Source organism: Pseudomonas cerasi (assembly GCF_027983475.1).
GTDB classification, from domain to species: Bacteria; Pseudomonadota; Gammaproteobacteria; order Pseudomonadales; family Pseudomonadaceae; genus Aquipseudomonas; species Aquipseudomonas cerasi.
Genome location: NZ_JAQJVM010000004.1, coordinates 400,372 through 458,042 on the forward strand (window position 1 = coordinate 400,372; position 57,671 = coordinate 458,042).

50 protein-coding genes and 2 pseudogenes (1 of these 52 running past the window's edge) are annotated in these 57,671 nt (G+C 55.6%); 36 read left to right on the forward strand and 16 right to left on the reverse strand.

Annotated elements, in window-relative coordinates; all coding sequences use genetic code 11:
* Positions 1–51: 51 nt before the first annotated feature.
* The 5 genes from yrfG (at position 52) to PI739_RS23555 (ending at position 5,575) form a co-directional block, all read left to right on the forward strand.
* Entirely contained in the window at positions 52–729 is a 678-nt protein-coding gene (gene yrfG / locus PI739_RS23535) for a GMP/IMP nucleotidase (RefSeq protein WP_003434805.1), read from the forward strand.
* A gap of 41 nt (positions 730–770) precedes the next feature.
* A complete protein-coding gene (locus tag PI739_RS23540) occupies positions 771–1,652 on the forward strand; it encodes a LysR family transcriptional regulator (protein WP_003372300.1) in 882 nt (293 codons plus the stop codon).
* Positions 1,653–1,755: 103 nt separating this feature from the next.
* Positions 1,756–2,592, forward strand: coding sequence for a formate dehydrogenase accessory sulfurtransferase FdhD (fdhD, locus tag PI739_RS23545; protein ID WP_003372302.1), 837 nt, complete (start codon positions 1,756–1,758; stop codon positions 2,590–2,592).
* Positions 2,589–4,925: an FdhF/YdeP family oxidoreductase gene (locus PI739_RS23550; RefSeq protein ID WP_003434810.1), complete on the forward strand. Its 2,337-nt coding sequence runs from the start codon at positions 2,589–2,591 to the stop codon at positions 4,923–4,925. Before fdhD ends, PI739_RS23550 begins: the two co-directional genes overlap by 4 nt.
* Before the next feature lie 209 nt (positions 4,926–5,134).
* The gene (locus tag PI739_RS23555) at positions 5,135–5,575 is read left to right on the forward strand and encodes a glycine zipper domain-containing protein (protein WP_003372307.1); all 441 of its coding nucleotides are present in this window, start codon (positions 5,135–5,137) and stop codon (positions 5,573–5,575) included.
* A gap of 133 nt (positions 5,576–5,708) precedes the next feature.
* On the opposite strand, the gene PI739_RS23560 is transcribed toward PI739_RS23555, so the two are convergent.
* On the reverse strand, positions 5,709–7,643 hold the full coding sequence (locus PI739_RS23560) for a RecQ family ATP-dependent DNA helicase (RefSeq protein WP_271352217.1): 1,935 nt from the start codon (positions 7,641–7,643) through the stop codon (positions 5,709–5,711).
* A gap of 146 nt (positions 7,644–7,789) precedes the next feature.
* Between PI739_RS23560 and PI739_RS23565 the strand changes: the two genes are divergently transcribed.
* Entirely contained in the window at positions 7,790–8,611 is an 822-nt protein-coding gene (locus PI739_RS23565) for a hypothetical protein (RefSeq protein ID WP_044310333.1), read from the forward strand.
* Between the two features lie 629 nt (positions 8,612–9,240).
* Here PI739_RS23565 and PI739_RS23570 read toward each other — a convergent pair.
* On the reverse strand, positions 9,241–11,412 hold the full coding sequence (locus PI739_RS23570) for a M48 family metallopeptidase (RefSeq protein WP_003372312.1): 2,172 nt from the start codon (positions 11,410–11,412) through the stop codon (positions 9,241–9,243).
* Positions 11,413–12,109: 697 nt separating this feature from the next.
* Between PI739_RS23570 and PI739_RS23575 the strand changes: the two genes are divergently transcribed.
* The 16 genes from PI739_RS23575 (at position 12,110) to PI739_RS23650 (ending at position 33,649) form a co-directional block, all read left to right on the forward strand.
* Positions 12,110–12,859: a hypothetical protein gene (locus PI739_RS23575; RefSeq protein WP_002551426.1), complete on the forward strand. Its 750-nt coding sequence runs from the start codon at positions 12,110–12,112 to the stop codon at positions 12,857–12,859.
* 69 nt (positions 12,860–12,928) lie between these two features.
* Positions 12,929–13,462 carry a type VI secretion system contractile sheath small subunit gene (tssB, locus tag PI739_RS23580; protein WP_003318241.1) on the forward strand — a complete coding sequence of 178 codons (534 nt, stop codon included), beginning with the start codon at positions 12,929–12,931 and terminating at the stop codon, positions 13,460–13,462.
* A 14-nt stretch (positions 13,463–13,476) separates the two neighbouring features.
* Positions 13,477–14,979, forward strand: coding sequence for a type VI secretion system contractile sheath large subunit (gene tssC / locus PI739_RS23585; protein ID WP_003434824.1), 1,503 nt, complete (start codon positions 13,477–13,479; stop codon positions 14,977–14,979).
* 25 nt (positions 14,980–15,004) lie between these two features.
* Complete coding sequence (gene tssE / locus PI739_RS23590) at positions 15,005–15,487, forward strand: type VI secretion system baseplate subunit TssE (protein WP_003420335.1); 483 nt, start codon at positions 15,005–15,007, stop codon at positions 15,485–15,487.
* Positions 15,487–17,319: a type VI secretion system baseplate subunit TssF gene (gene tssF, locus PI739_RS23595; protein ID WP_003434826.1), complete on the forward strand. Its 1,833-nt coding sequence runs from the start codon at positions 15,487–15,489 to the stop codon at positions 17,317–17,319. Before tssE ends, tssF begins: the two co-directional genes overlap by 1 nt.
* Positions 17,283–18,353 (forward strand): type VI secretion system baseplate subunit TssG, encoded by a 1,071-nt coding sequence (tssG, locus tag PI739_RS23600; protein WP_024640475.1) that lies wholly within the window; start codon positions 17,283–17,285, stop codon positions 18,351–18,353. Before tssF ends, tssG begins: the two co-directional genes overlap by 37 nt.
* A complete protein-coding gene (tssH, locus tag PI739_RS23605; RefSeq protein ID WP_060708421.1) occupies positions 18,350–20,953 on the forward strand; it encodes a type VI secretion system ATPase TssH in 2,604 nt (867 codons plus the stop codon). Before tssG ends, tssH begins: the two co-directional genes overlap by 4 nt.
* A 25-nt stretch (positions 20,954–20,978) precedes the next feature.
* Positions 20,979–21,734: a type VI secretion system lipoprotein TssJ gene (gene tssJ / locus PI739_RS23610; RefSeq protein ID WP_004415260.1), complete on the forward strand. Its 756-nt coding sequence runs from the start codon at positions 20,979–20,981 to the stop codon at positions 21,732–21,734.
* The gene (gene tssK / locus PI739_RS23615) at positions 21,731–23,074 is read left to right on the forward strand and encodes a type VI secretion system baseplate subunit TssK (protein ID WP_003434831.1); all 1,344 of its coding nucleotides are present in this window, start codon (positions 21,731–21,733) and stop codon (positions 23,072–23,074) included. Before tssJ ends, tssK begins: the two co-directional genes overlap by 4 nt.
* Positions 23,071–23,784 carry a type IVB secretion system protein IcmH/DotU gene (gene icmH, locus PI739_RS23620; RefSeq protein ID WP_003318805.1) on the forward strand — a complete coding sequence of 238 codons (714 nt, stop codon included), beginning with the start codon at positions 23,071–23,073 and terminating at the stop codon, positions 23,782–23,784. Before tssK ends, icmH begins: the two co-directional genes overlap by 4 nt.
* Positions 23,785–23,814: 30 nt before the next feature.
* Positions 23,815–27,741, forward strand: coding sequence for a type VI secretion protein IcmF/TssM N-terminal domain-containing protein (locus tag PI739_RS23625; protein WP_044310338.1), 3,927 nt, complete (start codon positions 23,815–23,817; stop codon positions 27,739–27,741).
* A 31-nt stretch (positions 27,742–27,772) separates the two neighbouring features.
* Positions 27,773–28,696, forward strand: coding sequence for a type VI secretion system-associated protein TagF (tagF, locus tag PI739_RS23630; protein WP_003318808.1), 924 nt, complete (start codon positions 27,773–27,775; stop codon positions 28,694–28,696).
* Positions 28,693–31,185 (forward strand): type VI secretion system membrane subunit TssM, encoded by a 2,493-nt coding sequence (gene tssM / locus PI739_RS23635; protein WP_003434838.1) that lies wholly within the window; start codon positions 28,693–28,695, stop codon positions 31,183–31,185. Before tagF ends, tssM begins: the two co-directional genes overlap by 4 nt.
* A gap of 155 nt (positions 31,186–31,340) precedes the next feature.
* A complete protein-coding gene (locus PI739_RS23640) occupies positions 31,341–31,859 on the forward strand; it encodes an Hcp family type VI secretion system effector (RefSeq protein ID WP_003318810.1) in 519 nt (172 codons plus the stop codon).
* Positions 31,860–31,951: 92 nt separating this feature from the next.
* Positions 31,952–33,046 carry a type VI secretion system protein TssA gene (gene tssA / locus PI739_RS23645; RefSeq protein ID WP_024649545.1) on the forward strand — a complete coding sequence of 365 codons (1,095 nt, stop codon included), beginning with the start codon at positions 31,952–31,954 and terminating at the stop codon, positions 33,044–33,046.
* 177 nt (positions 33,047–33,223) lie between these two features.
* Positions 33,224–33,649 carry a DUF2628 domain-containing protein gene (locus PI739_RS23650; RefSeq protein ID WP_003434845.1) on the forward strand — a complete coding sequence of 142 codons (426 nt, stop codon included), beginning with the start codon at positions 33,224–33,226 and terminating at the stop codon, positions 33,647–33,649.
* A 43-nt stretch (positions 33,650–33,692) separates the two neighbouring features.
* Here the strand turns inward: PI739_RS23650 and PI739_RS23655 are convergent, their stop codons facing one another.
* The 12 genes from PI739_RS23655 to PI739_RS23710 form a co-directional block, all read right to left on the reverse strand.
* Complete coding sequence (locus PI739_RS23655; protein ID WP_054081375.1) at positions 33,693–34,040, reverse strand: DUF7957 family protein; 348 nt, start codon at positions 34,038–34,040, stop codon at positions 33,693–33,695.
* A 3-nt stretch (positions 34,041–34,043) separates the two neighbouring features.
* Positions 34,044–34,586, reverse strand: coding sequence for a bifunctional (p)ppGpp synthetase/guanosine-3',5'-bis(diphosphate) 3'-pyrophosphohydrolase (locus tag PI739_RS23660; RefSeq protein WP_054081376.1), 543 nt, complete (start codon positions 34,584–34,586; stop codon positions 34,044–34,046).
* 135 nt (positions 34,587–34,721) lie between these two features.
* Entirely contained in the window at positions 34,722–35,021 is a 300-nt protein-coding gene (locus PI739_RS23665) for a hypothetical protein (RefSeq protein WP_054081377.1), read from the reverse strand.
* Positions 35,022–35,144: 123 nt separating this feature from the next.
* The gene (locus tag PI739_RS23670; protein ID WP_408637185.1) at positions 35,145–35,369 is read right to left on the reverse strand and encodes an immunity protein Tsi6 family protein; all 225 of its coding nucleotides are present in this window, start codon (positions 35,367–35,369) and stop codon (positions 35,145–35,147) included.
* A gap of 138 nt (positions 35,370–35,507) precedes the next feature.
* Positions 35,508–35,864: a hypothetical protein gene (locus PI739_RS23675; RefSeq protein WP_230081985.1), complete on the reverse strand. Its 357-nt coding sequence runs from the start codon at positions 35,862–35,864 to the stop codon at positions 35,508–35,510.
* Positions 35,865–35,933: 69 nt separating this feature from the next.
* On the reverse strand, positions 35,934–36,242 hold the full coding sequence (locus PI739_RS23680) for a hypothetical protein (protein ID WP_054081378.1): 309 nt from the start codon (positions 36,240–36,242) through the stop codon (positions 35,934–35,936).
* Between the two features lie 392 nt (positions 36,243–36,634).
* The gene (tri1, locus tag PI739_RS23685) at positions 36,635–37,714 is read right to left on the reverse strand and encodes an ADP-ribosylarginine hydrolase Tri1 (protein WP_054081379.1); all 1,080 of its coding nucleotides are present in this window, start codon (positions 37,712–37,714) and stop codon (positions 36,635–36,637) included.
* 693 nt (positions 37,715–38,407) lie between these two features.
* Positions 38,408–38,713, reverse strand: coding sequence for a hypothetical protein (locus tag PI739_RS23690; RefSeq protein ID WP_005781701.1), 306 nt, complete (start codon positions 38,711–38,713; stop codon positions 38,408–38,410).
* A 428-nt stretch (positions 38,714–39,141) separates the two neighbouring features.
* Positions 39,142–39,438: a DUF6966 domain-containing protein gene (locus tag PI739_RS23695; RefSeq protein WP_271352220.1), complete on the reverse strand. Its 297-nt coding sequence runs from the start codon at positions 39,436–39,438 to the stop codon at positions 39,142–39,144.
* 322 nt (positions 39,439–39,760) lie between these two features.
* The gene (locus PI739_RS23700; protein ID WP_054081380.1) at positions 39,761–40,069 is read right to left on the reverse strand and encodes a hypothetical protein; all 309 of its coding nucleotides are present in this window, start codon (positions 40,067–40,069) and stop codon (positions 39,761–39,763) included.
* Positions 40,070–40,290: 221 nt separating this feature from the next.
* Positions 40,291–40,596, reverse strand: a complete 306-nt coding sequence (locus PI739_RS23705) for a hypothetical protein (protein ID WP_054081381.1) — start codon at positions 40,594–40,596, stop codon at positions 40,291–40,293.
* Between the two features lie 8 nt (positions 40,597–40,604).
* The gene (locus PI739_RS23710; protein ID WP_054081382.1) at positions 40,605–42,065 is read right to left on the reverse strand and encodes a DUF6861 domain-containing protein; all 1,461 of its coding nucleotides are present in this window, start codon (positions 42,063–42,065) and stop codon (positions 40,605–40,607) included.
* 659 nt (positions 42,066–42,724) lie between these two features.
* On the opposite strand from PI739_RS23710, the gene tssI reads away from it, so the two are divergent.
* Genes tssI through PI739_RS23730 form a run of 4 tightly spaced genes read left to right on the forward strand, consistent with a single transcriptional unit; the run spans position 42,725 to position 47,140 of the window.
* Positions 42,725–44,560, forward strand: coding sequence for a type VI secretion system Vgr family protein (gene tssI, locus PI739_RS23715; RefSeq protein ID WP_054081383.1), 1,836 nt, complete (start codon positions 42,725–42,727; stop codon positions 44,558–44,560).
* Between the two features lie 21 nt (positions 44,561–44,581).
* On the forward strand, positions 44,582–45,193 hold the full coding sequence (locus tag PI739_RS23720) for a DcrB-related protein (protein WP_054081384.1): 612 nt from the start codon (positions 44,582–44,584) through the stop codon (positions 45,191–45,193).
* Positions 45,190–46,407: a PAAR domain-containing protein gene (locus PI739_RS23725; protein ID WP_080377361.1), complete on the forward strand. Its 1,218-nt coding sequence runs from the start codon at positions 45,190–45,192 to the stop codon at positions 46,405–46,407. Before PI739_RS23720 ends, PI739_RS23725 begins: the two co-directional genes overlap by 4 nt.
* Positions 46,408–46,420: 13 nt before the next feature.
* The gene (locus PI739_RS23730) at positions 46,421–47,140 is read left to right on the forward strand and encodes a hypothetical protein (protein WP_054081385.1); all 720 of its coding nucleotides are present in this window, start codon (positions 46,421–46,423) and stop codon (positions 47,138–47,140) included.
* Between the two features lie 247 nt (positions 47,141–47,387).
* Here the strand turns inward: PI739_RS23730 and tnpB are convergent, their stop codons facing one another.
* Positions 47,388–47,678 carry an IS66 family insertion sequence element accessory protein TnpB gene (gene tnpB / locus PI739_RS23735; protein ID WP_054081386.1) on the reverse strand — a complete coding sequence of 97 codons (291 nt, stop codon included), beginning with the start codon at positions 47,676–47,678 and terminating at the stop codon, positions 47,388–47,390.
* A 157-nt stretch (positions 47,679–47,835) separates the two neighbouring features.
* Here tnpB and PI739_RS25045 point away from each other — a divergent pair, with 157 nt between their 5' ends.
* The 10 genes and pseudogenes from PI739_RS25045 to PI739_RS23785 all read left to right on the forward strand — a co-directional run bounded on the left by PI739_RS25045 (position 47,836) and on the right by PI739_RS23785 (position 56,093).
* Positions 47,836–48,060, forward strand: coding sequence for an HNH/ENDO VII family nuclease (locus tag PI739_RS25045; RefSeq protein WP_374271038.1), 225 nt, complete (start codon positions 47,836–47,838; stop codon positions 48,058–48,060).
* A gap of 5 nt (positions 48,061–48,065) precedes the next feature.
* Positions 48,066–48,305 (forward strand): SMI1/KNR4 family protein, encoded by a 240-nt coding sequence (locus tag PI739_RS23740; RefSeq protein ID WP_080377362.1) that lies wholly within the window; start codon positions 48,066–48,068, stop codon positions 48,303–48,305.
* Positions 48,306–48,526: 221 nt separating this feature from the next.
* A complete protein-coding gene (locus tag PI739_RS23745; RefSeq protein ID WP_154583513.1) occupies positions 48,527–48,769 on the forward strand; it encodes a hypothetical protein in 243 nt (80 codons plus the stop codon).
* A 19-nt stretch (positions 48,770–48,788) separates the two neighbouring features.
* Positions 48,789–51,188, forward strand: a pseudogene (locus PI739_RS23750) (RHS repeat-associated core domain-containing protein); the annotation flags it as partial.
* Positions 51,161–51,631, forward strand: a complete 471-nt coding sequence (locus tag PI739_RS23755; RefSeq protein WP_003434907.1) for a hypothetical protein — start codon at positions 51,161–51,163, stop codon at positions 51,629–51,631. The pseudogene PI739_RS23750 and the gene PI739_RS23755, both read left to right, overlap by 28 nt.
* Before the next feature lie 307 nt (positions 51,632–51,938).
* Positions 51,939–52,265, forward strand: a complete 327-nt coding sequence (locus tag PI739_RS23760; RefSeq protein WP_003434911.1) for a hypothetical protein — start codon at positions 51,939–51,941, stop codon at positions 52,263–52,265.
* Between the two features lie 115 nt (positions 52,266–52,380).
* A pseudogene (locus PI739_RS25050) lies at positions 52,381–53,812 on the forward strand (type IV secretion protein Rhs); the annotation flags it as partial.
* Between the two features lie 151 nt (positions 53,813–53,963).
* Positions 53,964–54,674, forward strand: a complete 711-nt coding sequence (locus PI739_RS23775) for a hypothetical protein (RefSeq protein ID WP_054081388.1) — start codon at positions 53,964–53,966, stop codon at positions 54,672–54,674.
* 63 nt (positions 54,675–54,737) lie between these two features.
* Positions 54,738–55,289 (forward strand): hypothetical protein, encoded by a 552-nt coding sequence (locus PI739_RS23780; RefSeq protein WP_054081389.1) that lies wholly within the window; start codon positions 54,738–54,740, stop codon positions 55,287–55,289.
* Positions 55,290–55,664: 375 nt separating this feature from the next.
* Entirely contained in the window at positions 55,665–56,093 is a 429-nt protein-coding gene (locus tag PI739_RS23785; protein ID WP_054081390.1) for a DUF2628 domain-containing protein, read from the forward strand.
* Positions 56,094–56,170: 77 nt separating this feature from the next.
* On the opposite strand, the gene PI739_RS23790 is transcribed toward PI739_RS23785, so the two are convergent.
* A protein-coding gene (locus tag PI739_RS23790; protein ID WP_054081391.1) for a PEP-utilizing enzyme crosses the window boundary here: on the reverse strand, positions 56,171–57,671 show its 3' portion. The gene runs 947 nt beyond the window's last position; the window shows 1,501 of its 2,448 coding nt (coding positions 948–2,448); its start codon lies off the right edge, out of view; it ends in the stop codon at positions 56,171–56,173.

The window sequence follows — 57,671 nt, forward strand, 5'->3', positions numbered from 1 at the left end:
ATGTCTGTGTCGGATATGCTTACCCGCTATCAACCCCCTGACGAGGCCAGAATGCTTTCCATGCCCTGGAGCGAAATCGATACCGTCCTGCTGGATATGGACGGCACGTTGCTCGACCTGCATTACGACGAACACTTCTGGATGCAGCACCTGCCGCAGCGCTACGCCGAACTGCACGGCGTCAGTTTCGCCATGGCCTGGCTGGAATTGAAACCGCTGTTCGAAAACAACGCGGGCACGCTCAACTGGTACTGCCTGGATTTCTGGAGCGCCGAGCTTAACCTGTCGGTCCGCGACCTGAAACGCGAAATCGCCCACATGATTGCGCTGCGCCCAGACGCCGAGACCTTTCTCGCGGCCCTGCAAAAGGCCGGCAAGCGAGTGATCATGATCACCAATGCGCACCGTGATTCGTTGTCGCTGAAGATGGAGCGAATCGAGCTGGCGCCTTATTTCGAACGCCTGATCAGCTCTCACGATTACGGTTTTCCCAAGGAAAGCCAGCATTTCTGGGACGCTCTGAAGGCCGAAACAGCCTTCGACCCGGCACGCAGTCTGTTTATCGACGACACCCTGCCGATCCTGCGCAGCGCTCGACACTTCGGTGTAGCCCATTTGCTGGCCGTCAGCCAACCCAACAGCCAAAAAGGCCCGAAAGACACCGAAGAGTTCGCCGCAGTGGACGACTATCGGGAGTTGATCAAGGGCGTGCTCGATCATTCAGCCTGAGCGCGTAGAATCGGCTGTCTGGACGGCTCATCGGAGTGAACATGGACATCAAGCAACTTAAATTTCTGATCGCCCTCGACGAGACGAGGCACTTCGGCCAGGCGGCTGCGCGCTGCAACATCACCCAGCCGACGCTGTCGATGCGCCTGCGCAATCTGGAAGAAGAGCTTGGCTTGCCACTGGTCAATCGCGGCCAACGCTTCGAAGGCTTTACCGCACCAGGCGAACGCGTATTGGCCTGGGCACGCACGGTACTGGCTGCCTACGACGGTCTGCAGGCTGAAGCGGCCGCCTGCCGCGGTCATCTGGTCGGGACGTTGCGCCTGGGCGTGGTTCCGCTGTCGAGCTTCGATCCGCTGCCATTGCTGCACCGGCTGCACCAGCTGCACCCCAATCTGCGCTTCGAGCTGTCGTCACTCAGCTCCGAGCAAGTGCTGGAGCAACTGGCAAGCAATCGTATCGATCTGGGCGTCTCGTACCTGGAACGTCTGGACAATGAGCGTTTCGATTCGCTGACCCTGGACGACACGCGCATGGGCCTGCTGTACGACCGTCGGCACTTCACGTTTGGCGACGATCCCTTGAGCTGGGCCGATCTGGTCGAGCTGCCACTGGGCATGCTGACCAGCGGCATGCATTTTCGGCAGTCGATCGATCACAACTTCCATAGCCGCGGCCTGCAACCCAATCCGCTGATACAAACCGATGCCGTTCATCAGTTGCTGCAAGCCGTACATGGCGGTTTTTGCTGCGCGATCATGCCGCTGGATGGCGGTCTGGAAACGCTCACCGAACATTTGCGCCTGCATCCGATTGCCGACTCCCGGACTTTGGCCCGGCTGGGGTTGATCATGCGCCGCAGTGCGCCACGTTCGGCACTGGCTGAAGCCTGCTTTGCACTGGTAGCAGAAATACCGCGCTAGAGCGTTGATCGACGTCATCTATCGGGACATCAGCACTAGCGATTAGACGATTTCCAAGAACGGGCCTAGTCTTGCAGATGTCATTCTGCCGGTATTTCAGCCCATGCCCGTTACGCGCAAGGTCAGCTCGGCGTCTTTTGCTACGCCAGCCCCCGAAGCAAGCCAGTCTTACAGCTACTCGAATCTCGAGGGCACGGACTCTGCACGTAACGAACTTGCTGAAGAAGTGGCGCTGGCGATTGCCTACAACGGCATCAGCCAGGCGGTCATGCTGGTCAGCCCTACTGATCTGGAAGACTTTATCGTCGGCTTCAGCCTGGGCAGCGGCATCATTGCCTCGCATGACGAAATCTACGACTTCAAAATCAGTGGTTGCGGCTCGGCGATGCAGGCCGAGGTCGAGATCGCCAGCCGCGCGTTCTGGGAACTCAAGCAGCAGCGTCGGCAACTGGCTGGCACCAGCGGTTGCGGACTGTGTGGCGTTGAAGCCGTCGAGCAGGCACTGCCTGACCTGAAGGCGCTGCCCGGCGCGCCCCTGCCCCCGATCGAATGGCTGGAAGGTCTGCGTCAGCGCATCGGTGAGTTCCAGCCGCTCGGCCGCCATTGCGGCGCCGTACATGCGGCGGTGTTCATGGACGGTAACGGCCAGCTGTTGCTGGGACGTGAAGACATTGGCCGCCACAACGCGCTGGACAAGCTGATCGGCGCATTGATCCGTCAGGACATCCCCTTGGCAGGCGGCGTCGCCATCGTGACCAGCCGCTGCAGCCTGGAACTGATTCAGAAAGTATTGCGCGCCGGCATCCAGACCCTGGTCAGCCTGTCTTCGCCCACCGGCCTGGCCCTGCAATGGGCCCGCCGTCACAACCTCAATCTAATTCACCTGCCGCAGAAAAGTGCGCCGCGGGTCTATAGCCCTGCGATGGAGATTCAAGCGTGAGCACTCATCATCAAGCCGACAAGACACCAACCCCCCGCTACAAGCCGTACAAAGGTGCGGCAGGCGGCTGGGGCGCACTGATCAGCGTGACGCAACACTGGCTGGGCAGTGACAACGCGCTGAAGAACCTGCGCATGATGCTCAAGACCAACCAGAACGGCGGTTTCGACTGCCCGGGCTGTGCGTGGGGTGATTCGCCGGAAAGCGGCATGGTCAAGTTCTGCGAGAACGGCGCCAAGGCGGTGAACTGGGAAGCGACCAAGCGTCGTGTCGACCCGGCCTTCTTCGCCCGCTACAGCGTCAGCTCGTTGATGGAGCAGAGCGATTACTGGCTCGAGTATCAGGGCCGCCTGACCGAGCCGATGAGCTATGACGCGGAAACCGACCGTTACAAGCCGATCAGCTGGGACAACGCGTTTGCGCTGATCGCCAAGCACCTGAAGAACCTGCCCAGCCCGAACATGGCCGAGTTCTACACCTCCGGACGCGCCAGCAACGAAGCGGCGTACCTGTATCAGCTGTTCGTGCGCGCTTATGGCACCAACAACTTCCCGGACTGCTCGAACATGTGCCACGAGGCCAGCGGCGTAGCACTGTCGCAAAGCGTCGGCGTCGGCAAGGGCACCGTGACGTTCGAGGATTTCGAACACGCCGATGCCATCTTCGTCCTCGGCCAGAACCCCGGCACCAACCACCCGCGCATGCTCGAGCCATTGCGTGAAGCGGTACAGCGCGGCGCCCAGGTGGTGTGCGTCAACCCGCTCAAAGAGCGTGGCCTGGAGCGTTTCCAGCATCCGCAACACCCGGTCGAAATGCTCACCAACGGCGACCGCCCGACCAACACCGCTTACTTCCGCCCTGCCCTGGGTGGCGACATGGCGCTGTTGCGCGGCATGGCCAAGTTCCTGCTGCAATGGGAGCGCGAGGCGCAGGCCAACAACGCACCTTCGGTGTTCGACCACGCGTTCCTCAACGAACACACCGAAGGCGTGCTCGAATACCTGGCCGCCATCGATGACACGTCCTGGGACTCGATCGTCGAGCAATCCGGTCTGCCGCTGAGCGACATCGAACAGTCGGCACGCATGTACGCCAAGGGCAAGAACGTAATCATGTGCTGGGCGATGGGGATTACCCAGCACCGTCACTCGGTGCCGACCATCCAGGAAATCGCCAACCTGATGCTGCTGCGCGGCAACATCGGCCGTCCGGGTGCCGGCCTGTGCCCGGTGCGCGGTCATAGTAACGTGCAGGGGGACCGCACCATGGGCATCAACGAGCGCCCACCGGTGTTCCTGCTCGATGCCCTGGAAAAACGCTTCCAGTTCAAAGTACCCCGCGAAAATGGTCATAACGTCGTCGAAGCCATTCACGCCATGGCCGAAGGTCGCGCCAAGGTGTTCATCGCGCTGGGCGGCAACTTCGCTCAGGCCACCCCGGACAGCCATCGCACTGCCGAAGCCCTCAGCAATTGCGACCTGACCGTACAGATCAGCACCAAGCTGAACCGCAGTCACCTGTTCCACGGCAAGGACGCGCTGATCCTGCCGTGCTTCGGCCGTACCGACATCGACATCCAGGCCAACGGCCCACAAGCCGTCACCGTGGAAGATTCGTTCAGCATGGTTCACGCTTCCAACGGCCAGTTGAAGCCGTCCTCGAAGCAAATGCGTTCCGAGCCTGCGATCATCGCCGGTATCGCCAACGCTACGCTGGGCAAGGCGCCTGTGGACTGGTTGTGGCTGGTCGAGGACTACAACCGTATTCGCGACCTGATCGCCGACACCATCCCCGGCTTCAAGGATTTCAACGAGCGCGTCAAGCACCCAGGCGGCTTCTACCTGGGTAACGCTGCTGGCGCACGTCGCTGGAACACTGCGTCGACCCGCGCCAACTTCAAGTCCAATGCGCTGCCGCTGACTCTGATCAATGAACACGTCAGTTCAACCGGGCAGATCCCGGACCTGATCATGCAATCCATGCGCTCACACGATCAGTACAACACCACCATCTATGGCCTGGACGACCGCTATCGCGGCGTCAAAGGTCAGCGTGACGTGCTGTTCGTCAACGAAGCCGACATCATCCGTCTGGGCTTCCAGCCGGGGCAGAAGGCGGACCTGATTTCGATCTGGAGCGATAACCGCGAGCGCCGCGTCAAAGGCTTCACGTTGCTGCCATTCGATATTCCGGCCGGTCAGGCTGCCGCCTACTACCCAGAGGTCAACCCGCTGGTGCCGCTGGAAAGCGTGGGCGATGGCAGCAGCACGCCGACCTCGAAGTTCGTTGCCATCCGCCTCGAGCGCTCTGCAGAGTCGGCACGCATCCTCTAACGTCCCTGAAAGACGCCCACAAAAAAGGCCCGTTTCTCTGGAAACGGGCCTTTCGCAAGTAACCTCAGACTCTCATTTCCGACTTAAGTTCCTTAGCCAAAACAATAACTTAGCAGTTTGTGTGGCAATCGTGTTACTCGTCGGAATTGCATTGCTACATTCTTCACTTGACACCAAGATCGCGCCGTCATCCCTATGAGATTCCATACATGAAGTATTCCTCGATACTGTTGTTGTCTCTTACCTTGATCAGCGGTGCGGCGTCTGCAGGCAACCTTGAGTCAGGCGTAGGCGGAGCATTGGGTGGGGTACTCGGTTCGGTCGTCGGTCAGCAGATCGGCGGCAGCACTGGTTCAGCAATTGGCGCAGGTGTCGGCGGCGCAGCCGGTGGCGCTGTAGGCGCAGACCGTCGCAACCGCACAGAAGCAGCTATTGGCGGCGGTCTGGGCGCTGCGGGCGGTAACGTGCTGGGTCGCAGCGTCGGCGGCAACACCGGCAGCCTGGTCGGCTCGGCGGTAGGTGGCGGCGGCGGTGCTGCACTCGGCAACTACATGGGCAACGAAAGCCGCAGCGATGATCGTCGTTATCGTGGTGGCCGTGATCATGGCCATCGCCCGAAGCACCACGGCCATCGCCGTCATCGTGACTGATACCACCGTCAGTTGCTGAAGCACAAAAAACCGGCCGCTCTTTAGCGGCCGGTTTTCACTTGTCTGTCGCAATGCAGGTTCAGGACTGGATGCAGAGCATCGTCCCCTTGGTCAGATCACTTTGTACGTGTAGTCAGTTGCCAGCCATGGCCTGCACCCACGTCCTGACCTGTGCGTACGGATAGTCCTCCAGCACCGCAAACCCGGTGGTGGCGCGGGCTTTGAGCTTGGTGAACAGCGGCACGCTGATGCCACACAGAAAACGCGTCAGGCAGTCAGCGCTGGGCCGCTGGCCGGTATAGTCCTGGTGCTTGTGGATAAACTCGCTGCACAGGTGCTGAAAGTCCCGATTCGCCAGGGGCTCCAACGCGGGTGGTTCGGGCAGGTGGGCGACTTCGCCAAGGCAGACCGAGCAATGCCCACAGCGCTCCGGCGCATTGTGATCACCGAAGTACCGCGCCAGCCGATGGGTCAGGCACTGGTCACTGGCGAACACATCCAGCATGGTGTGAATGCGCGCAACTTCAGTGGCTTCGTGATGAGCGAAATAATCGTGCAATTCGATGCTCAAGGCCTGTGCATCAAAGTCGCTGCGCAACAGGTTGTAAACCTCAGTCATCTGTTTGCTTTCAAGCTCGATCCAGCCTTTTTCCTGAAAGTAATCCAGCGCCTTGACCACCCGCCCGCGCTCGGCGCCGTATTGCTGGTACATCGCCTCGAAATCGACGGTGGCCCAGGTCCTTGCTCGGTGTGAAGTGTCGATCAGGGCTTGAACGAACTCGCGTCGCTCCCCCTCGAAACGCGCCATCAGGTCTTGCGGCTGAAGCAGAAACTTGAAGCGGTACTCGGCAAAATACGCGTAGCGCGGCGCAATGATCCCGCGCAGTTCCAGTTGCACCAGCAGGGTCTTCAGCGGCAATTGACGAATATTGCTGAGGTCGGCGAGCGGCCCGAGCAGAAATTCCCACTGCCCGTCATGACGCGCCCCAAGCAGATCCTCCAGCACACTAGCAATCCCCTCGCGCTCCGGCGTATCGCCGTACACGAAGTTCTCCAGCACGTTGAGACTGTCGCGGTTGGCCAGCACCAGACAATCCGAAGCAGCACCATCACGCCCGGCCCGACCGATTTCCTGGCTGTAGTTCTCGGTGGATTTGGGCAGGTCGAAATGCACCACGTTGCGAATGTCGCTCTTGTCGATGCCCATCCCGAACGCGATGGTCGCCACGATGCAGTTCAGATGGCCGCCCATGAACTGCTTCTGGATCGACTCGCGCTGATCATTGGGCAGCCCGGCATGGTAGGCGCTGGCGGGCAGGCCATGCTGTTCCAGGTGAGCGGCGATGTGTTCGGCTGTCTTTTGCAGGGTCACGTAAACGATGGTCGGCTGCCCGCGACGCTCGTGGAGCCACTCCACCAGCAGGCGTCTTTTGTCACGGCCACTGACCGGCTTGACCCACAGGTGCAGGTTGGCGCGGTAGAAACCGGTGGTGATGACATCCTCGGGGGCGATGGCGAATTTGTCCTGCATGTCGATGATGACTTGCGGGGTCGCCGTGGCGGTCAGCAGCAATGTCTGAGGGATGTTGAATTCGCGCTGGTAGTCCGGCAGCTTCAGGTAGTCGGGGCGGAAGTTATGCCCCCACTCCGAGATGCAGTGCGCTTCGTCGACCACCAGCAAGGAAATCGGTACTTGAGCGATGAAATTGCGGAAACGCTCGTTCTTCAGGCGCTCGACCGAGATCATCAGAATCTTCAGCTCGCCGGAGCGTGCGCGCGCCATCACATCAGCGATCTCGTCGCGGCTCTGCGCCGAATCAATGCTCGCCGCCGAGATACCGTGGCGGTGCAGGAAGGCAAGCTGATCCTGAATCAGCGCCAGCAACGGCGACACCACCAGCGTCAAATGCGGCAACATCAGGGCAGGCAATTGGTAACATAGCGACTTGCCCGAACCTGTCGGAAAGATCGCCGCAGCCGAGCGTCCGGCCAGTACCGCACTGATGGCAGCCTCCTGCCCCGGCCGGAACTGTGTGTAGCCGAATACCTGTTCGAGACGCTGGTGCATTCGCGTTCCATCCATCAGTCAAAAAACGGCCTCAACCTTAACGCGCCAGGCCTGATGCACCTAGCACCAAAGCGTTGCAGAAACTCTACCCACCGGCCGATATCATTGTAATATCACCACCGAACATCGCTTGATCAGGAGCAGGAATGGATTCCCTACAGCAACCCGAGGACGACGGGATCATCCGCATTCAGCGCCTCGTGCCCGGTCAGGTCGATGTGGTGCTGGGCTCGCATCCACGCCGCAAGCGCGTCGATACGCCTCGCCGCTCACGCCCTTATGGCCTGTGGCTGGCGTGCCTTATTGCTGCAGCCTGCGTCGCCGGACTGATCACCTCACATGCGAGAGGTCCCAAAGCGCTGGCAGTACCGCCTGTTGTGCAGTCCGTACCTGAACCCGAGACAGTCGAGGCCGAGGCGCAATCCGTAGCCGCAGCCGATCCTGCGCCCGCGCAGATTCGAAAAACCGCAGAGCTTGTGCCGATCGCGGCCACTGTGGCGCCGCCCGCCCCCGTGCAGCCCTTGGATGACTGCATGAAAAACGGCAACGTCATCGATGAAGCGGTGGCGAACTGTCGATTCGGCCAGGTTCCTCGCCCCGCTCAGGCAGAATCGGCAACAGGCATGGTGTCTGCCGACTACATGGCCGATTTCAAGGCCAATGCTTCACGCAATTCTGCTCGTTCTTCCAAGCCTTACAGCGTCGCGACAGCCTCCATACGCGAAGCGGACGGCAGAAACCGCTACCGCGCGCAGTGGCGGATTTACGGCAACACGATCGATGGCGACAGCGTCTGCGAAAACTTCGCTATTCGTTCATTCGAACGGCGCGAGTGTCGCAAGGCCGCAGCGGTCAACTTCAGAGAACAGTGCCAAGAGTGGACCAAACGCGCGGCAAAAAACCGCGACGAGGACAGTAAAAACGCCCAGCAGCGCTATTGTGAGGTGACCACAAATTTCTCACCTTGAAAACAGGGCTGCGCGCTTCTGGCACAGCAGTTTCAACGGTGTTTTCTACTTTCCCGCTGCATGGCCGAGCCTCTGAGAATCCGCAAAAACGGACACATGTATAGCCAAAGGCTTACACGCAATGAAGCGAATGGCTATTTTGCACCTGCCGTCAGAGCCGTAAGATTGGATCCAACAACTGGCGAACAAGGAGTTCGCCAGGATCAGGGACGATCGACCATCGCCGGGAAGGCAGCCGACAGGGAGTTGGAATGGTCTTGGTACAAACCCGCTTCGGCGGGTTTTTTATTGCCTGCGTTTTTTGCCTCCAGCAGTCAAACCACCTCAAGATTTTCCTGACGCCAGATTTCCTGGTCTTCAAAGGCCCGTCCGAAGCTGAGCCCATGAGGTATAGCGAAAGGCTTACACGCGCTGGAGGAACTTGGCTATTTCCGACCCGGCTCGCGCTCCGTAGTATTGGATCCATCAAGGGGTGAACAGGAGTTCACCCGGATCAAGGATGATCGACCATCGCCTCGGAGGCGTCCGACAGGAAGTCGGGATGGTCTTGGAAAAACCCGCTTCGGCGGGTTTTTTGTTGCCTGCAGAAAAGCTTTGCGCCGTACGCCGCCCCGCTCACAGCCAACCGCTTAACGCTTACCCTGCTCGAAGCGCTCTTGCAGCAAGTGTCGTGCAGTACCCGCATTGACGTAATCCGCAATCAACTCACCAAGCTCGTCTGGCTTGAGCTTTTTGCCGTCCCGGCTGAACCGCGCCAGCGCCAGAAGTACCCGGCGTTTTTTCCTGAACACTTTTGCATTCGGCGCAGAAAACGAACGTGAGACTCGCTCGGGTAAAGGCGCATCGTCTTGCAGATGCAGGGTCAGAAACGTGCCATAGGCCACATTCAGCTCAAAATCAGCGATGTGCTGGATCGGGACGGGGGACTTCAGGTTTGCGAAGACAAAGTGATCGGGCGTGAGCAGCAGAGCGGTCTTGTCAGCACGCAGACACATGCGCAGCGCAAATGGCAGCAGCGTCAGCATGAACGCCGCCAAGATGCCGCCCGCTATCAGCATAGAGTTGCGCTTCTCGGTCAGCCCCTGGGGAAATGACAGCGCTTCGGCTATCAGATAAATACCCAGCCCCAGCAGAGGGGCGAGGAATAGTGTTAGCAACAGCCCCCGCAGGCGAGCGCCCTCATGCAGAACGACATCACCGCTTACCGTTTTCGCGCGGGCACGCAGTTCGGTCACCACCTCAGCATCATTTGTCACGTGATGCTTGATGAAGTCCTTGGTAAGACGGGTGCGCAGTGCCTGGGGATTAACGAAGTAATGGTCCATCGCGGCGCGCGCCTGGGCCGCCACTACCGGCCGGGTGCCGCTGCGGATCGCCTCGTCGGCAGCAACCTGCAGCGCGGCGATACGTTCGCCGTTTGACGGGTGCGTATCCGAGGGATGCAGCAGCTGGACGGCCATTTCTTCGTCAGGCAGCGTGAATGTCTTGCCGGCCAGCTCGTGCAGCACGCTGTTCGGCAGATCCTTGGTAAACACCTCTCCGCGCCTTGGGTTGGTGGCCCGCGTGATATGCGTGTAGATCCGCTCCTGCAAAAGCGGGTCGATGGCCGAAATGCGCACCAGCGCCGAGGCAGCCGACGTATTGCCTGCCAGACTCGCCCCCGCGGCATCGGCGGCCAGCTCACGCACGCGGCTCCAGTGATTGACCGCGTGATCGAAGCTTTCCATGAAATACATGCCCAGCATGAACGCCGGACGCAGAATGGTGCGCTGTAGCCACCCGCTGACCATCATGTTTTCAGCGATCACCCCCAGGCTGCGACCGATGCCGTCGTAGATCGGCAGAAAGCGCAGGCTGTACTCGGTGTCTTCACCAGCGAAATGCGCCAGTTCGTGACCAATCACTGCACTCGTTTCAGCGGCATCGATCAGCCCAAGGTACAGGATCGGCACATGCAGAGTTCGCCCCTTGAGCACGGCGTCGGACGGCAGAAGGGAAACATCGCTCGAGGTGACGTAGAAGCCTTCGGTCATGCCCAGCACGATGTGATCAGGTGACAGCGCGCCAAGCCGTTCGGCCAGATCGCGAACATAGGCCCAGAGCACCGGTGCCTCTTCAGGCGTGACCTGCTGCCCCAGAACCTGCATCGCGGTGGGCTCGAACATGTGCAGCATGACGCCCAACTGCTTGCCCATCCGCCAGATCGAATACAGGCACGCAGCGACCAGCATCAGCACGACGATGATCAGCTTGAGTTCGCCCGCGGACATGCGCCCCACATGCCACAGGCCCAGGGCTTCGAAACAGAGGATTGCAGACACCGCCGCGCCCATGGCAACAATGTGCCCCACCAGGACGAACGGCAGAATCCGCCTGACCCTGCTGAAGGTGTGCAGCAATCGCTCGCGGGATTGACGTGCGCGTGCGCCGGCCCAGTTGAGCCCTGCCAGCCCAATGCCGCCGACCAGAGCCGCCAGCAGGCACAGCGCGATGACGGCGCGTGCCAGCCAAATAGTGACACTGCCCAGCACCACTACGAAATCGAGGCCCTGCTCTGCCTCATGGAGACGCGACAGAGCCTCCTTGAGGGTGATGTTTTCTCCGTCCATATCCATCGTTCGCGTGAGGGCGTCGGGCGACCTGGCAAGCCTTTCGAAATAGGGACGGGCATGCGCAAGGTCGGCCTGGATCTCGGTCAGGCGCTCGGTGTTTTCGACACTGCGCTGCAACTGCCAGACACCGATGAGGTTCAGGCCCAGAGGGAGCAGGATGAGTACAGCAATGAGCTTGTAGATTTTCATGAGGCAAGGCTCATAGAGGTGCGTCGCCGCTGGCTATCCTTAGCGCACACTAAGTCCGTCAGGCAAAACGCTTTTGGCGTCTGCGTGCATGCGCCCTGCCTTTGCTCGAGTACACGCGTGAGGGCGCTGGCGGCGTTATACCCTGATTTGCAAAATGATGTAACAAAGCTACCCGCCTGACCTGTGTCGACCCACCTGGATTCGTACGCCTCAGCGCTCGCAGTGCCATCATTCCCCATCCAGAAAAAAACGCCTGTAAGGCGAGTCCGTACATTTACCCTCTTCAGAGCTTGGAAAACCTGCAAATAAGTTCATCTTTCTAAGCTTAATTTACCTCCCTGATCGGATCCAAATACCACCCCAAAGCCCTTTGAAATCAACACTTACAGTTACATTATGGGTGAAATTCAATACAATGATGGCTCATAGTCATCATTGCTTACTGTAACGAAACCGAGAAAATATCCACCGTCTGTAGGAACTTTCCTACTAAAAATAGTGCCATAGACCACATTGCTGGCTAGACGACATCTATATGCCAGCACGAACTCCTCCCTCATTGTGGCGGTGTGTCTCGCAGTGACACACATGGCAAAACCACTTCATGAGCAGGTGTGCAGTCGAGAAATTCGCAACTTTTCCCCGTCCCCGGTCTGATCCGGGAAACGGTCGTGAAGGGTTCAAGGACGATGTACCGATGACTCAGACGTTCGATATAGAAGCATTGATCAAGCTGCGCAAGCAGACGCGCGCTATCTCCGACGCGCTCAAGGTGCAGGCGTCCGACTATCTGTCGACCCTTGCGCTGTTGATACGCCCGCAGACATTCTTCGGTGAATACCTGCAGGGTGCGCAGCGCAGCAGCGGCCGCGAGACTCAGCACCATTTCAAAGAGCTCAAGGAGCTCTATGACCGCATTGCTTCGGCAGAGCCGTTCAAGCTGGTCAATGAACTGGAAGTGCCCCTGAACCTGATCAGCACGACGCCCGAGCTGTTCCCGCTCGAATACGACATGGTGTTGTCACAAAGCGGGCAGACCATTCGCATCACCAGTCCGGTGCGTTGGGTGGTGGGCTTCAACTCGTTCGATCTGGCGCAGTTTCGCAAGGTCATCAAAGACCCGAATCGCAGCAGCGCCGAGCTGTATCGCTACGTTGTGCATTATCTGGTGCTGTTCTACTGCCTGAGCAAGTCGCCCGGCATGAGCAGGCTGTTCGAAGGGCTGCGCTTCCCAGTCAGTTTCGAGCGATTGAAAGACTTCGGCGACCTGCCGTTCTGCGTGATCAGCTCACCGGTGCGCTCAGAATTGCCGGATGAATCGGTGATTCGCAACAGCACGCAGATCGCAGGCAATACCAGTTTCGAAGAATTGGTCGGACACGAAAACATTCTGGAAATGAACGATGAAATCCGTCAGCGTCTGCTGCTGACGATTGAAGGACTCTAATCGCGCCCGGCCTGCCACAGGCCCGGTACGCAAACGACTTGCAGCGAGTTGCTCGCACAGGAGATGACGATGGCGAAGAAGGAAAGTACCCAGCACAAACTTGACCGCGTTCGCGCGCCTCGGGTCCATATCACTTACGACGTGGACATCGGCGATGCTCAGGAAAAGAAAGAGCTGCCATTCGTTGTAGGCGTTCTGGGCGATTTCTCCGGCAACCCGCTGGAGCCGCTGCCCAAGCTCAAGGATCGCAAGTTCATCTTCATCGACCGCGACAATTTCAATGGCGTCCTGAAAGGCATCAAGCCGCGCCTGGCGTATCGCGTCGACAACACCCTGGCAAAAGACGGCACCCAACTCGGTGTCGAGCTGAACTTCAATGCGCTGGAAGACTTCGAGCCGCAGAACGTCGTGCGTCAGGTCGAGCCGCTGCGCAAGCTGCTGGAAGTGCGCAACAAGCTGGCTGACCTGCGTAACAAGATGGGTGGCAACGACAAGCTTGAAGAACTGCTGATGGACGTGTTGCAGAACACTGAAAAGCTGAAAACCCTGGGCAAGGAGTTCGGCCGTGAAGCCGCCGTTCCTGCCACCGACAGCAAAGAGTAAGGAGGAGCCTGACGATGACCGATAAGCAACCCGTGACTCAGCAGGACAGCGCTCTGGTTGAAGTTGAAAACTTCGCCCCGCAATCTTCCCTGCTCGACAGCATCATTTCCGAAAGCCGCGTTGCACGCTCCGAAACCGAGCGCACCCGTACCCGCGATCTGATCGGTGAGCTGGTAGCTCAGGTACTTGAAGGCGAAATGACGCCAAGCAAGGACCTGATTGCCGTGCTCGACGCGCGCATCGCCGAGATCGATTCGATGCTCTCCGAGCAAATGAACGAAATCATGCACGCCCGTGAATTCCAGCAACTGGAAGCGTCCTGGCGCGGCCTGAAGTATCAGGTTGACCAGACCGAGACCAGCACCACGCTGAAGATTCACCTGCTCAACGCGTCGAAAAAAGACCTCGTGCGAGACCTCAAGGCGTCGTCCGAATTCGACCAGAGCGCACTGTTCAAGAAGATCTACGAAGAAGAGTACGGCACCTTCGGTGGTGCACCGTTCGGCATGTTGCTGGGTGACTACGAGTTCAACCGCAACCCGGAAGACATGTACCTGCTGGAAGAGATCTCTCACGTGGCAGCCGCCGCCCACGCGCCGTTCATCTCGGCGGCATCGGCCGAGCTGTTCGGCTGGGACTCGTTCACCGACATGGCCGGCCCTCGCGACCTGGCGAAGATCTTCGACACGGTCGAATACGCCAAGTGGAAGTCGTTCCGCGCCTCTGAAGACTCCCGCTATGTCGGTCTGACCCTGCCGCACGTGCTGGGTCGTCTGCCGTATGGCCCGGATACCACGCCCGTCGAAGAATTCAACTTCGTCGAAAGCGTCGATGGCCGTGATCACAACAAATACCTGTGGATGAACGCTGCCTACGCGCTGGGCACCCGTGTGACCGATGCGTTCTCCCGCTACGGCTGGTGCGTGGCGATCCGTGGTGTGGAAGGCGGTGGTCTGGTCGAAGGCTTGCCGACGCACACCTTCAAGACCGATGACGGTGAAATCGCGCTCAAATGCCCGACTGAAATCGCCATCACCGACCGTCGCGAAAAGGAGCTGTCGGACCTCGGCTTCATTCCGCTGGTGCACTGCAAAGGCACCGACTACGCCGCGTTCTTCGGCACCCAGTCGACCCAGAAGCAGAAGCAGTACAACACCGACATTGCCAACGCCAACGCGCGTCTGTCGGCGCAACTGCAATACATCTTCGCGACCTCGCGTATCGCTCACTACATGAAAGCGATCATGCGCGACAAGATCGGCAGTTTTGCATCGCGCAAGGATGTCGAGCTGTTCCTCAACAAGTGGCTGTCCAGCTACGTGTTGCTGGATGACACCGCCAGCCAGGAAGCCAAGGCCAAGTTCCCGCTGCGCGAAGCGCGTGCCGAAGTGTTCGAAGTTCCTGGCAAGCCTGGCGTCTACAAGGCCGTGACTTACCTGCGTCCGCATTACCAACTGGATGAACTGACGGCATCGCTGCGTCTGGTCGCCGAATTGCCGCAATCGACTCGCGGCTGATCCAACACTTAGCCAGGGAGGCAACATGAGTAGTCAACACAAGCTGTTGCCTTCATTGCTGGATCGATTGCTCGACGATCGTCCACATCAATCCGTGGAATCGTCATCGCAACGGTTGAGCTCGCTGGCCGATTACAAGGCCAGCATCGTTCGTGACCTGGAGATTCTGGTGAACACTCGCCAGTCTCTGGTCGCTAACGAGCTGGAAGGTTTCGCCAATCTGAGCGGCACCATCCTCGACTACGGTATGCCCGACTTCACCAGTAGAAGCGTGCTCGACCCACAGGATCGTCTTTTGATCCAGCGCCAGCTGGAAAAGGCCATCTCGGTGGGCGACCGACGCTTTCGCAGCGTGAAAGTCCAGTTGCTTGCACAACAGACCGGCCAACGCATGCTGACTTTTCGTGTGGACGCAGTACTGCGTCTGCAGGACATTTCGCGTCAGGTTTCTTTTGACGCCGTGCTGCAGGTCAACACTCAGGAATACAAAGTGCAGAACCTCAACTGATGCTCGACGATCTGCTGCCCTATTACGAGAAGGAACTCTCGCACCTGCGCTTTCTGGGCCAGGAATTTGCCGCTCAATATCCGAAGATCGCTTCGCGACTGCTGATTGAGGGCGACAACTGCGAGGACCCGCATACCGAGCGCCTGATCGAGGCGTTCTCGTTCCTGTCGGCGCGCGTGCATAAGAAACTCGATGATGAGTTTCCGGAAATCGTCGAGTCGTTCCTCGAGGTGCTGTACCCGCATTACCTGCGCCCTACCCCGTCGATGTCCATCGTCGAGTTCAACATGGGCAAGCAGGAAAAGGTCACCGAGTCCTATCGTGTGGCACGACACACCGAACTGCACGCCAACCCGGTGGATGGCATCGTGTGCAAGTTCCGGACGTGCTACCCGGTCGAGTTATGGCCGATTGCCGTGCAGAGCGCGTCGTTCATCGAAATGGAACGCTCGGCGTTCAACGGCCACAGCGCAGACCTGATTGCGCGTCTGCGCATTGGCCTGACGGCCACCTCCGACGTGTTGTTCGGCAAGATGGAGATGGACAGCCTGCGCTTCTTCCTCGATGGCGAAAGCACGCTCATGCACCAACTGTATGAGCTGCTGTTCAACAACCTGGCCAAGGCCACGCTGACCTTCGAAGACGAAGGCCGCACTCGCGAAGTGGTGCTGCCAGCCGGTGCCTTGAAATCTGTCGGTTACGGTCTGGATGAAGGGCTGGTGGATTACTCGGAGCGCTCGTTTCTGGGTTACCGGTTGCTGCACGAGTACTTCACCTTCCCGGACAAGTTCATGTTCTTCGACCTGTCGGGCTTTGCGCGCATTCTGGCGGGCAAAGAGATCGCCAAAGTGGAGATCAATTTCTACTTTTCCGACTACGACCTGACGGACCGTCTGGCGCGCCTGACGCAGAACGTCAGCCGCAACAATTTCAAGCTCAACTGCACGCCGATCATCAACCTGTTCCGCCAGCAGGCCGAGCCGATCAAGCTGACCCACGTCCAGCATGAATACGCTGTCACGCCGGATGTGCGCCTGCAAAGCTCCGCCGAAGTGGTTTCGATCGATCGCGTGCGGCGGGTGAAGAAGATCAATGGCAATGACCAGGTCGGCACCTGCCATCCGTTCTTCGAACCACGTGGCGATCAAGGCCCGGGGCAGAGTTTCTGGATCGCTCGGCGCCGCCCTACGCAGAGCCGGCAAAGCGATGGCTCGAACATGTTCATCCGGGTCGTGGATCGGGATCTGGAACTGATCGATTCCAACAACGACACGCTCAGTATCCGTCTGACGTGCAGCAATCGCGACCTGCCATTGATGCTGCCTTTTGGCGGCGAGCGTGGCGATTTCAACATTCCGTCGAACTCGGTGATCAAGGACATCCGCTGCCTGCGCAAGCCGACGGCGACGGTGCGCGTGCCGCTGGGCAACGGCGTGATCTGGCGGCTTATTTCGCACCTGTCACTCAACCATATGTCGCTGGTTTCCAAGGGACGCGAGGTGCTGCTGGAGCTGCTGTCGCTTTACAACTACCGCAACGTGTCGGCGATCCGCAAGCAGATCAACGGGATCGTTTCGGTGAGCAGCGAGCCGGTCGTGGCACGCATCGGCCATCCGCGGCCGAACTTCGTGCGCGGCGTCGGCATCACGCTGAAGTTCGATGAAAGCCAGTACACCGGCAGTGGCGTGTTCCTGTTCGGCATGGTGCTTGATCACTTCTTTGGTCAGTACTGCTCGATGAACAGCTTTACCCAATTAACCCTTCGCACCTTGCAGCGCGAAAAGAGAGTGGTCCAATGGCCCCCGCGAACAGGCGATCAACCCCTGGTCTGATCGACCAGGCAAGGGCTGAGCCGCACCGATTCGAATTTTTCCAGTTGGTGCGTTTGCTTCGCCTGCACTACAGCAGGAACGGGCGTATGGACCTGGAAACCAGGCCACACGAAGACCCTCTGCGCTTTCGTTCGCAGCTGTCGCTGAACTTCCCGGCCAGTGAAGTCAGCGACCTGCAGTTCGAACGCGAAGGCAAGCTCTCGGCGGCAGGTTTGCCGCTGTCCGAAGTGCAGGTCACGTTCATGGGCCTGGTCGGTCCTTCGGGCGTGCTGCCGCGCCCGTACACAGAGCTATTGATCGACCGACATATTCAGTATCGAGACGACGCTGCACATGCGTTTCTGGATATTTTTTCGCATCGCATGACCACGCTGTTTTACGAGGCGTGGCAGAAGTACAAGTTTTACATCGAGTACGAGCGCAACGGCACCTCGAACTTCGACCGTTATCTGCTCAACCTGGTGGGGTTCGGTCCAGAAGGCCTGAAGCAGAAGTTCGACAAGGGCGAGTCTCCGCTGCGCCGCGAACTGTTCAGCTACTTCTCGGGGATGTTCGCCCAAAAGCCGCGCAACGCCCTGAACCTTGAGGTCATGCTGAGTTTTTACTTCTCGCTGCCGTTCAAGATCCAGCAATTCGCCGGACGCTGGCTGAAGCTCGACAGCAGCCAGTGCACGCAGTTGGGCCGTAAGAATGCAGTGCTGGGGCAAAGCGCTGTGGCCGGCAATCGCGTCTGGGATTACCAGTCGTGTGTACGTATCGAAATGGGTCCTCTGGAACTGGCCGATTACCAGCGTTTTCAGCCGGGCACCGAGGATTACCAGAAGCTTGTTGAACTGGTGCGTTTTTACATCGGTGCCGAACTGGACTTCCAGATTGCGCCGAAGCTCAAGCGCGAAGCTGTACCCGTGGCCCGTCTGGGTCGCCAAGGCAATGTATCGCTGGGCTGGCTTGGCTGGCTCAAACGCCCCGGTGTCGACGTGGAGCCTTCCCGTTGCGCCGTTTTCCATATTCCTTTTGATGGGGTCTCCCTGTGAACCTGAAGTCCCTGTTCGCCAAGCTGAACGAAACGAGCCGCACTGCCACTGAAAGCGCTGCTGCGCTGTGCCTGTCGGAGAACCATTACGACGTTGAAGTCGAGCACTTGCTGCTGCAATTGCTCGATAACAACGACAACGATCTGCCAGTGATCCTGCGCCACTACGATGTGGTGCCTGATCGCCTGCAGGCACAGTTGGTCACTGCGCTGGGGACGTTCAAGAAAGGCAACACGCGGACGCCTGCACTCTCGCCGCACATCACGCGCATGATCGAGCAGGCCTGGGTGCTGGCATCGATCGAGTTCGGTCAGTCACAGATCCGTACCGGCCATCTTGTGCAGGCCTTGCTGGATGACGATGCACTGCGTCGCGTGGTCATCGGCTCGGCGCCGGAGCTGGAGAAGATCAACGCTGACGACCTGCGCCTGAACATGAGCGCACTGGTCGAGGGCAGCCCCGAGACCAAGCTGAGCAAGCCACTGGCGAACGCCGACGCCAGCACGGGCGCCACCACCAAAGGCAACGGCAAGACGCCAGCCCTGGACCAGTACACCGTCAACCTGACCCAGAGCGCTCGCGATGGCCGGATTGACCCGGTGCTGGGACGCGAATTCGAAGTGCGGCAGATGGTCGACATCCTGACCCGCCGCCGCCAGAACAACCCGATCCTGACCGGTGAAGCCGGCGTCGGTAAAACAGCCGTGGTGGAAGGCCTGGCGCTGCGCATCGTGCAGGGCGACGTGCCGTCGGTGCTCAAGGGCGTCGCCATTCACACGCTGGATCTGGGCCTGTTGCAGGCCGGTGCCGGGGTCAAGGGCGAGTTCGAGAACCGCCTCAAGTCGGTCATCGAAGAAACCAAACGCAGCCTGCACCCGATCATTCTGTTTATCGATGAAGCCCACACGCTGATCGGTTCGGGCGGGCAAGCCGGGCAGAACGATGCCGCCAACCTGCTCAAGCCTGCCTTGGCGCGTGGCGAGCTGCGCACCATCGCCGCCACCACCTGGGCCGAGTACAAAAAGTATTTCGAGAAAGATGCCGCACTGGCTCGACGCTTCCAGGTCGTGAAAGTCGAAGAGCCTGACGAAGACAAGGCCATCCACATGCTTCGCGGGCTGCTGGCGAAGATGCAGGAGCACCACAAGGTCACCGTGATGGACGAAGCGCTGGTGCAGGCCGTACGCCTGTCCAACCGCTACATCACCGGCCGCCAACTGCCGGACAAAGCCGTCAGCGTGCTCGACACCGCTTGCGCACGCGTTGCCCTGGGCCAATCGGCACAGCCGGGAGCGCTGGAAGACTGCAAGCGTCACATCGACAACCTGAATGCGGAAATCGCCGTACTGGAGCAGGAAACCGCCAAGGGCAGCGACCACGCTCGCCGTCTGACGTCCCTGCACGAAGAGCTGAAAGCCGAACAGGAGACCCGCGAGTCGCTGGAGCAACAGTGGAAACGCGAGCTGGAACTGGTCGAGAAGCTTGGCGCACTCAGCGTTCCGGAAAGCGGCGAGCCTGATGCCGGGCAGATTGCCGCCGTACGCGCCGAACTGGCCAGCGTGCAAGGTGAGCAACCGCTGGTCCATGCACTGGTCGATGGCGGCACGATTGGCGAAGTGATTTCCGGCTGGACCGGCATTCCGCTGGGCAAGATGCTGCGCGACGAAATCGACACCGTGCAAAGCCTGCCCGCGCTGCTGGGCGAACGCGTGCTGGGTCAAGACCATGCACTCGAAGAGATCGGTAAGCGCATCAAGATTTCCCGTGCCCGCATGGAAGACCCGAACAAGCCGATCGGTGTGTTCCTGCTGCTGGGCCCGAGCGGTGTCGGCAAGACCGAAACGGCACTGGCCCTGGCTGACACGCTGTATGGCGGCGAACGTAACGTCATCACCATCAACATGTCCGAATACCAGGAAGCCCACACCGTCTCCAGCCTGAAAGGCTCACCGCCTGGCTACGTCGGTTATGGCGAAGGTGGCGTGCTCACCGAAGCCGTGCGCCGCAAGCCTTACAGCGTGGTACTGCTCGACGAGGTGGAGAAAGCCCACCCGGATGTGCTCGAGCTGTTTTTCCAGGTCTTCGACAAAGGCGTGCTGGACGATGGCGAAGGTCGCGAGATCAACTTCCGTAACACCGTGATCATCCTCACCTCCAACACCGGTACTGACCGCATCATGCAGTGGTGCCTGAACACCGAGCAGAAGCCGACCCCCGATGACATTGTGGAAGGCCTGCGCGACGAGCTGAATCAGGTATTCAAACCGGCCTTCCTGGGGCGCCTGACCATCGTGCCGTATTACCCGGTGCAGGACGCGATTCTGGAACGCATCGTCGGCCTGAAGCTGGAGCGCATCCGCAAGCGTTTCGAGCGCAATCATCAGGCGGTGCTGCGTTACGACGAAGCGCTGATCAAGGCTATCGCGTCGCGCTGCACGGAAGTCGACAGTGGCGCACGCAATATCGACAACATCCTGTCCAAGACCCTCATGCCGGAGCTCGCTCAGCGGGTGCTGGAGCGGATGGCGCAGGACAAGCCGATTCAGAGCCTGACCATCGACCTGGGCAGCGATGGCGACTTCGCTTACACCCTGACCTGATCGATCACCCCATAGGTAAGACGTGATGAATAAAAGACTTCAAGGCAATTGTTCCTCGAAGCCAGCCTTGGCAAGGTGCCTGGCTGTTCTGGCAATGATGATGGCTCTGTCCGCCTGCGGCGTGACAGACCGCGTCGCCAAGCGCATGGATGACACCTGGGCTGGCGACATGATGTTCGGTGACAACGAAAAGGTCATCCTGACCACTGACGGCGGCAACCAGCTCAACCCTGACGAGTACGGTAAACCGCTGTCGGTGGTGGTGCGCGTTTATCAGCTGTCCTCTCTGGAGCGCTTCGAGTCGATCAACGCCGACACCCTCTGGGATGATCCGCAAAAGGCTCTGGGCAACACCCTGGTCGAAAGCCGGGAGCTGATTCTGTTGCCTGGCATGGGCCAGACCGATCAGTGGCCGCTGAACCCGAATGCCTCGTATGTTGGCATCGCGGCGTTCTTCCGCACCGACGTCGACAGCCGCTGGAAGGTCGCGTTCGACGCCAACACGCTGCGCAAGGACGGTATCTGGTTCTCGTCCGACGGCGTGCGTGTGCTGGTGGATAACAACTACATCCTCGCGGTGCGTGGCGTGGACGTGCTGAACAAACTCAAGACTGAAGAGCAGTTCAACAAATCCAATTCGATTCCCGAACAACCCGCCAGTAAAAGTATGACCGAGCGCGCGCAGGACGCAGCTGTCCAGCAGGTTCAGGACTCGGCCGGCAGTGCTGCCAAAAAAGCAGCAGACTCACAATTCAATTCTCTGTTGGAAGGCGCCAAATGAGTAAACAAAGCCGCGTGATGTGGTCGGAAGGCATGTTCCTTTTGCCGCAACATTTCCAATATCAGGATGAGTTTCATCAACATCAGCTTGCTGAGTCGACGCTGCGCTCCACGCCCTTTCACTGGGGCGTGCAAACGCTGGAAGTCGACGTCGAGGCGCTGGCGACAGGCTCCCTGCAACTGAAGCGTCTGAAGCTGGTGTTCCCGGACGGCAGCCTTTACGACGCGCCGCAGCACGACCCGCTGCCCGCCGCCCGCGACCTGAAAAACCTGATCAAAGGCGGAGAAATCAAGGTCTACGCGGCGCTCAAACTGCCTGAGCCCTTTGGCCTGAATTACGTTGAAGACGGCCAGGAACAGAAGAGCGCGCGACGTTTTCGCAAACAGTTCGACACCCTGCCGGACCTCAACGAAGGCGATCTGGAAAACGAAATCACCAGCCTGCGCCTGAACGTGGTGATGCTGGTCGATGGCGACAGTCTGGATGGCTACAGCTACTGCCCGATTGCCCGACTGGCACGCAACAGCATCGGCGGCTTCAACCTGGATGCGCATTTTGTGCACCCGACGCTGCACGTGGGCACCCACGAGACGCTGGTCGGTCTCGGCAGACGTTTGATCAGCGTGCTGCAAGCCAAGAGCAAGGCGCTTTCAGGCCGCCGCCGCGAGCGGGCTGACCAGATCGCCGAGTTCGGCTCCAGCGACGTCACCTTGTTCTGGCTGCTGAATACGGTCAACCGCGCCTACCCGCAACTGGCTCACCTGCTGGCGCATCCACGCCTGCACCCGGAGCGTCTGTATTTGTTTCTGGCGGAACTGGCGGGTGGTTTGCTGACCTTCTCGCTGGACACTCAGCTCACCGACATCCCCGATTACGATCATCAGGACCCGGCGGCCTCGTTGGTCAAGCTCGACGAACTGGTTCGTCTGCTGCTTGAAAACGTGATCCCGAACCAGTGCATCGTCATCAACCTGAGTCAGGTCCGGCCTTCGTACTGGCAGGGCCAGTTGCTGGACCCCCGCCTTACCGAAGCCGATTTTTACATCTCGGTGCATGCCGACATGCCTGGCTCCAGCCTGCTGGAACTGGTGCCACGTGCGTTCAAGGTCGGTTCGCCGGAAGACATCGAAGTGGTGGTCAACAGCGCCATGCCGGGCGTCACGCTGAACCACTCGACGCGCCTGCCGAACGCCATTCCGGTGCGCCTGGACAACCATTACTTCTCCATAGAGCCGCATGGCCGCGTGTATGAACGCATGATGGAAGCCCAGGCCATTTCCTTCTACGCGCCCAGCGCGTTTACCAATCTCAAGCTCGAACTGTTGGCGGTGCTTAAATGACTGAAGCCGTGATGCAAGGTGCCGCTACGGCCGCAACCGAAAAACCTACGCTCAAAGACCTGGTACGTGACTTCATCACCATGGCGCTGATTGTCCGTCGCGGCCGCCAGGCGATCTCGGTCACTGCCTTCGAATCCAGTGTCGATACCTTTTTCGCCAACCTGGAGCGTCAGGCGCGCAGCGCCAATTACAGCGTCGAACAGGTCAAGGACGCCCAGTACGCACTGTGCGCATTCCTTGATGAGAGCGTGCTGCGTTCGGGCGACAACGACATGCGTCGCCACTTCGAAATGGAGCCGTTGCAGTTCCGTTATTTCGGGGTTCACCTGGCGGGCGAAGGCTTCTTCGAGAAAATCGAACTGCTGCGCGCCGACGTGAAAAAGAACCTGGATGTGCTTGAGGTGTATCACCTGTGCCTGGCACTGGGTTTCGAGGGCAAATTCGGGCTGGGTCAGAAGGACCAGTTGCGCTACCTGGCCAACACGCTGGGCCAGGACATCGCACGCTACCGCAAGACGCCAAAGGCGCTGTCGCCTGACTGGGCACTGCCTGACCAGGTGTCGCAAATGCTTCGCCATGAAGTTCCGGTATGGCTTTACCTGGTGCTCATCGCCCTCGTATGCCTGGGTGTCTATCTGACGCTTGACTGGTTGCTGGGCAAAGACGTGGCCGCGTTGGCCGAACAAATCAGCCAACTGTTCAATGCTTGAGTCCCGATCAGGTAACCGAGTCAGGAAGACATGAAGACATTACTGCGCCTGTTAAAAAGTTTCTGGTTCCTGGTCCCGATACTGTGGCTGATCAGCCTGGCTGTCTGCTGGTTTTTCGCCCCAAGGATCAGTTGGCTGCAAGGCTACACGCTCGAAGCGATGGCGATCATCAGCGCCTTCTACCTGCTGCTGATCGTACTGCGCCAATACCGGCGGATTCGCACCGAACACAACCTCGAGAATCTGGTTCAGATCGAAGTTGACCGCTCGCTGAAGTCCACCGGCGAGTTCCGTGATCAGCAGGTGCTGCGCGACCGCCTCAAGCATGCCATTGCCATGCTGCGCACCGATCGTTCGGCAGGTGGTGGCGGCTCCTCGGCGCTCTACGATCTGCCCTGGTATCTGGTCATCGGCATGTCCGCAGCGGGCAAGACCTCGTTGCTGACCCGCTCCGGCCTGTCCGCCAGCATTGCCAGCAGCGCCAATGACACGGAAAGCGGCACCCAGCACTGCGATTGGTACTTCAGCCCTGAAGCCGTGATGATCGACACCGCTGGCCGCTACCTTCGCGACGATCAGTCCGCCAGCGAATTCGCGGCGTTCCTGCGCATGCTCAAAAAGCAGCGCAGCAAGGCCGCCGTCAATGGTCTGGTACTGGTGGTCAGCCTGCCGGAGCTGTTGGCCGCCTCTTCCGCCGAACGAAACGAAATGGGTGCGCGCCTGGTCACGCGCATCGAGGAATACACCGATTGCCTGGACGCCAATCCACCGATCTACCTGATGCTGACCAAGACCGACCAACTGCCCGGCTTCAACCAGGCCTTCGACGGCATGGACCTGAACGAGCGCCAGCAGCCGCTGGGCATGACGTTCGGGCTGAACGAGATCAACACCGAAAGCCTGCGCACGGTGCTCGATCGTAAGCTGGCGAACTTGCAGGCGCATGTCAGTCGCCACGTCGATGCACAGATTATCGCGCTGGGTGCCGATGCCAACAGCGCCCTGCTGAACTTCCCCAACTACTTTGCCGAGCTGTCGACGATCCTCGAGCAGTTCCTGCAGCATTTCGCGCGCAGTAACGTCAACGGTACTCAGTTGTTGCTGCGCGGCCTGTATTTCACCAGCGCCCTGCAAACCGACAAGCAGCTGACACCGGTGTATGAAGACGAGCTGTCAGAGTCGTTCGTCCTGCGGCCGGCGAAGCCATACGGTGCAGTGGAGGAAGAGGAAGAAGAACACCGGAAAATCAGTGATCGCAGTTACTTCATCACCGATACCTTCCGCCGCGTCATTTTCCCTGACCGTGACCTGACCCTGTACCAGTCACGGCATGGCCGCGACCGCTCGATTGGCCCGATCGTCATCGCTGCGGCGCTGTTCGCCGGGCTGGCCTTCATCGGCTGGCAGGCCCTGTCGTTCCAGAAAAACCGCGAGTGGCTGGCCAACATCAGCCAGCAGTTGCGCGAACTGGAGCAGTCCCCGGACCGGGCACAACGCCTTGCCTCGGGCCAGGGCCTGGAGCTGCTGCGCAATCAGCTGGCAACCATCGAGAAATACCGCACCAAGGGCGTACCGCTGCAACTCAGCGGCGGCCTGTACCGTGGCGACGATATCTACTTCGCCACCCAGACCGCTTACTTGCAGCAACTGCGCACCCAGGCGCTGGAGCCGATCACGCTGAAACTGCAATTGCAGATGCGTGAATTCAACGAGTTCGCCAAAACCATGGACCCGCAGTATGGCTTCGGGGCCGCTCCCGCCGGTTCCGACAGCAAAACCGGCAAGGCGCGTGCGCAAGGCCGGAAACTGCTGGACCGTGGCGCTCGCAACGTCGCTGCAGGCCGTCCGACCAGCCTGAGCAGCATTCCGCGCAGCACCGGCGACGTGACCAATCGCCTGACCGGCGCCGCGAGAAACACGGCCAGCCAGACACGCAGCGAGGCCATCGCCGCACTGCGTAACCCGGCCACCGCAAACGATGCGGCCGAGTTGTCGGCCACCACGGGCGGTTTGTCGCTGTCGGAGGAGATGCTCGGACGACTCGATGAACGGCAGGTGGCATCCATCATCGAGTCATACAACGCTCTCAAGCTTTATCTGATTCTGACTCAGCCGACCACGCACCCGGAAACCGAGTTCGTCAACGCGGCGTTGCCGGTGGCCTGGGCGGATATTTCCAGCGAGGCCAATCCGATCAGCGACGACGTCATCGAGGACAACTCGCCGGTCTACGTACAGTTGCTCAAGAACGGCGACGCGCCGGCCATGCCACGCAATGAGCAGTTGATCGACGAGACCCGCAAGAGCCTGAAGTTTTTCATGATCTCCAGTTCGCTGGTGGACCGTGAATACCTGCGCCTGCAACTGGAGTCCAGCCGTCAGTTTCCCGCTATCGGCCTGAATGATCTGGTGCCGATGCCGGGTCGTCAGTTGCTGTACGGTTCGGAAGCCGTGCCTGCGATTTTCACCCGTCAGGGCTGGGAAGAGTTCGTGAAGCCGGAGCTGATCAAGCTGGTGTCCGGCAATCTGCGTAACGAATCGGACTGGGTGCTCGACGGTGAAGGCGGCGACAGCGTGGTGCAGAAAGCCAACTTCGTCCGTGAGTTCATGTCCCGTTACAAGCGTGACTACACGCAGGTCTGGTACACCATGATCGACAGCGTGGGCGTGCGTCGCTTCAGCGACATGGCCAACGCCACGCAGCAGTTGTCATTGCTCAGTGACGTGCGCAATTCGCCGGTCAAGCTGCTGCTCGCCGCCGTCAACGACAACACGCAATGGGACGTCCCTGCTGTTCGCGAGGCGCAACAGACCGGGGTCAAGCGCGACGATGGCTTCTGGGGCAAGGTCACCGGCATCTTCGACAACAAGGAAGCAGCGGCCAGCGTACTGGTCTCGCCGCTGCCTGCGGTGGATGACGGCAGTCTGGCCAAGCGCTTCGAGCCTGTATCGCGGGTTTTCGCCACACAGAATGCCGAAGGCGCCGACAGCACCATCATGGATCGCTACCTGGCAGCACTGCGCAAGCTCAAAGTGCGAATGAACAACATCCAGCGCTCGCAGGATGTCGGCAAGAGCAGCAAGCAGTTGATCAGCGAAACCCTCGAAGGGCAGCCGAGCGAAGTCACCAACGTGCGTAACTACGTTGAAACCACGGTCGATACCAGCCAGGGCGGGCTTTCCACTTCGCTGCAAAGCCTGTTCAGCCTGCCGATTCAGTTCGCCTGGGAAACGCTGCGTGATCCGGCTGGCGAACAGATCGCCAAAGCCTGGGCCAAACAGGTCGCCAAGCCTTGGGAACAGGTCATGGCTCACCGGTACCCGATTGCTGCGGACAGCCGCAACGAGGCCTCGGTGAAAGACCTGCAGCGTTTCGTCGACCCGGAGTCGGGCCTGCTGCCCAACTTCAAACGCAATGAAATCGGCAATCTGTCCGATGGCGAAGGGCTCGGCATGGGCAGCGGTGCCAAGGCGGCGCCGCTGGTCAACCCGAAAATGGTCAGCAACATCGACAAGGCCAGTTCTCTGGGCGAAGTCATCGCCAGCCTCTCGGACCGCGACAACGGTTTCGAGATCATGCTTGAGCCGTCGGCCTACTTCACCGATATCATCTTCACGCTGGATGGCCAGGAGCAGCACTACCGCAACGGCAAGACCAGCTGGAGCCGCTTCTCGTGGCCTGGCACTACCACAGCGCCAGGCGCACGCCTGGATGTAGTCACCCTGTCCGGCGAACGCATTACCGTGTTCGACTACACCGGCCGCTGGGGCCTGCTGCGCATGAACGACAGCGCACGCGTCGCTGACCTTGACGGCATCCAGCAGAGATTCAGCTGGAACACGGCCAAAGGGCCGGTCAGTCTGGTGGTACGCAACTATGGCGGCGTGAAGCTGACCGACCTGGCCAACGTCAAGGCGCTAAGCGCGCTTAACGCAACCGATGGGCGGACCAAGTGAGGATGCACATGCTGGATCTGGAGGGCGGTCGATGATTGGCTGCTTCGGAAAAGTGCCCGCGAGCGCAGATTTCGTCAGCCTGCATGGTGCCAGCGACGATGTCTGCGAGTTCGATGCATGGCTGCAGGGCGCTCTCGCCGACATGCAGCACCGCGAAGACTGGCGCACGCTGTTCGATCGATTGCCCGTGTGCTTTTTCAGCTACCGGGCACGCAGCGGCAACTGGCTGGTGGGCGGTTTGATCAGTTCCAGGGACTCAAGCGCTCGGCGTTATCCGTTCTTCATCTTTCAAACGGTGAAGTCCAGTGACGCCGGGCTGTTTGTGAACCCGTTCACCCTGAGCGAACTGTTCGCCGGGCAGATCAAACCGCTGCTGCACATGGCCGCGCAAGGCGAAAGCACGGCGGTGCTGTTCGAACGCATCAGGGCCTTGCGACCGCTGCAAGGTCAGGATTTCGAGCTGTTCAGGCGTGTGCATGAGAAGTTTCTGGTGAACTTCACCCTGCGCGACATCGCGACCTCGCTGGAAAGCTCCTACCCGGAGTTCATCAGCAACGCCGTGCTCACCAGGCTGCAGGCGCTGAGCCGCCCATCGTCCAAGGCACCCGTTGGTATTTCGCTGCCACTGCCGGCAGAACGAGGCTTGAAGAACCCGACAGCCGATCTGTGGGTCAACTGGCTGACACGCATCGAACCGAACAGGGCGGTGCCGCAGATCAGCATTCTGGCGGATGATTTCATGCGCCCCCGGCTGTTCTGCTTTGCATCCCGCAACACCTCCGGCGTGTACCGGGTGGTGACGGGCGTGAGTGAGCATTCGGAGAGTTATGACGTACTGGCACCCTTCGACGCGTTCGACGAACACCACCGAGGCCATGTGTTTCCAGACATTGACCGCCCTCTTTATGACGTTATCGACCGCTTTGTCGATGTGCTGGATTTGAAGCCCGTATGAACAAGATCAAATACTACTTTTTGCGCTACCAGCCCTACGTTCTAGGGGTCTGTTTTTTCCTGGCGATCTTTATCGTCTGGAGCATCGGCCGTGCCCTGGGCTTCAGCTCGATGAACAGCCTGCTGACGGGGATCGGCCTGTTTCTGCTGTTGTCGGCAGCCTATGTGCTGTTGCTGTATCGAGGCGTATCACAGCACCAGAACCTGGAAGGCCTGCTGCGTGACGACGCCGACCAGGCGGTGCTCAACGCCAGCCCGGCGGACCGTGAAGAGGTCAGCCTGCTGCGCGAGCGCCTGCTGCAAAGCCTCGAGCGCCTGCAGAGCAACAAGCCGAACGGCAGCAACTCCAAGGACGCGCTATACGCCCTGCCCTGGTATCTGGTGGTCGGTCAGCCCGCAGCGGGCAAAAGCACCATGCTCTATCAGTCGGGCCTCAACTTCCCCTACGCAGAACGCGAAGGCGCACGCGTGGCCGGGTTGGGTGGCACGCGCAATTGTGACTGGTTCTTCAGCTCGGAAGCCGTGCTGCTGGACACGGCCGGTCGCTACATGAACGATCAGGAAGAAGCCGGCAAATGGCGCGCCTTTCTGCAATTGCTGCGTCAGCACCGCCAGCGCAGACCGCTCAACGGCCTGATTGTCACCGTCAGCATTCATGACATCCTGCAGTCCTCGGTGGAGGACCAGGAGCGCATCGCCAAGCGCCTGCGCGAGCGCATCCAGGAAACCCACGCGCTGCTGGAAGTGCGTCTGCCGGTGTATCTGGTGTTTACCAAGTGCGACCTGGTCCCGGGCTTCGTGCCGTTCTATCGCCAGCTTGACGACGTGGCGCGTGGCGAAGTGATGGGCAAGACCTTCCCGCACAAGGGCTTCGAGCAAGCCGACTGGGGCCAGCGCTTCGGTGTGGCGATGGAAGAACTGATCAATTACTGGAAACAGATCGCCAACCAGCAACTGGTGCTTCAGGACATCCAGGTCACTCGTCAGGACACTGCGGTGTATCGCTTCCCACTGGAGCTGGAAGCCTTGAAACCGCGCCTGCTCCTGTTCGTCGATGCTCTGCTGCGCGCTAACCCGTATCAAAGCGCCGAGATGCTGCGCGGCTTCTACTTCACCAGCGCACTGGACGCCGATCAGCCCGAGATGGGCGGTCATACCCGCCAGGTCACCGAACGATTCCAGCTGGAAAGCGAGCAGGAAGCTGTCGATGGCAATGTCCAGCCGCACCCGCTGTTCATCAACAGCCTGTTCCGCAAGGTGATCATCCCCGATCAGCATCTGGTGGCGCTTTACACCACCAACCACCGCGAACGTCGCCGCAAGGCCGCCTGGATCGGTGGCGCAAGCCTTGTCGCGTTGCTGCTATGCAGTCTGTGGGGCTGGTCGTACTGGAACAACAAGGACAACATCCAGTCCATCTCCAGCGAACTCGCTCAGGCCGCAGCCGAGGACAGCAAGGCCACCGGGCAGTACACCGAGTGGCAAACGCTGGATCGCATGCGCTTCTGGACTTCGCTTTACTACGATCGTCATCACGACGAAGGCGTACCACTGCGCTTGCGCCTGGGTCTTTACCGGGGCTATGACGTCGAGCCGCTGCTGCGCACGCGTTACTTCAACCGTCTGGAAACGGTGATGCTCAAACCGACCGCAGACAACCTGACGCGCTCGCTTTACCTGCTGACCACCATCAAGGTCTACCAGCGTAATGCCAAGGACCTGATGCCGGTCACCGGTGTGGACAGTGTCGAGCCCAAGGCGCTGCCGCCGGATAACCGCGCGCAATCCATCGCTGCCTTCGGCAAGGCCACGCTGGACACCTACGTAATGTTGTCGCGCGCCCAGCGTGAAAAGGCTGACCCGGCGTTCCTGAAAGCGAAGATGCCTGATTACTGGTACCCGGCCATCGCGCGTCAGACCGGCAAGACCATCACCGCGAATGCCGAGGCAGGCTCCAATCAGGATTACGAGTACGCCAGCCGACAGATCAACTTCTACAGCGATCAGATTCACGAACTGGACGTGCCGCGGATTCTCGACAACGCATTTCTGACATCCAGTTCGCGTAATTACATCAACAGCCTGTTGACGCAGTCGTTGAAGGCTATCGAAACGATAACGCTGGAATCGGACACGCTGTTTGCCTTTGGTCGTGCCGATTTCCAGAGCCTTAAAACCGAAGGTCAAAATCAGTTGAGCGCGATCGCCGGCAAGCTGTTGAGCACACCGAACATCGGCAAGATCGTGATTGCAGGTCACGCTGACCAGCTGGGCGACCCGCAGAGCAACATGCAGGTGTCCAAACAGCGCGCGCAGACCATCAAGACTTACCTGGTCGGCAAGGGCGTGCCCGCCGAGCTGGTGGACGCGGTTGGTGAAGGCAGCGAGAAGCCTCTGGTCAAATGCGATATGCAGCAACCCAGAGCTCAGCTGATTCAGTGCCTTGAGCCGAATCGACGCGTGGAGATCGAAGTACGCGCGCTCAATTGATCGCGCGTTGGCGAGCAAACCGAAGCCCGGGTTGTCCATATGAGACCTTGGCCGTGGCAAGAGAACCTTTCTTGATCGTTTCAGGAAGGTTAATCAAAAGGGCCGTGTTCTGTCCGCAGACGCCACGGCTTTAAATGAAGAAGGAGAAGCAGAAAATGGCATTTGACGCATACATCCAAATCGACGGCATCCCAGGCGAAGTTCTGGACGACAAGCACAAGGACTGGATCGAAGTGTTGGGCTACGAGTTCGGCGCTACCCAGGCCACCTCGGCGACCGCAAGCTCTTCGGGCGGTGCTTCGTCCGAGCGCGTTGCACTGAGCGACTTCAGCATCCGCAAGTCTGTGGACAAGGCTTCCGCCAAGCTGTTCGAAGCGTGCTGCAAGGGCACTCACATCGCCAAGATCCAGCTGAACGTCAACCGTGCAGGCGGCGACAAGCTGACCTACCTGACCATCAACCTGGAAGAAGTGGTTGTGTCTTCCGTGAAGGCGGTTGCTGGCGGTAGCCAGAAAGGCGAAGACAACGCAGTCAGCGATCTGCCGATTGAAGAAATCAGCTTCAACTTCGCTCGCATCAAGACTACCTACACCCAGCAGAGCCGTTCCGATGGCCAGGGTGGCGGTAACGTCACTGGCGGCTGGGACCGCACTGCGAACAAAGTATTCGCATAAGTCCGTGACACATCGGGTCGCGCAAGCGGCCCGTCTTCAACACCGTGTCTGCCCAGGCACGGTGTTCTTTTATCCTCTGATCAGAGTTGACTATGTCTGAATTTCTCAACGACCTTTCGCTTGCCGATCTGACGGCACCCATCAACGGGGGAAGTGGCGAGGACCTGAGCTTTTCCACCCTGTTCGATCAGGTCAAGGAAGCTCGTCGAGCAGACCCCGACTACCTCACCCAAGGTGACTGGCAAACCGATCTCAAGTCCTCGGACTGGGAACAGACCATCACGTTGGCCGCACAGGGCCTTGCCGAACAAAGCAAGGACCTGATGCTCGTCGCCTGGCTCAGCGAAGCCCTGGCGCACAAATACCACTTCGTCGGCATCACCTTCGGCCTGACCGTGGCCGAGCGGATCCTGCAAACTTTCTGGGACGATCTGTACCCGTCTCTGGAAGATGGCGTAGAAGAACGCGCTGCCCGCCTGGCCTGGCTGAAAACCACACTGACCGAAGTCGTCGGCGGGCTGCCGATCACCCAGGGGCAGAACTTTGGCCTGTTGCGCTACGACGAGTCGCGCCACGTTGAAAACCTCGCGCTGCAAAATCCCAAGGCCATGCAGTCCGCTGTTGAAGAAGGCAAGATCAACGCCGAAATCTTCCAGCGCTCGGTGGTCCTGACCGACTCGGACCATCTGCGCCTCAAGGCCAGCGAAATCGCCGCCAGCTTGTACGCTTGCCAGCAGCTCCAGGCCACTGCCGATACCCTGTTCGGCCGCGACGCGCCGAGCCTTGTCACCCTTAGCGACATCCTGCAACGCGCCGGGCAACTGACCGAAAAACTGCTCAAGGACCGCGGCATCGAACTGAGCCCTGCCCCCGCCGCCGCTCAGGCCGCCCCCGAAACCGTCGTCGACCAACCCGCAGGTGCCGTAATGACCCAGGCCAGCCAGGACAGCGCGTCCGCACCACTGCGCACCACCCCGACCACACGCGACGAAGCCTTCACCATGCTCGCCGGCATCGCGCAGTTCTTCAAAAACACCGAGCCGCAAAGCCCCGTCCCGTACCTCATCGAGCGCGCCATCAAGTGGGGCAACATGCCGCTGGAAGGCTGGCTGAACGACGTCATCAAGGACAGCAACGTCGTGGACAGCATTCGCGATGTGCTGGGTACGAAAGAGCCTAAGCAGTAAGGGCGATCTGGTGGATCGGTCTGTATGAAGGTGCGTACAGACCGTCGGGAAATGCACCACGAGGCGAGTCTGTCTGTACGACTGACGTGCCCATGATTTACCCGTATTTTGTGTCGTACCCAGCGCTGCAACAGGGAACGACCATTCACAGGATTCACACATATCAGGGATTAGAGAATGAACACGTCAGACCCGGTAAACGCATCAGGCCGCTACAGCGACAAATGGAAAGAACGCTTCGCCTTTTTTGAAGCGCACGGCGGCCCAAGCGCACCGGGGTTCAGACCTGCGCTCAAGCAACTGCCCTTTCTGAAAAAAGTGAAAATCAACTTCAACTTCTTCGCGTTCTTTTTCGGGCCGGTTTACCTGTTCATTCTGGGGCTATGGAAGAAGAACCTGTGCATTATCGCGATCATGATAGTGGTTTCTGTCGCGCTGAACATCGTGATGGACATGTTTGAGTTCCGCTACGCCAAGGAGGCGAGTTCTGCGCTGGGGTTTGCGTTTAATTCGCTGTATGGCCAGTTGACCAATTACGCGTATTACCTGAAGGAAGTGAGAGGCGAGCAGGGCTGGAATCCGTTTGAGGGGTTGCGTTGGTGAGGCGCGAAGCGCGTCAGCTGAAGGGTAAACGCCGGAAGCGCGGCTATTTGTTGAACTGGATAACTTGAATCTTCCCGTTCTCCACATTCACCGAGTAGGTCACACCATTCCAGCAACCTGCGATGACCTGAGCGTTGTCATCGCAGTGAAGACTCATAAACGGCTTGTCCGCCTGCGTACCGTGCGGGCTTTCCTCGATCTGCCAGAGCACTTCGCCAGCCATCGAGAAAGCGAAGATGTTCCGGTTGAAGCCCTCGCCCGGTGGGGATTCAAGCCTGATTAGCACTATCCCCTGAAAAAGCAAAAACGTATCCACTGGGTAAGGAAGGCAGACTCGCTGACTTTCTATCCAGAGATTCCCGTTCTCGATCCGACAATGATGAGAGCTCATTACTCAGTCTTCAAAGCCATCAACATAAAGCGCCTCATAACGCGCCATCGTATCGGTGAGCCGCTGCCGCAGATACCCGTTCGCATGCCCCAAGGCAGCCAGGATCTGCGCCGACTCCACCAGATAAGACGCTCGCTTTGCCTTCTTCCAGGTGGACGGCGCTGACTGAAGATTGGTGATGCGATCACACAACTTGACCGACGCAGCTTCTTTGGAATGACTGGCGATCCCGGCGAAATAAAGCGCTTCGGAAAACGGCACGATCAGGTTCTTGCTCAGGCACGCCACGGCTGAGGCGACCTCCACACCGAACGCTTCAGCCAACTCATCCTGAGTCACCGGCGTATCCTCCAGCAACGCTGTAGGCAAGGCTATCTCAAGCGCGCCCACGGACTCTTCGCGATGGGCAAAGATCAACTCGTTGGCAACCATCGCCACGTGGGTGGTGTAAGGAAGGTCCAAGCCTGTCATTTTTTGGCCTACGTGGGCATGGGATGCGAATAGCCAGGCTTTGTTGTAGAGCTGTTGCGGACACGGTTTGGACATTTGGTTCAGATTCCTTGAGACTCTCATTGGAGCATATGCTATATCTCAGAAAGCAGGTCATGCAGCATCAGGACCGCAAGGCATGTGCGCCACACAGAGTAAAAATTAACTGCCCGTGACACGCACTTTCATTACTCACCCATTTCCCTTTTTCAATTTATATAATAAACGAGTCTCTCCACCAGCCAGCTCAATCCTGAACTCTGCGAAAGCATGCTCAAGATGAGGATATTGTTGCAAACCCTCTTCGGTAAATAGATAACGCCCTGGAATGTCTCGCCACTGCAACTTAACTGTTATCATGCCAGATTCGGCCAGCTTCATCAGTGGTTCGATCTCAGCTCGAAGCTTTTCAACCACGTGATCTGATTTTTTCAAATCTTCAATCACTTCACGTAGCTTTTGCGTTTTTTGCTTAAGATGTTCAATATTTATAATAATGATTTTGGCGGCAGCTGAATTTACAGAAGGACGAAGGAAAGCAGAAACCTACAACCGGCCCCAAGAGAGAAAATTGCAAATTTTTCTGCACAGGGTAACCATTATAAAATTTATTCCTCAAGGATGCCACAACCCTTCGGGAAGTTTAATTTCCAAACCGTTTGCTGACTGATTCGCAATGTAATAAACATCCATCGGGGCTTGTGCCAGCACGTAATCTTTTTCTTTGAACCCCTTGACTGCAAGGGCCCCGATAAAAAGCTTGTGAAGTCCGGACTTGTCTGCCTCAACAACCTCAAGAATTGATTTTATATAGAGAGGCTTTTTAGAACTGCTGCGTATATCGAAAACGCAGGGTGGCGACTTATACGCATTTCGGTAAGTAAAACAGCATGACCTATGAACTCCTTGGCGGAATTAAACTTTATTATCGGCTTGCCCCTAATACAGAATACGCTTCATCACTGCAGAACGGACGAGCTATTTTCGATTTCGTTCTGCGCGAAGTATTTTTAAAAGCGGAGGTTCCCCTCCCGTAATCTCAATTGAAAATACAGCATATGCATGCTCTAAATCACTGTATTCTTGAAGCCCATTCTCGGTAAAGCGATAACGCCCCGGAACGGCTCCCACCTCTATAGGGGTTAAAATCCGCCTCGACTTCGCCAACTCCAGCAATGGTCTCAGGTCGTTATAGAGATGTGATACCTGTACATCTTTATTCATATGCTCTTTCAACTTCCCCTCTAAAACTCTTGCTGAAGAGCTCAATTTTTCTACGTTAATTTTTAGCACCTCATGATTTGAACTGTCACAGCCAGAAAGAAATTTATTCAACCCCCTACCTCTGCTAGAAATGAGCTGCACTGCTTTGTTCCTCAAGCCTATTCCCTATTTGCAGATATTTTAGTCCTTAGCCATTTTGGCAAGCAAAATTTTGTAGGCCTCGGTCTCCCGCCCCTCGATGAGGTCCATATAGAAATCTGTATATGCGGCCTCCAAATCTTTATATGACTGTAAACTTGCCTCAGTGAAAAGCTTGTAACCTGGAATATCTCGCGGCTCAACCATTTCAGTGATTTGGCCTCGCTCTGCTCGGGAAAGCAAATCCTCAAGATCCAATAGCAATATTAAAGCATCAGGATCGCGATGTTTATAAAACTCAAGTTTGTCACGAAGCGCTGTGGCTGCCATTCTCAAAGCTTCAACATCCATAATATTACTCCTATTTGCTATGGCGCATGTTATCCTGGGCGTTTAAGTCCATTTATACATCACTGTCCTTGGGTTGAAGGGGGTTGCACCAACTTATTTGGGTAGTCACGAATTGACACGTTCTGATCCATATGCACTTGGTCCGATCAGACCTGAATTTTTGAGCCAAATTTCAGAGCAAGCTCACTTTTCTCATCGGCGAAAAAGATCGTAATATCGTAATTATGACAAAACGTCATTATCACGCAGTAAACATTTTTACCTCTGACTTTTCTTACGAAAAATTCATATAAATATCTATATTATAAACACTCAAGAAACTGTATTTTGGCGCTATCAGCGATAGACCTTTAAAGGATTGCACACTTCCACGACAGCGCCGAAAATGCATTTTAACTTGGTGCGCGCTCAAACAACTGCTGAGCTAAATCTTGAATATGATCCGACCAAGCGACTTTTTTTACCCACTCATCTGGCATACCCGATACACCATACAATGCACCGGCAATTTGTCCAGCGGTGGCGGCTACGCTGTCGGCATCATCAGCCAGGTTGGCGGCCAGCAAAATAGCATCTTTGAAGTTGTCGGTATTCCATACGGCCCACAGGGCTGCTTCCAGCGTGTCGATAACATAGCCTGAGGAGCGGATCTGGTCTCTAGTTTTTTCTTTATATTCACCGGCGTTGATGATCATTACTCGAGGCTGGAATGGGCCGATCATGGGAGAACAAACCTCCTGCTTATTGGCCCCATTTAGAGCAAGGTGTAATTTTGCCCCTAGAAGTTCGCAACAACTAATCACCTCAACCGCACAGTGTGTAGTTCTGCTTTGCGTTTGACTTTCCATCCATGTAGTGATCAGAGAGTTTCGCCGAAAAATAGCTGTCGGTGCTAATCTGATTATTGAGCCGTTGCCTGCGGTACTAGGCTCCCAGTTACCGTTCCAACTCAATCCTTCCTTTAGCCAACCTTCAAGTGCGTTGCGTGTCGCATTACCAATATCAAAGCAAACACCGTTGACGCTATTTTCCCCTTTTTTATACCAGCGGCATAGCCGATTCAAATAGTCTGCGCAATCCAGTTTTCCATTCGCAAGGTAACAGTCAGCCAAGCAAAGAGCTAGGCTGGTATCATCTGTCCACTCACCCGCGTTGAGTCTAAATGGCCCCCCGCCTTGCATGTCTGTCACAGTGTTAGAATCGCGGCTAGTAAATTCCAGAGTTGTACCGACTGCATCACCAATAGCAAGGCCAAGAAGTGCGCCTTTTGATCGGTCAAGTGCCTGAGAGGCTGTTAGCGTAGGTATTCTAGATGCTAGCCAGCCCGGAACCAAGGAGAAGTCTGTGGGACTATCAACCCCTGAAGATCTTCCACTTGAGGTAGATACTCTAGAAGTAGGCGCAGGCCTAAAGCTTCTATACCGTTCAGCATAGTCAGTAACGATGTCTAACGGGGTATGTAGATTTATCATGGGACTTTTTTCAGAGACACATAGTTTAGAAATGAAATATTCTTTACAGACGTTCCTTACATCGTTATTTAAGCAATGCCTAAGAAGGATGTATTTGCTACGTTCCTAAAAACCCTTGCCCACTTATACCGCTCCGTCGGCTATCCTGTCAAGAACGCTTTGAGGGAGGTCTGCCCTCTATAAGTGCGTTTTCCCATAAGCGGAGAAGTTCAGATAAACCTTGAGCATTAGCCTGCGGGCGCACATGCACACTAAGCTGCCACCAGTTTCATGCTCGTGGAGCAATTACTTTGGGTCTGCTTCCCTAACGTGTAGCCCCCTATTTTAACTGGGCTGCACAGTAAGCAAATCACCCAACTCTCTGAGTCTAAATTTTATGACGAAAACGAGCTCAACTTCAGGAGTTTTTTGAAAAAGCTCGTAGCCACTTTGGACTATTTCATAATATTCTTCATAGCCAACCAAGTCATTATTAACCGAAAATGACAAGTAAGAATGACGTTTTGTCTATCGCCAACTCATCTAAAATTTTCATTCGAGAGTCGTTGGATCGTGGCTTACGTCCCCACGGGGTGGACAGTTTCGTAACCTACACTCCGGAGCTTTGAACATGTTCAATAGAACATGTCGATGAAATCTAACTATCGCCAACTAATGTGCAGTATTAATTTTATTGCCACTTTGTTCAATAAGCTATTTTTGATTTCTCTCTGTACGAAGCATCTTTAGAAACGGAGGTTCCCCGCCCGTAATCTCAATTGAAAATACAGCATATGCTTCCTCTAAATCGCTGTATTCTTGAAGCCCATTCTCGGTAAAGCGATAGCGCCCCGGGATTTTCCCCCATTGTATTGGTGATAGAATACGTCTTGATTTTGCCAGTTCCAACAACGGCTTTAAATCTTCATAGAGACGTGAAGCCTCATTATCCTTTACAGCATATTCCTTTAATTTTTCTTCCAAAACTTTTGCTGAAAATTCGATTTTATCTATGTTCATTTTTAGTTCCCTATTGTCCTAACTCTTACAGATGGAGCCCAGCTACCACGATCAGGCACCACATACTGCATTGCTCCGGCAGAGCATTTAACTAACCTCCTAACTCGCTCGTCGGAGCGAACTCACTGACGTAACCTCTGGTAGGTTTGAGCGGCTTCATTTCATATATACAAGTAAAGCCCAAATAATCAGCTATCAGCTAACGCCTTTCATTATTTGGCCCCGCTCTGCGAGGAAAAGCAAATATTCAATAACAATATTGAAGCATCAGAGTCATGACTCTTGTAGAAATCAAGCTTATCTGTGAGCTTTATGGATGCAGCCTTAAAGGGATTAGTGTTCATGCTTGTGCACCTCAACCTAGGCGCAGACCATTCACTGCAATTAGCCACTACACCCCAGACTTAACAATCGCATTCTGGCATTAGCTAACTTGCACCTGAACACAAACTGTATATCTTAGAAAGCAGCTCATGCGACCTATTATTTTCCTCAAATAAAGACTTTCCATTACTGTACAAAACAATATCACTTATTGACCCCGAACCGCCATACAGTGAAATTATTTTAGACAGCGCATAATCCGCATCATCAAAGAGTGCTTCGGCGTACGCATCTAGCTTATCGGCCCATTCTGATTTTTCATACTGCCTTAGCAGACGTGATGCTTTTTTGATAAGAGCGTTTATTTCTTTAGTTTTTTCATTTAAAAGGGGCCAACTCATTACTTATTTATCTTTAATGGGCCGTGATTTGACAACACAGCGCCACACTCATGAAAACCATTCCGGCAACCAATTTTACCTATGCACACCCCAGTCTCTACTGGAGTCTTCATGTTGGAAATTATATGGCGGCTTTTAACCCTATCAGAGAGCCATGTCGAACTATTATTTATCTAGTACGCCCTATTGCCTCTCTGCTTTTCATTTCCCATTTCATCTATAGCCACAAGACCTCAATGTTCATCGGGAAGGATAGAAACATCTTCGCCTTACCATGTCCTCCCTAAAAACCACGCTATACAATTATATATCGATAGAATTCTCAGCCCTTAGCCATCTTGGCCGCCAACATTCTGTAAGCGTCTGTTTCGCGCACCTCTGTGAGTTCAAGACAAAAATCAGCGTAGGCTTTTTCCAAATCTCCATAAGTTTGTAAGTTCGTTTCGGTAAAAAGCCTGTACCCTGGAATATCTCGGGGCTCAACCATCTCTGTTATCTGGCCTTGCTCTGCTCGGCAGAGTAGACTCCCAAGGTTCGACAATAATATTGAAGCATCAGGGTCGCGATGCTTATAAAATTCAAGTTTGTCGCGGAGCGTTGCAGCTGCCACTTTCAAAGCTTTAACATCCATATTTATGTTACTCCTAATTGTCTATGATGAACGTTATCTTGGGCGCAGAGCATTAGTCAATGCTTAGCTACTACATTTTAAACATGGCAATTGCAGTCGGTTATTAGCTAAATCTCACCGGAGCATATGCTATATGTCTCAGAAAGCAGGTCATACAGCATTAGAGTCGCAAGACATGTGCGCCACACAAAACAAAAGTTAAATGCCCGTGACACTCACTTTCATTCCTCGCCCATTTCCCTTTTCAACTTACGTAACAAAGGAGTCTCTCCACCAGTCAGCTCAATCCTGAACTCTGCGAAAGCATGCTCAAGATGAGAATATTGTTGCAAGCCCTCTTCGGTAAATAGATAACGCCCCGGAATGTCTCGCCACTGCAACTTAACTGTTATCTTGCCAGATTCGGCCAGCTTCATCAGTGGCTCGATCTCAACTCGAAGCTTTTCAACAACGGGATCTGACTTTCTCAAATCTTCAATCACCTCACGCAGCTTTTGCGTTTTTTGTTTAAGCTTTTCGATATCCATATAAACCTCTAGTTAAATATTGTACCCAACAGCTTGGGACTGCCCCATTCGCCACGATCAGGAACTATAGATTGAAAAACCTCACCGGTCCGGTTAATCACTCCGCCCAACTCTGTAGTAGGTGCTATTTTACTCACAAAAACCTCTGTAGGCTTTAACGGAGCGATCTGAAAAACCGAATAGCCGACGGACTCACTTTTTAAGGGCAATCCAAATGCGTCGGCAAGTGTTCTTCCTGACTTCATTGCCGCTTGAAGCTCTTCTAGCGTTGTAAAAAATGGAGAATAGCTAGTGACCTCTTGCCCTCGTGGAACGATTTTTATTAACGGTGAATTTACTGTTTTTATTTGGGGAATTGTAGAGCCGCTTGCCACAATGTCATAAGCTCGAGCATAAATACCGGTGGCATCTGTTTGTGGTGATGCTGCCTGGAGTTTACTTATTAGTTTTCCGCCTTCGGGCGTGGATAGAAAGTCTGCAATTTGCTCGTCGGACAGCCCCAAAGTTTTGAATGTTTTAACCTCATCGATCTGTTTTTTTAATGGTGCAAAGCCTGAATCTTGTTTGGCATAGTACTCGCGCATATTATCGAGTTCTACGTTCTTTAGCGGAGCCGGCCCATTGACCTGCAACTCCGGCTGAGCCAACAACTTCTGCTCATTACGCGCCAACCAATTCGCAAACTGCTTGTTCGAAATCTCTGCCTGAAGCTTGGCACTGCGCGCTGCGATGCTATCCATGCTGCCCATGAGGCCTGCCTTGACCTGCCCACGTGTCCAGTACGTCACGATGGCGGTGAATAGCAGCAGTACGAGTTGTTCCTGACCTTTAGCCAGTTGCTGAGCGGCACGATCAATGCGCTCCTGCATTACGTATGCCGAACCCCCGGTAGGGTCGAGGCCCTCGGGTTTCAGGCCTTCGTCAGCATGCCAGGCGGTAGCAAAGCCTTCCTGCAGGGTTGCAAGGCAAGCGGGTAGGCCTTGGTAGAAATACTCAGCGATAGAGGCGAGGCCTAGCGTCAACAGGATCAGATTGCCAACCTGTAGCCCGATACCCGCCCCCGCTGCTGCTACCGGCACGGCGCCTACACCAAAGAAAAACGACCCGGCAACGCCGCCAGCAATGGTGCCGACCGCGACGCTGCCGCCCAGAATCATCGCCACTTCTTTGACCAGTTGCAGCAGTACCGGGAGGATCTGTTCGATCTCGATAGACGCCCACTTGCGCTTGAGGTCTGACTCGACAATATCGCGGGAGAGCCTCATGGCTGCTTTCACCGAATCGATGCGATTGCTGCCCATGTAGCCGAATGCTTGAGTCGCGGCGGTACTGACGCGCCGAGTGAAGCCATTCCAGCTGTCATGAGCGCTCTGCAGCCCATCGCTGTAGCCTTGGTTTAGCGTATTGAATTTATCATCGAGGTTTCGCTCGATGTCATCCCAGCTAGGAACATTGGCTAATAGGTCCATTTACACGTCACAGTCCTGGGTTGAAGGAAGCTAGCACCGGTGCCTTGCGTGACCACGAATCAGCGTAGTCTGGGCAGCGCGTATGTCGCCTGTCAGACCTGAATATTTGAGCTGAATTTCAAGGCGAGCTCATTTTTCTCATCTGCGAAACAGACCGCAATGATGCCGTTAAGCCATCAACCAGTCGAGTCTTCACTTAAATCATCGTGAATACTGAGTATTTACCCATTAAAAAGTATCTGGGCTCGGGGAAATCAAAACACCCATAGATAGCGTGTCTTCATCAGAACCACAGCCAACGCCTGAGCCGCATGGTTGTGGTTGACACGGCGCAGCACCACGGTGTTTCCTTTCATACTTTAAGATAAGACTGTAACGGTTTTGTGAGAGATGTAGGGTATTTTTACTGAGCTAGTGGCACTTTCACACTAATTTATGGTCGCACGCTGCAGTATTTGCGAGATGTGGAATGCGTCTGTAGCCCTGGTCCTACGAGATTTTCGGAGGTTTAGGGCGCGATCCACATCCGTGGTTAATGTCAATCCAATGCCCTAAATGATTGATACTTAAGCACCAGACCTAAGCCGTGACTTGTCAGTTCGTAATCGTTAGCCGCTAAACCCGGCGGTGCTGGCCTCCCTGCCCTCAAGGAGATATACATGTTGATGGACCTTGCCGCGATGCTTTCGCCGCAGAACCGGCGCCTTTTCAAGTTCAAGAACCTCGCCAATCCTGAGCAGGAACTGCTGCTGGAGTCCTTCCGAGGGACTGAAGGTCTTTCGCGTGCGTACCAATTTGATCTGCTATTGGTGTGCCAGGACTCCGGGGTCGAGCTGAAGTCGATGATGGGCCAACATGTGGTCATCGAGATCGAGCTAGCCGATGGCTCGCCACGCTACATCGCTGGCTATCTCACGCGCTTTGCTAGCGGTGGCAGCGACGGCGGCATGGCCAAATACACGGCAACGCTCAACCCCTGGTTCTCGATGCTGAAGAACCGCTTCGACACACGTATCTTCCAGGGGAATACGGTTGAGGAAGTCGTTACCCAAGTGTTCGCGATGTGTACCGCGTTCTCCAAGCATGAGTTTCGCCTGAGCAAGCCTCTCAAGCGCTATACCTACATCACTCAATACCGCGAATCCGACTTCAACTTCGTCCAGCGCCTGCTGGAAGAAGAAGGGATGTTCTATTACTTCGAGCATACCGCCGAAGGCCACACCATGATCATCTGCGACGACTCCACTACGCTGGTGCCGTTGCCGGAACAGCCCCAGATACGCTTCCATTCGGCATCTGTTACCGAGACAGCCGACTCCATCACCGATTGGAACGGCGACCGCAGGCTGCAATCAGGAAAAATGGCGGTTCAGACGTTCGACTATCGTCAGCCTAACAACAGGCTGCCAGTGACCATGAACAGCCTGAACCAGCAGGGTGACGTTGAGAACTTCGAGGTGTACGACTTCCCCGGCCAGTACACCCATGGCACTTATGATGAAGGTGAGGCGTTGTTGCGCTTGCGCGTTGAAGCGCTTGAGTTGAGGGGCAAGAGCTTTCGAGGGGCCAGTAACTGTCGCGCCATGAAGCCTGGCTATACCTTCGAACTGCTGCAGCATTACGACCACGATCAGGGCTCGCCTGAAGATCGTCAATTTCTGCTCGTTCTTATTGATAGCGAAGGCCACAACAATTACCTCAACGGCCAGCAAGCCAGTTACCGGAACACCTTCTCCTGCGTACGCAAGAAGATAGTTTTCCGCCCACAGCTCACCACCAACCGCTCCGTCATTTCCGGTCCGCATACCGCTATCGTTGTGGGCCCGCCCGGAGAAGAAATCTTCACAGACGAACTGGGTCGCGTGAAGATTCAGTTCCACTGGGACCGCAAAGGCGAGCACAACGACAAAAGCTCCTGCTGGGTCCGCGTCGCTCAATCCGGCGCAAGTGGCGGTTTTGGTAGCATTCAGATCCCGCGCGTCGGTGACGAGGTGGTGGTCGTTTTCCTTGATGGCAACCCCGACCGTCCGCTTGTCATGGGCAGTCTGTACAACAGCCAGAACACGCCGCCGTGGTCTTTGCCAGCCAACAAGACACAGAGCGGTTTCCTGACTCGTTCCACGAAAGGACACGGCGGAAACGCCAACTTCTTTCGCTTTGAGGACAAGGCTGGCGCAGAGCAGGTAAGCCTGCACGCCGAGCGCAATCTGGACACCGACATCGAGGTAGATGAGAACCACACTGTCGGTGGTAACCGGACTATTAAAGTGGAGGGCATGCACTCCGAAACTATAAAGCTGGAGACAAGCATCGCTGTCCAAGAAGGCTCGTATTTTGTAACAGTAGATAAGGGTGAAGTAAAAATAAAATCGGCCACATCCATCACGCTTGAAGTGGGCTCCAGCAAGCTCGTCATGAACGCTGATGGGACGATTACGCTGTCCGGTATCACAGTAAATATAGACGGCACTACCAAAATCAACTTAAACAAATAAGCGACCGACAGGAGTAGCCGCATGCGCCAACGAACAGATGGACGTACTAGTTTTTATGATCGTCTTTCAGAAAACCGCATTCGTGAGGAAAAACGTCTGGAAGCAGAGCGTTTGGCGCAAGAAGCCCTTGATGCCGTTCCAGTACCTGAGCGCTTTCAAACTAATGAACTGAGCTTTATTCGACCTCTAGGCTTTAAGGATAAGACCTTTCACGTGTTCACCATGACGGATATCGGGCCTAGCCCGTTTTCATTTGTGGTGGGTAGATCACCTGTTATTCCCGGCGCAGATCTTGAAACGATGGCTCAGCAACTGCTGGCCGAGTTAAAAAAATCGCTGTCGCACGCCGAATGGATTGAGCCGGTCACTCCCGTGGTGGTAGCTGGACTGGATGCTCGTCGCGTCGAGTTTCGTTGGCGTCAACAGGGACAACCTGTTCATCAACTGCAGTTGATCTTTTTACACCACGACGAGCACCAGCAACCGCTGCTCATGCAAATCACAGGTACAAGCAACAATCCTCAAGGCATGACGGCTGAGGAGCGTCAGCACTTCGACTCAATTGTCGAAACGCTTGAATTGCGGCAGCCGCCAGGTCCGGATGAGCCTCTCAAAGAGGCTATTCCGGTATGACAGCGGCAGCGCGCCTTGATGACCCGATTGAACACTCCAGTGCGTTGGGTGGTTTGCTAGCTGGGTTGGCAATTGGTGCTGGGGCTGTGCTGGTTGGCATCGCGGTTGTCGGTACGGGCGGATTGGGTGCACTCGCACTTGGGGCAATGGTTGGCGCTGGTGCTGCGACGGGTGCCGGCATTGGTCAGCTCATTGGTAGCCTATCGTTTGCTTGTCACAACGCCGGGCAAATAAAGACCGGATCCAGAAATGTCTACATCAATGGAAAACCGGCAGCCAGGGCGCATGTTGATACGGCGCTATGCAATCAACACAGCGGGACACCACAGATCCTCGCTCAAGGTAGCGACTCGGTTTACATCAACAACCTACCCGCAGCTCGCGTAGGTGATCGAACTATTTGTGATGCGAAAATAGGTGCTGGCTCAAGCAACGTTTTTATTGGTGGTGGCACGGAGACAACCGATGCGATTAATCCTGAAGTCCCAGAGCTGCTTGAACGCGGAGTATTAGCGCTGGGGCTTGCGAGTGCTTTTGTGCTGGCGAGTCCAGTTATTGTCGTCGCGGGGTTGGTCGGCGGTATCGCGGGTGGTCTCGGAGGTAATTGGGCGGGCGGCAAACTGTATGGTGAAGGCTCCGATGGTCAGAAGCTAATGGCTTTTGGCGGAGCGCTGCTGGGTGGCGGGCTGGGAGGGAAAGGCGGCAAGTGGTTTGATGCGCGATATGAGTTTAAAACTCAAGGTTTTGGCTCGAACTTTGGGAATGTGAAAATAGTTCCTAAGGCGAATGTAGTCACTGAGCCGACAGTGGCACCTAAGCCGGCGAGAGGGCCAAACGGACGGTTTGTTAAAACATCGGAGGGTACTCGGTTAAATCGGAAAACAGAATATCCAAGTAGCTACCGAGCTGGAGTGAAAGACGCGGTCCTCGACGCTAATACAATTGAAGGCGGAAAGCATGCCGGTAAAGTAATGACGGTTGATGGAGATAGGGTATACAGGGATGACCCTAGACTGACCATTGAGCATAAAAAACCAGTTGTTGAACATTGGAATGAGCAAGGTTACAATTCGACTAGGGCGGCGAGAAACGACTTTTATAATGATACCAAGGAGCTTGGTTTAAAGTTGAAAGTTGAGAACAGTAGGCAAGGCGGTGTAATGTCCGCGAACGGTATTAGGTACAGGCAGGATGTAGGGCCGGATTATAACTAGTGGGGAATGTGTCGTGATTACGGAAAATGATTTGATTGAAGAGTTTGTTGATGTAAGTAGGGTTCGCTCTGATGTATTTTTCTTTCAAGATAAAATGCGAACCTATACATACAATTATTGGTTGCAGTCGTCGAGCATTCAAGACTTGCTTGTCGTTTCTGAAAATTTAAAAAATGACTTGTTTGCTATTGAAACCATTGATTCTGCACCCTCTAACTTGGCTGTCGATAAACCTACCATTTACAAACTTAAAAAAGATTTTAACGGCTTTACTCATGGTATCGCAGTTCCGTCTGAATATCATGGGTATTTAAAAGGCACTGACGGTATTGATCGTAGGTATTTATTCTTATGCTTGCCAATCTTTAGGTGTGAGTTTTCAGGGGATGAAAGTCCTGAAGAGTTTAGAGATCTGCGTCTGCACTACAATCCTACGCTCGACTGGGAGAGAAATAAGCATCCGAAAATTCGTGTGTACTTTGATAATCCTAAAACGGGTGCCGGGGTAGTTGAGGATGGAGTCTTTTTTCGATTAAACGCGCTTTTCAATGAAATCAATAATCTTAATGGGGTCAGTAACGGTTTTATTGAGGTTACAAATTGGATGGGTGCAGTAATTGAAATACTTTCCCCTGAGTATGATAAATATTTGTTAATACGCAATAGGGAGGATGAGGAAGAAATATCTAAAGCCGATTTAATACATCTGGTTAATGATTTTTGCTGTACCTGATTTTAAATTATAGACGGCAAGGGTCAGTATACGCGACCGCTCTGATCTGATGAGCTTGTGCTACGTCGGTGATGTATCCGTAATCCAGGAGCGTATTGATCGGGCAGTGTTTGCGCTGATACGATTTCGCCCCCTCCGCAAAATCCATTGTATCCGCGCCACAAACCCCACCTAGCAAAAAATGAGGATTGGCTTTAGCGAGGTATCTCTGGCGAGCAGTTTCACGGCAGTAAGGCTTCGTAATCTTCTAGTTCAGTTCCTGAACCGTCAGCACGATGGCTTCGTCTGTCTTATCGGGAGATGTTTTGAAACGCTCGGACTCCAGGCGCATGAGCCAAAGGCAGAAGCCGTTGCGCTCCCAGTAAAGGATTTTAACTCGGTTACGAGGGCGATTCAGAAAAACAAAAAGCATGGGGTCGAACACGGTAACTTTGATGTCCAGCTCGACCAGTGCAGCCAGGCCGTCAATAGATTTTCGAAAGTCCACCGGTTTGGGATAGAGGTACACTTTTTCGACGTTGGCGTCGGGTCGCATCATGAGGTGCTGACTCCTGAAAAGAATCGGGAGCACAGCATCAAGCTTCAATGGCTGATTGGGAATGTGGGGTTCATGAGGCGCTTACAGTTAAGGTCCAGGGTTTCGGGTTGAACCTAGGGAATGTCGAGATCGCTCGTAGGACTGAGTTTCTCCACAGCTGCCGGATGGTAACTTTGCGACTTTACATCACCTCGGTCAAAAATCACCAGGACCGCTGGTCGAAGCAAGCACACGCTATCACGGAGTAAGCAAGCCCGGTCAGGATGCGCTACATAGCCAATATGGCAGAAGCAAACCTCATCCTACATTACAGCCTGACAGAAAAAATTTTGATGTTGATACTCGAGAGTATTGGAAATGGCGTGTAAATAACCAGGGATAAAGAATATGTTCAATATAGAAAGCTTGAAAGAAAAATACAAAGCACATTATGACCTTGATAGCGGTTCGAAAGAAGCATTAGAGTCCATAGAGAAAGAGCTGGCTATTAAACTTCCTCTCGACTTTAAACAAATTGCAATGTTTTACAACGGTGGCCTTCTCGGAGGTATCAGTCATCATGCGATTTCAAGTGATACAAATCCGTTAAATATAGTTGACGAGACACTCCGCCTTAGAAATCGATAAATCTAACCAACGATTACATAGTTTTGGCTGAGCCATCTGAAAGCATTATAGTACTAGACGTTTCAAGTGTCCCCGCCGTGATCTGGTGTGACGCGATTGATGCTGAAAATATAAACACAAAAAAATTCAGTACGCCACCAGACTCTTGGGATAGCTATGCAAGTTTCTTCTCCTATTTATTAGATCGTGAAGAGTCAGGAGATTAATAACAAGAATACTCAATGGCTAACCTAGCTAAAAAATCAGGATTTTTTGCACTTATTCAGCCTCATAAAGGCATACAGCAAGACTTCGCAATCTCAACCGAGGATGCTACTGATTCTTGGTTGAGACCTCCAAGCGAGCAACAACCAGGCCTTAGTAAGTCAGCATCTCATTATATTTTTTGGCTCTTTAATAATGGACCACGCAAATGGCTGCCAACATTGTCTCAGCCATTTGCTGCATTTTATTCATCTTCCTGAATAAAAATTAGCTGATCACAGCATCGTCGCTGAAATAGACGCACTGGGCCACAAGACCGAGTACCTCAACAGTGAGGACGGTCTGCCACACACCATCATTGATGCGACCTACAAATCCAAATACCTGTGGTGGAACAGCCTCGCTCAGGTTGAGCACTTTCAGGACTGTTCAGGCAAAGACACTTATTACCGCTATGACGATCGCGGTCATCTGATCGCCGTCACCGATGCCCTGAACAACACCACCACGCTGGAACGCAAACCCGACGGCGAAGTGCTGCGCATCAACCATCCCGATGGCAGCGTTGAGTCCTTCACCTACAACGCGCTCGGCCAGGTGCTTTCGCACACCGACGGCAAAGGCCAGATAACGCGGTTGTCCCGCAACGCCCGTGGCCTACCAACCCGACGCGAGGACGCCAAGGGCAAAGCCGTTGCCTACCAGTACGACAAGGCCATTCGCTTAACCGCACTGGTCAACGAAAACAACGCCACCTACAACTTCGTGTACGACGACGCAGATCGTCTGATCGAAGAAAAACGCATCGACAATCTCACCCGTCGTTTCAGCTACAACCTCGGCGGACACCTGACACAGGTCGAGGAAATCGGCTACGGCGAGAAAGGCGAACAGCCACGGCGCAGCACCCATCTGGAGCGCGACCCGATTGGTCGCCTGCTGGCCAAGCTAAACGACGATGCCCGTCAGGACTATGCCTACGACGACGGCGACCGACTGCTGTCAATCGAGCGCAAGCCGACGGACACCGGCAGAAAACTCGGTATTGCCGCCGAGAAACTGGAATTTGCCTACGACCTGCTCGGCCGCCTCATCAAAGAGACCACACCCCAAGGCGCACTTGCCTACGAGTACGATCCGCTCAGCAACCTGACCACCCTGGCCCTGCCCACCGGTCAGCACCTGAATCACCTGTACTACGGCAGCGGTCACCTGCACCAGATGAATCTGGATGGCCAGTTGATCAGCGACATGGAGCGCGACGATCTCCATCGCGAGATCTACCGCACCCAAGGCAAACTCACAAGTTGCTTCGGCTACGACAGCATGGGTCGTAAGGCCTGGCAGTACGCGACCACCCTGCCTGCGGAAAAACTGTCACAAATCCAGAACCCGCTCATAAAGCCAGAGCGCTACGTCGAACACGCTTACAACCCGATTCACCGCCGCTACGAATACGACCCGGCCGGTGAACTGAGCCGCACCCTCGACAAACTGCGCGGCGAAACCCAGTACGAATACGAAGCAAACGGCCAGCTGCTGGCGCGCAACACCGGTCGAGTAGTCGACGGCGAAGAGTTCCGCTACGACGCCGCGGCCAACCGCCTGAACTTCAACACCAGCCGCTTCGACCACGTCAAAGACAATCGCCTCAAACAGTGGGCGAACCACGAATACAAATACGACGCCTGGGGCAACCTGATAGAGAAAACGGTCGGCATCGTGCGCTGGCAGACCTTCACCTACGACTGCGAAAACCGCTTGGTCAAAACCGAGACCATGGCCGACACACAGGTGGAAAGCACCAGCAGCTACCAGTACGACAGCCTGGGCCGAAGAGTCGCCAAACAGTCCGAGATCAAAGGCCGCACCGACCACAAACGCTTCCTCTGGCAAGGCTTGCGCATGCTGCGCGAAGAAAGCCCCGGCCAGAGCAGCCTGTACCTTTACGAGCCCGGCAGCTATGCGCCGTTGGCTCGTGTTGATGAGAAAGAGGGCGAGGTAGAAAACAAGGTTTACTACTTCCATACCGACCAGATTGGTACACCGCTGGAAATGACCGATGCCGAAGGTCAGATCGTCTGGCAGGCGAAGTACCGGGCCTGGGGAGCGGTTGAGAAGCTGGTGGTGAACGAGGTTGAGCAGAACCTGCGGTTTCAGGGGCAGTATTTTGATGTCGAGACGGGACTGCACTACAACACGTTTCGGTATTATGACCCGGAGATTGGGCGGTTTATTACGCAGGATCCGATTGGGTTAGATGGCGGTTTCAACCTTTACAAATATGTTCCAAATCCGACGTTATGGGTCGATCCTTGGGGCTGGGAATGCTGGGGCACGGCTCGAAGCAGCTATTGGAAGGCTGAAGCTAAGGCTCCCACTCAAGCGTACTCACCAGCGAACATAGCTCGAATGACAAAAGGGCAAGCCCCTAGAATGAAAGTTGAAGTAGTTAATCGTAAGACGTTAGAGATATCTGAAAAAGACGTATCTATGGAGCTCCATCATGATCTGATTCCTCAGCGGACTGGTGGGGCCGGAGTTCATGATAAATCTAACCTGCTATCACTTACACCGTGGGAGCATGAAGCAGTCGATCAATTCAGACATGTTGGGTCAGATCTAATTCGGGTAATTAAAGGAGTAGATACATGGGTACCACCACTTCGGAATCAGTAAGAGATTTAATTTCTTCATCGCCCTACAAAAAAATAGTGGGTGATTTAAAAAAAGAGCTGAAACTTAAGGTGTCCGAGGATTATGCAGATATATTCAATCGCTTGGATACCGATGCTCTCAATAGGTCTGGATTAGAATTAACAGCGATTGAGAAAATAATTTCAGAAAGGGCGGGCGAGCTTAAATCATACTCTATAAAAAAATACAAAATCATGAATGGCATCCAAGAAGATCAGGAATATCCAAGCGGTGAGGAGCCGGAGGTAATGGATAGAGACTCTAACATTGTGAGCAAGGGATATGCGCCGGGGTTTCTGCTTGCTAATGCAATAGAATATTTATTAGATGAAAAAAGCAAAAAGGAACTTGAAGACTACTTAAAGGCTTCTCGAATTCCAGCGGCGAAAAGTTATGCTAAACAAATCGCGACTTTTAAGTTGTAGAGCCACTATATTTTTCCGGACCTCCGGCTGTCAGATCATCATCAAAGATTATCTGAAAACCAACACGCTGGGGGCAAACCCGACAGTGACGTGCACCAGCTGGTACGGCACGCCGTGTAGATTTTGTAGTTAAACGCAAAGATGGGAGTTGGTCGCCAGCTGAAGTAACCAGTAAGACAGCAGATAAAACTAGCTAAATTACGAAAGAGTCCGAAATCCGGTAAATGGGCGGTACTTTCGTAAGAGAGCCTAAAACAAAACAGCTCGTTTAACTTTCGGACATTTCACGTATTGTGAGGGTAAAATAATGGTAGATCTCGTCAAATTTAGCGTACCTCTTTTATACAGCAGGAATAAAAACCTACAATACAAAGAAAATATAATCCAGATGTCGACTGCGCTTTTAAAATTCTTGAAAGATGAGAATCTGATATGCACTACACCTTTCACCGAAAGTGGAGAGCTTAAGAAGGATTTTGAAATTCGCGAGTCTGATTTGACTGAGGAAGGAGTGGAGCTATTTAAAAGCGCCATTCATAAATGGTGGAAAAAAATAGACGCCGGGCTCGATAGATCAGATGTTAGCTTTCTTAAGTCTGAGCTTGAAAAAATAAAAAACTCTAAGCAACATTGATATTTCTATAGAGCCTAAATCCAGACTATCTTGGAAACTCTAAAGCTCTTTAAAAAATTAATCTGAAAGAGAGGCTGCTAACACTAGCTCAGCCTCCTTTCTATTGCATCAACACAATGGCGACTCCATTCGCGACTTCTCCTAAACCGACGGCGTCATGACCCGCCACAGCAACGCACTGGGCCTGACCTGCGAGTACCGCTGGGAAATCATCGACGGCCAGCCGCGTGTCGTCGAACACCAGACCAGCGATGGTGAGCATTTCCACTTCCGCTACGACCGCGAGGCCCGCACCACCTGGGTCACCGACGTACTGGGCCGCGAGCTGGAGATTCATTACAACAAGGATCATCGCGTCACCTTGAGCCGCGACTACAGTAGCGATCACTACGTCATCGAGATCGACGACACCGGCAACATGACCGGGCTGACCCTGCCCGATGGCAATCAGCTGGCGTTCGAGTACGACGAGTTCGCCCGGTTGCTCAAGGAGACCGATCCGCTGGGCCGCAGTATTCGTTACCAGTACCACCACCTGACGACGCTGATCACTCAGGTTGATTACCCGGATGGCAGCACCTAGAAGGCCAACTACGATGCCAAAGGCAACCTCGTGGCCGAGATCGATGCGCTGGGCCACAAGACCGAGTACCTCAATGGTGAGGACGGCCTGCCGCACACCATCGTCGACCCGACGCTCAAGTGCAAATACCTGTGGTGGAACACCCTGGCCCAAGTGCAGCGCTTTCAGGACTGTTCGGGCAAAAGCACTTATTACCGCTATGACGAACGCCACCACCTGGTGGCCGTCACCGATGCCCTGAACAACACCACCACGCTGGAACGCAAGCCCGACGGCGAAGTGCTGCGCATCAACCACCCGGATGGCACCAGCGAGACCTTTACCTACAACGAACTGGGCCAGGTCCTGACCCACACCGATGGCAAAGGCCAGACCACCCAGTTGCTGCGCAACGGCCGTGGCCTGCCTAAATGGCGACAGGATGCCAAAGGCCAGACCATCACCTACGAATACGACAAAGCCATTCGCCTCGTCGCCCTGACCAACGAAAACGATGCGACCTACCGCTTTGCCTACGACGATGCAGACCGTCTGATCGAAGAAAAACGCATCGATAACCTCATCCGCCGTTTCAGCTACAACCTCGGCGGGCACCTGACACAGGTCGAGGAAATCGGCTACGGCGAGAAAGGCGAACAGCCACGGCGCAGCACCCATCTGGAGCGCGACCCGATAGGCCGTTTGCTGGCCAAACTCAACGACGACGCGCGTCAGGACTACGCCTACGACGACGGCGACCGACTGCTGTCAATCGAGCGCAAACCGACGGACACCGGCCGAAAACTGGGCGTCACCGCTGAGAAGACAGACTTCGCACACGGCCTGTGGGCCATTATGTGAAAGACCGTGACTTATATAGCGCAGGATGCCAGGACGATTAACTCAGCAATTTGACCTCACTGCCTCTTCGCGTAGACCAGCACCTAACCATCCGTATTACAACATCGGCAACCGTCTGAACCTCAGCACCGGCCGCTTTGATTAGGTCACACGTCAAATGCAACCATCTAAAATAGTGGGACGACTGGTCATACACTTAAATATTTGATGTATGATCTTTCAGACCAAGCCATTAAATTTTTTATATTTTCGCTTTAAAAACTTGAGTTAACCACATGATCGAACCACAACCCAACGCAATAAAAAAGGGACTTTACGGGTCTTTCTTCCTGATTGCCTTATTTGGCACAATGTCGACGTTTAAATCGGATTTTTTTTGGCTGGTATGCCTCGGTCTCTTTACCCTGCTCATGCGAACAATATATTTGATTTACCTGAGCGAAAGCTTCACTGCAATCGCAGTTCATTCTTTCACAGGCCTTTTCTCTTCATTTCTACTCATGAATACAAGCGTTATTTATCTTATAGCAAAATCTGAATACGGTGCTTCAACGACAGATGCTTTATCGTGGGCGATGATTCCGGCCTTACTGATGCTCGTTTCATTTTTATTTATTTATTTCACAAAATCGAGATCAGGTCAGCTGTCGTTTGAGACCAGAGATAACAAGGTCTATATGGTGCACGGTTATGTCAGCACGAGAAACGGAAACTTACTGAGCGGAGGCGTCATTGTGGCCGGAATCGCTGCAATGATCGTGTGGCCTATAGAACTGATCATTATGGTCAGTATCTGGATAGCACTGAGCAATCTTTACCTTCTTTACTGGAACAGGGACGCCATCCGAATACTGAAAAAAATCCTGGCGCTGGAAAAGAAGCACAATCGGTCTTACACGTTCGAGTACATCGAACAGCTTCGTGAAGCACGCAGTCGCTGGTGGCTGGGTAGGTTTTTGAAATGGGTAATATCATTCAGCAAATGAAGTCAGGTAACAGACTATCAGCGAAGAAGACAACTAACCGCCACACCCAACCAGGGAAGAAAAATGGGTAAACAATCTCGCAGCAAGCGGGCCTCGCCGGAGCCTATGGTAATTTACCGCAGTCACGTTGCCGCTTTCCGCTCGCGTTATCTGCTGTCCTTTCTGACTCCGATCTTCATGGGCATATTTTCCCTCGCCATTACCGCAGGCACGGTGGTCGATGCGTACTTTCCAAATGAGCCGGAGAGAACGGGCCAGTCAATGATGCTCATGATGGGCGTATCACTGGTCTTGAGTTTCGGCGGCATCATGATGAGTCGCGGGCATGCGTGCGGAATGTGGATATTGGCGGCCATTCTGGTGAGCTGCTTTTTTGCCGTGTTGCCCACTGCCCCTGCGCACTGGCGGCGTTTCGAGTTGATGCTTTACGTGCTGGGGCTGCTTTTCCCGTTGCTGGGCCTTTTATCGCTCAACAGCGAGCGCGGCCGGGAGTTACGCATGCAATGGAGGATTATTCGATCCGAACGCAAGGAGATCCGTCAGGAGATGCGGCGGCGCAAGGATCTCGAGGTGCGTCGTGAAAACCTGCGCAAGAGAAAGGCGCTACGCAAATAGCCGGGCTCAACGAGGACTTTATCGCGCCCAACAAAAAACCCGCCGAAGCGGGTTTTTCCAAGACCATCCCGACTCCCTGTCGGCTGCCTCCGAGGCGATGGTCGATCATCCTTGATCCTGGTGAACTCCTGTTCACCACTTGATGGATCCAATACTACGGAGGAAGGACCAGATCGGAAATGGCCAAATCCCTCCACCGCGTGTAAGCGTTTGGCTATACCTTGTCGAGGCGGCATGAAGGGCTCGGGGCGCAATTGCGTAGTACGCCACCTGGAAACTTCATACAATCGCTCGCTGATTACAAAAGCAGCAACATCAGAGATACAGGATTTCCCGGAAGAAAACGTCACCCCACGGAACACAAGGAGTAGCACCATGAGCACGACAGATCAGACCCAAAGCACTGGCCAGCACAGCGCCAAGTGGCAAGAGCGCTTCAATTTTTTCGAGACGTATGGTGCGCCGAACGATCCACGCTTCAAGCCGGCAGTGAACACGCTGCCTGACTTCAAGAAGAAGTTGCTTGTCTGCACCAACATCATCGCGTTTTTCTTCGGTCCGATTTACTTCTTCGTGCTGGGTCTGTGGAAGAAAAACCTGGCGCTGATCGGCGTCATTATCGCGGTCAACATCGTTATAGCTCTGCTTTTCGGGATCCTCGGAATGGAGGTTCCGGCAGCATTGGGCACCGGCTTGAACGTCGTGTTTTCTCTGATGTACGCCCTGACGGCCAACTACTCCTACTACCTCAAGGAAGTGAAAGGCGAGCAAGGCTGGAACCCGTTCAAAGGCATGCGTCTCTGACCTGCAGACGTAGCCAGCTGAGCACCCGCACCGCTCAATGAGCGTGCGGGTTGGCTGTGGATAACTCCCCTCGGGCTTTATGCCTGCCCTTCCACCAACCTCAACTCCCCATCCACATACAGCACTTCACGCCCCACCCACGCCAGATCAACCTGCGGCAGCACGGCCGAGGGTTTGCGCAGTTCACGCAGCAAGGTCGAGCCGTGCGAGAGACGTCCGCCCATGCGCGCGATCACCGCGCGGGCGTTCTGGTAGTGCGCGTGGCGTCCGGGGTCGAGGGTGTCTTCCAGCAGGATGTCCTCGCCCAGAATGCCTTGCACCTGGCCAGGATAGATCATGAAACCGGTGGCCTGCTCGGTGCCTTCGCGGCCGTCCTGCCAGAAGCTGCCGGCACGGCTGCGAATGTCTGGATGCGGCGCAAACCAGTGTTCCCGGTCGGCGCTGGGCATGGCGTGATGCAGGCGGAAGAACAGGCGCATCAGGTTGTCGCGATACCACTCGCGTACTTGCAGGTAGTAGCCGCGCATGCCCGGCAGGCCTGCGCGGTGGGCGATGCGAATGAAACCCGGCCAGGTCGGGAAAGCTTGTAAAGGCAGGTCAGTGGCTGCCGGGCGTGGGGTCGCGGGGTCGGTTTCCCAGGGCAGCCGGTGCGGGCAGTGCTCCAGGTCGTCGTAAGCGGTCGGTGGACGTCCCAGCAGGTCTCCGCCGCTGCTGGCCAGCGAGGTGGCGATGCACAGGTTGCCTTGCACGACGAATAAGTAGAAACGGGTGAACCAGTCAGCCAATTGCTGACCGTCAGCACCTTGGGCCGTCAGGGCATGCAGCTCTCGGTCGAAACGGTGCAGTTGCTTTTCCAGGGTCAACAAGTGGCCACGCGCGACACGTTGCATCCGCAGAAACACCGGTAATGAGCGCACCAGACGCAGCGGTCGCCAGGGCAGATGCGGGGTCGCGCCGCCGACCTCATCGGCGTAGCTGCTGGAGGCGATGCCCCAGTCAGCCAAACGTGCGAGAAACAGGTCGTTGTTGATGTAGGAAGCTGCGCCAAACAGTGCGGTGAATGGCTCGTTGTCCTGCAACACGCGCGAATCCCAACGCGCCATGATCGCCGGGATGCTGCCTGCGGCACGCCGCTGTGCGTACTCGACCAGCCTGCTGGGCTGGGGCGGCAGGATCTCCGCAATATTGGCGGCGGTCAGGTGGCGGCGCCAGCCGTAGTCACTGATCGGGCGGTACTGCAGCAGCCACAGCTGGCGGCCATCCCAGGCCCACTCGACGTCGCCCGGCACGTAGTGGAATACGCGCAGAATGCCCTGCAGGAAGTCCCAGAGCGCCTCCTCAGTCAAACCGTGGGATGGCTTGAAGTCGCCGCTGCTCCAGGCCGCGCCGAGGCGGGAAATGATTGCTCGCTCAGGACTTGCCTGACCGTCGGCCAGCGACTCCAGATGCCCTTGCACCCACTCCAGCTCGACCGACAGGTGACGCACGAAAGCGATCCCGGAAAGCACCGGCGTGATGAAGCGCTGTACCACCACCTCTTCGACGCCAGCGTTGTGCAGCTCTGCAACGCGCACGGGT

Excerpts from the sequence above, each read along its gene's own strand:
- tssG (WP_024640475.1), top strand. The coding sequence starts at position 17,283 with ATGGCCCCCGCGAACAGGCGATCAACCCCTGGTCTGATCGACCAGGCA.
- PI739_RS23760 (WP_003434911.1), top strand. The coding sequence starts at position 51,939 with ATGGTAGATCTCGTCAAATTTAGCGTACCTCTTTTATACAGCAGGAAT.
- tssA (WP_024649545.1), top strand. The coding sequence starts at position 31,952 with ATGTCTGAATTTCTCAACGACCTTTCGCTTGCCGATCTGACGGCACCC.
- tssC (WP_003434824.1), top strand. The coding sequence starts at position 13,477 with ATGACCGATAAGCAACCCGTGACTCAGCAGGACAGCGCTCTGGTTGAA.
- PI739_RS23660 (WP_054081376.1), bottom strand. The coding sequence starts at position 34,586 with ATGTCCAAACCGTGTCCGCAACAGCTCTACAACAAAGCCTGGCTATTC.
- yrfG (WP_003434805.1), top strand. The coding sequence starts at position 52 with ATGCTTTCCATGCCCTGGAGCGAAATCGATACCGTCCTGCTGGATATG.
- PI739_RS23625 (WP_044310338.1), top strand. The coding sequence starts at position 23,815 with ATGAAGACATTACTGCGCCTGTTAAAAAGTTTCTGGTTCCTGGTCCCG.
- PI739_RS23555 (WP_003372307.1), top strand. The coding sequence starts at position 5,135 with ATGAAGTATTCCTCGATACTGTTGTTGTCTCTTACCTTGATCAGCGGT.
- PI739_RS23705 (WP_054081381.1), bottom strand. The coding sequence starts at position 40,596 with ATGGATATCGAAAAGCTTAAACAAAAAACGCAAAAGCTGCGTGAGGTG.
- PI739_RS23680 (WP_054081378.1), bottom strand. The coding sequence starts at position 36,242 with ATGGATGTTGAAGCTTTGAGAATGGCAGCCACAGCGCTTCGTGACAAA.
- PI739_RS23710 (WP_054081382.1), bottom strand. The coding sequence starts at position 42,065 with ATGGACCTATTAGCCAATGTTCCTAGCTGGGATGACATCGAGCGAAAC.
- PI739_RS23570 (WP_003372312.1), bottom strand. The coding sequence starts at position 11,412 with ATGAAAATCTACAAGCTCATTGCTGTACTCATCCTGCTCCCTCTGGGC.
- PI739_RS23785 (WP_054081390.1), top strand. The coding sequence starts at position 55,665 with ATGAGCACGACAGATCAGACCCAAAGCACTGGCCAGCACAGCGCCAAG.
- tnpB (WP_054081386.1), bottom strand. The coding sequence starts at position 47,678 with ATGATGCGACCCGACGCCAACGTCGAAAAAGTGTACCTCTATCCCAAA.
- icmH (WP_003318805.1), top strand. The coding sequence starts at position 23,071 with ATGACTGAAGCCGTGATGCAAGGTGCCGCTACGGCCGCAACCGAAAAA.
- tssM (WP_003434838.1), top strand. The coding sequence starts at position 28,693 with ATGAACAAGATCAAATACTACTTTTTGCGCTACCAGCCCTACGTTCTA.
- tri1 (WP_054081379.1), bottom strand. The coding sequence starts at position 37,714 with ATGATAAATCTACATACCCCGTTAGACATCGTTACTGACTATGCTGAA.
- PI739_RS23780 (WP_054081389.1), top strand. The coding sequence starts at position 54,738 with ATGGGTAAACAATCTCGCAGCAAGCGGGCCTCGCCGGAGCCTATGGTA.
- PI739_RS23540 (WP_003372300.1), top strand. The coding sequence starts at position 771 with ATGGACATCAAGCAACTTAAATTTCTGATCGCCCTCGACGAGACGAGG.
- tssF (WP_003434826.1), top strand. The coding sequence starts at position 15,487 with ATGCTCGACGATCTGCTGCCCTATTACGAGAAGGAACTCTCGCACCTG.
- PI739_RS23695 (WP_271352220.1), bottom strand. The coding sequence starts at position 39,438 with ATGAGTTGGCCCCTTTTAAATGAAAAAACTAAAGAAATAAACGCTCTT.
- tssJ (WP_004415260.1), top strand. The coding sequence starts at position 20,979 with ATGAATAAAAGACTTCAAGGCAATTGTTCCTCGAAGCCAGCCTTGGCA.
- PI739_RS23725 (WP_080377361.1), top strand. The coding sequence starts at position 45,190 with ATGACAGCGGCAGCGCGCCTTGATGACCCGATTGAACACTCCAGTGCG.
- PI739_RS23560 (WP_271352217.1), bottom strand. The coding sequence starts at position 7,643 with ATGCACCAGCGTCTCGAACAGGTATTCGGCTACACACAGTTCCGGCCG.
- fdhD (WP_003372302.1), top strand. The coding sequence starts at position 1,756 with ATGCCCGTTACGCGCAAGGTCAGCTCGGCGTCTTTTGCTACGCCAGCC.
- tssE (WP_003420335.1), top strand. The coding sequence starts at position 15,005 with ATGAGTAGTCAACACAAGCTGTTGCCTTCATTGCTGGATCGATTGCTC.
- tssI (WP_054081383.1), top strand. The coding sequence starts at position 42,725 with ATGTTGATGGACCTTGCCGCGATGCTTTCGCCGCAGAACCGGCGCCTT.
- PI739_RS23745 (WP_154583513.1), top strand. The coding sequence starts at position 48,527 with ATGGCTAACCTAGCTAAAAAATCAGGATTTTTTGCACTTATTCAGCCT.
- PI739_RS23755 (WP_003434907.1), top strand. The coding sequence starts at position 51,161 with ATGGGTACCACCACTTCGGAATCAGTAAGAGATTTAATTTCTTCATCG.
- PI739_RS23565 (WP_044310333.1), top strand. The coding sequence starts at position 7,790 with ATGGATTCCCTACAGCAACCCGAGGACGACGGGATCATCCGCATTCAG.
- PI739_RS23690 (WP_005781701.1), bottom strand. The coding sequence starts at position 38,713 with ATGAACATAGATAAAATCGAATTTTCAGCAAAAGTTTTGGAAGAAAAA.
- tagF (WP_003318808.1), top strand. The coding sequence starts at position 27,773 with ATGATTGGCTGCTTCGGAAAAGTGCCCGCGAGCGCAGATTTCGTCAGC.
- tssK (WP_003434831.1), top strand. The coding sequence starts at position 21,731 with ATGAGTAAACAAAGCCGCGTGATGTGGTCGGAAGGCATGTTCCTTTTG.
- PI739_RS23775 (WP_054081388.1), top strand. The coding sequence starts at position 53,964 with ATGATCGAACCACAACCCAACGCAATAAAAAAGGGACTTTACGGGTCT.
- PI739_RS23575 (WP_002551426.1), top strand. The coding sequence starts at position 12,110 with ATGACTCAGACGTTCGATATAGAAGCATTGATCAAGCTGCGCAAGCAG.
- PI739_RS23640 (WP_003318810.1), top strand. The coding sequence starts at position 31,341 with ATGGCATTTGACGCATACATCCAAATCGACGGCATCCCAGGCGAAGTT.
- PI739_RS23720 (WP_054081384.1), top strand. The coding sequence starts at position 44,582 with ATGCGCCAACGAACAGATGGACGTACTAGTTTTTATGATCGTCTTTCA.
- PI739_RS23740 (WP_080377362.1), top strand. The coding sequence starts at position 48,066 with ATGTTCAATATAGAAAGCTTGAAAGAAAAATACAAAGCACATTATGAC.
- PI739_RS23655 (WP_054081375.1), bottom strand. The coding sequence starts at position 34,040 with ATGAGCTCTCATCATTGTCGGATCGAGAACGGGAATCTCTGGATAGAA.
- PI739_RS23700 (WP_054081380.1), bottom strand. The coding sequence starts at position 40,069 with ATGGATGTTAAAGCTTTGAAAGTGGCAGCTGCAACGCTCCGCGACAAA.
- PI739_RS23650 (WP_003434845.1), top strand. The coding sequence starts at position 33,224 with ATGAACACGTCAGACCCGGTAAACGCATCAGGCCGCTACAGCGACAAA.
- tssB (WP_003318241.1), top strand. The coding sequence starts at position 12,929 with ATGGCGAAGAAGGAAAGTACCCAGCACAAACTTGACCGCGTTCGCGCG.